The organism is Streptomyces sp. NPDC001415 (assembly GCF_053597395.1).
Map to the genome: position 1 here is coordinate 1 of NZ_JBSFIE010000019.1, position 57,017 is coordinate 57,017.

Below are 57,017 nucleotides of genomic sequence, written 5' to 3' on the forward strand. Positions count from 1 at the left end.
AGGGGGTACCCCCATCGAGGACCTTCCGGCGCCTTGCGATCGCACGCACCAGACGCCCCGGCCTGATCCGGACGGGGTTTAGACACAGGCTCTCAGCCGCTCCCCGAGTCACCGGGCCGGTCCCAGGAACTGGGTGGCGGCCAGGCGTGCGTACAGGCCGTCCTGGTCGAGCAGTCCCGTATGGGTGCCCACCGCGCGTACTCGCCCCGCTTCCATCACCACGATCCGGTCGGCGTGGGTCACCGTTGAGAGCCGGTGGGCCACGACGAGGACCGTGGTCCGGCGGGCGGCCTGTGTGATGACGTCGCGTACCGCCAGTTCGTTGACGGCGTCGAGCTGCGACGTCGCCTCGTCCAGGAGCAGCAGCCGGGGTTTGCGCAGCAGGGCGCGGGCGATCGCGATGCGCTGCCGTTCGCCGCCCGACAGCTTGGTGCCGCGGTGTCCGACCGGGGTCTCCAGGCCCTGCGGCAGGCGGTCCACCAGCGTGTCCAGCTTCGCCCGGACCAGGACGTCGTGGATGTCCTGGTCGGTCGCGTCGGGCGCCGCGAAGACCAGGTTCTCCCGCAGCGTTCCGGCCAGGACCGGGGTGTCCTGCTCCACGTATCCGATGGCGTTCCGCAGCTCCGGCAGCGACCAGTCCCGTACGTCCTTGCCGTCGACCAGAACCCGGCCTCCGGTCGTCTCGTAGAACCGCTCGATCAGCGCGAAGACGGTCGACTTGCCCGCCCCCGAGGGGCCGACGAAGGCCGTCATGCCGGTGCCGCGCACCTCGAAGTCGACCTGGTGGTGGACGGGCGGAAGGTCGTCGCGGTAGCGGAAGCTCACGTCCTCGAAGCGGACCGATGCCGGGCCGTCGAGCACCGCCGAAGTCCCGGGCCGCCCGGGGTGCTCCTGCTCCAGGGGCTCCGTCTCCAGCCGCTCCACTTCCGCGATGCGGGCGATGGCGGCCGAGCCCTCCTGATATTTGGAGGCCGCCTCGACCAGCCTGTCCATCGGCTCGATGAGGTAGAAGAGGTAGAGCAGGAAGGCGATCAGCGTGGACACGGGGATCGCGCCGGAGGCCACGCGTGCCCCGCCGACCCCGAGCACCGCGAGGAACGACAGCTCCATCGCCAGACCGACCGACCCCGCGGCCACCGCCTCCCACTTCGCACTCGTCACGCCGTGCCGCCACGAGCGCCGCAGTGCCGCGTCGGCGACCGCGGTCTCGCGCTGTTCGGCACCCGACGCCTTGACCGTCCGCAGCGCGCCGAAGATCCGCTCCAGGACGGAGGAGACCTCCCCGACGGCTTCCTGCGCGCGCTCGGTGGACCGCGCGATCCTGGGCATCACCAGGGCGACGGCCCCGCCCATCACCACGCCCACACCCAGGGTGACGCCGAGCAGCACGGCGTCCATGAGGGCCATCATGACGACGGCCGCGACCAGGGTCACGGCACCGGTGGCACCGTTGACGATCGCCTGGGTGGTGACGGCACGCAGGAGCGTCGTGTCGGAGGTGACCCGGGACATCAGGTCGCCCGGCTGGTTCCGCTCGACCTCCGTCAGGCGCAGCCGCAGCAGTCGCCCGACCAGGGTGCGCCGGGCGGCCAGCACGACCGACTCCGCGGTCCGCTCCAGCACGTACGCGCCGAACGCCTGGAGCGCCGCGCCCAGCACCACGAGCGCGGTGAGGGCCAGGAGGATCCTGGCGATCGTCTCGCCGGAGCTCAGCCGGTCCACGAGGACCTTCGTGGCCAAGGGCTGAAGCAATCCGGTGCCGGCTCCGATCAGGGTGAGCAGGGCGGCGAGCGCGACGGCCTTGCGGTGCGGTCGGAAGTGGGCGTACAGCGCCTTGAAGGTCTTCGGGGCGGTCAGGCGTGCGGTGTCGGCGGCCGACGGGTCGGTCGCGGTCATGGTGGATCCCTTGTGTCGTCCGGTTGGCCGGTTCGGCGTCCGGTTGGCCGGTTGTCCGGACGCTTCGCCGTCCCGGATATCCGGTCACTTCGGTCGGGTGCTCGCTCCCTCAGCCGGACAGCCCCGCGAGGACTGCCCCGCGAGGACTGCCCCGGCGTGGTGGACCAGGCCGGTGTACAGGTCGGGCCGGAGGACGGCCAGGATTCCGGCCGCCGCGAGGAGGACGATGAGCCCGGCCTCCCGGCCGCCCCTGAGATGCCCGTGCGACAGGCACCGGCTCGTCTCACACCTCTTGCAGGGCGGCGTGCCGGGGGCTGCCGGGGCCGGTACGCGGCCGGCTCGGGCCATTCGCTTGTCGTCCATGCGTCCAGGCTGGTCGAGGCGCGGGCTCACGGATATCCGGCAGTCATCGGGACCCCATCCCCCAGGTGGCCGGAGCACACCCCGCCAGTCGGCCGGTGGTCAGGGGAGGGGCACACCGGCGTCGCGGAGCTGCTCGATGCGCTCGATGCGGGAGTGGTCGTGGACGTAGGAGCGGGGGCCGTCGCTCGTGATCGCCCACCCGGGGGAGCACGCCCCGCCGGGTGGCGGCCCGATGCGGGGCCGGCCGGCGCTCGTGGACCCCGTTTCAGCCTCGGCGCCGGTTCATGACGCGCTGCGCTCCACGGTCGCGGTCTCGGGGGCGGACGGGGCGGAGGACCGGGTGAGCAGGCGGCCGATGGCGGTCGAGCCGACTCCGTGGATCAGGACGCTGCCGAGCACGGTGAGTGTCGTCGCGTACAGGACGGTGTCCGCGTAGGGCCCGTCGGGGAGGGTGTTGAAGGCGATCAGGCCGAACACGATCGAGGTGGTGCCGCGTGGTCCGAGGGCTCCCACCATGAGCCGTTCGCGCCAGGTGAAGTCCGAGCCGAGGAAGGCGAGCAGGATCGGAACGACGCGTACGACGGTGAGGGCGGCGGCGCAGAGCGCGAGGGTGGGCCAGTGAACGCCGTCGCTCAGTGCGAGCACCACGCCGTTTCCGAAGAAGAACCACATGCACATGGTCATGATCGAGTTGGTGTCCTCGATCAGCCGGAAGTCCGAGGCGTCGGGGACTTGGGCGCCCCCTCGCCGGGTCGGGGCCTGCCGGACGTAACGGAAGGCGATGCCGCAGACGAACGAGGCCACGAAGCCGTTGCCGTCGGCCGCCACGGTCAGGGTGTAGGCGAGCAGGGGTGTGACCAGCACGAGGATCCGGCGTGACTGGTCGGTCGTCCGGTGGGTGCGGTCGGCCGAGTTCATCAGCCACGCGAGCAGCGGCCCCAGCACGATGCCGACGAGGAGTGCCTTCGCCGCCGAGGGAACGGCCGTGCCCAGGGCCTGCATGGGGGTGTGGGCCTGGGTGGTGGAACCGGCCAGGATCAGGGCGAACAGGAAGATGGGCGACACGATCCCGTCGTTGTAACCGCTCTCCACGTTGAGGAGGTTGCGCACCCGTGCGGCGATGCGCGTGTCGCGTACCAGCGTCTCGGCCGGGGCGAAGTCGGTCGGCACGACGACGCACGCGATCAGCAGCAGGAGCGCCACGGGCAGCGCGGGCAGCAGCAGCGAGCCCAGCAGGACCGTCGCGGCCAGACTCAGGGGCAGCGCCACGAGCAGCGCCCGGGCGGCCGCGCCGGGATCCTTGCCGAACAGCCGCCCGCCCGGCAGTTCGGTCGCGTCGACGAACAGCAGGACCGCCAGGATGACCTCGGCCACGTGCTGGGCGACCTCGGAGTTCAAGGTGGCGGCGATCTGGCTCTGGGTGAACAGCCCGGTGATGATCCCCGCGAGGACCAGCACCAGAGGGGCCCTGACGTGCCGCTGCTCCAGCCATCCGGCGACGAGCGACCACCCGGCGGCCGCAGCGGTGATCACGATCAAGGTGAAGACCATGTGGGTTCCTGATTCGGGGCACAGAACGTCATGAGTTCATGCGTTCATGAGTTACAGAACGTTACGAGTTATGGGTGGGAAAGGGAGGCGGGCCGCGCGCATCGGCGGTTCGCCCTCACGCGGAAGGCGCCCGGGCCGGTCCGCGAGGGTCAGTCCGCGCGGGACGGGATGCGCATCCGCACCCGGTAGCCGCCCTCGTCGGTCGGGCCGGATTCGAAGCTGCCGTGCAGGATGTCGGCGCGCTCCTTGAGGCCCAGCAGGCCCTGGTGCGCGCCGGGCAGGGGCAGGGAGGGGCGGGACGGCGCGCTGTTGGTGACCGTCACGCCGACGGCGTCGCCGTCGTGCCACAGCTCGACGGTCGCCGTGGCCCCGGGGGCGTGTTTGCGGACGTTGGTCAGCGCTTCCTGCACCGTGCGGTACAGGGCGCGCTGGGCGGGCGTGCCCACGGAGGCCGGGAAATCGCCCGTGAGCTCCGCTTCGATGCCACTGGACGCCACCAGTCTGCGCAGGTCGGCGAGGGTGGGCTGCGGGGTGAGTTCCGTCGCGGCGCCGCCGGAGGCGCGCAGCAACGTGACCATGGTGCGCAGTTCGTCGAGCGTGTCCACGCTCAGGGAGCGGATGGTGCGCGCCGCTTCCCGGCTGTCCGCGTCCTTGGCCGCCACTTGCATGGCTCCGGCCTGGATCGCGATCAGGCTGACCTGGTGGGAGACGACGTCGTGCATCTCGCGTGCCAGCTGGGCGCGTTCACGGGCCAGGACGGCCTGCGCGTGCAGCTCGCGCTCGTGCTCCCGGGCCTCCTCGATCTCCTCCAGGCGCCGCGCCAAGTCCCGCCGTGCCTGGACCAGTTGGCCCAGCAGGACCGGAGCGGTGGCCGTCGCCAGGTTGTACAGCAGGTAGACCAGCGTCCATGCCTGGCTGGTCGATCCGTCGTCGTTCAGCGGTGAGTGCAGCACCATGGCGACCGCGGACAAGAAGACGCACAACCCGAGCAGCCGACGGTCACGCGAGCGTTCGGCCAGGGTGTAGAGGGCGGCGATGGGGGCGACCAGGATGTCCTGGACCAGGGTGGCCGGCAGGGTGAGCAGGAAGACGACCAGCGGGAACCGCCGCCGCGCGGCCAGGGCGACGCAGGCGAGCGCGGGGAGCGCGGGGCCGAGTGGGGCGTCGTTCCAGTAGGTGAGCCATCCGTCCAGCGCGGCGAGGGCGACCAGACCGGCGTCCCGCGCGGGTGGCGGTACCCGGTTCCACAGCCGCTTGGCCGCATGGGCGGCGCTCATCGGCCTTCCCGGTCGGCGTCCAGCAGCCCGGCTCGCTGGGCGAGCAGCGCCGCCTGGACCCGGCCGGCCACCCTCAGTTTGGTGAGGATGGCGCTGACATGGTCCTTGACCGTGCTGGTGCCCAGATGCAGACGGGTCCCGATGTCGGCGTTGGACAGACCCTGCGCCAGCAGCACGAGCACGTCCCGCTCCCGGTCGGTCAGCCGCTTCACGCGGGCCGCCTCCTCGTCCACGGCGCCGGGCCCGGCGGCAGCGGGATGCGTACGCAGCAGGCTCCGGGAGGCCCTGGAGGACATCACCACCCCATCGGCGGCCAACGTCCTTACCAGCTGCGGGAGTTGATCGGGTTCGGTGTCCTTGAGGAGGAACCCGGCCGCGCCCGAGTGGAGGGCCGTGAGGACGTACTCGTCGGTGTCGAAGGTGGTGAGCATCGCCACGACAGGGGGAGCGGGCAGGGCGCGCAGCTGAGCCAGCACCGTGAGGCCGTCCACGTCCGGCATCCGGATGTCGAGGAGGACGACATCCGGACGGTGTTCCCGCACCGTTGCGAGGGCGTCCCCGCCCGACGCGGTGGCGACGACCTCGATGTCGTCCGCCGCGCCCAGGATGAGGCCGAAACCGGATCGGACCAGCGCCTCGTCGTCGACCACCACTACCCGAATCACGTGCGTCGCACCCCGTCGTCCACCACTGCCCGAATCACGTGCGTCGCACCCGTCGCCCGTCGATCCCCGTCGTCCTAGACCGTAAGGTCCCCCGCCGTCCCTGGCGAGGCCGCGAGCCCGGTTCCAGCCGGTCGGGGGGCCGGTTCCCACCAGTCGGCGGAGGTGGCGGCACGGGCCGGCCGGCGTCGGCTGCGGCTGAGGGAGGCGAGGAGGAACACCTCGTTGAGGCTGAGGCAGCCGTCGAGGCGCAGGCCTCGCGCCGTGCCTTCCGGGAGACATGGCGCGGGAGCAACGCCCGTACGCCCGGCGCCGACGGCTCTGCTGAACGTCAGGGGCCGAGCGGGGCGCCGGCCGCGACCGCTTCGGGGGCGAGCGTGCGCTGGACCAGCGCCCGTGCGGTCTCCACCGGGCGGATGCCCTGTTTCTTGGAGTAGCCGAGGAGGAGGCGGTAGGCGGCCGGACCGTCGGTCCCGTGGTGTTCGGCGAGCATGCCCTTGGCCATTTCCAGGGTGGTCTTGGCGGAGACCGCGGCCTGGACCTGGGTGAGTAGGTCCTGCGGGCGGGGCTGCTCGGGCACCCAGTTGATCAGGGCGACCGAGGCCACGTCGGCCAGCGCCTGGGCCAGTGCCAGCGCGTCCGCGTCCAGAGCGCCGTCCCCGGCGAGCAGCAGGTTGAGGGCGCCGATGCGCTGGTGGTTGACCCGCAGCGGCACGGCGTACGCGGCCCGGTAGCCGAGCGCGGCCGCCGCCGGAGCGAACTGCGGCCACCGCGCGGCGGACGCCCTCAAGTCGGGTTCCTCGACCGGCTGTCCGGTGTGGAAGCAGTCGAGGCAGGGGCCCTGGCTGGACTGCAGTGCGATCAGATCGGCCAGCCCCACCCGGTAGTCCGAGACCGCCATGATGCGCAACCGTCCGCGAACGGTGGCCACCATGACTCCGGCCGCGTCCGCGCCGACCAGGTGCACACAGTGCTCGCTCAGCCGGTCGAGCAGGACCAGCGGGTCCAGGTCGGCGGCGTAGGTGTCGGACAGGGACACGAACGCCCGGGCAAGCTGCTGTTCACGGGTCATGCCCGCTCACCGTCCCTGATCGAAATCGCCATGCCGACCCCCGCCGCCACCTGACTCCTCGCCATCCCCGTCGTCCTCGTCGGAAAGGCGGAGCACGCGCATAGTGACGTCCCGGGCCACCTCGGTCACCGTCCGGCTCTGGGCGAAGGCACGCGCCCGCAGCCGGTCCAGGGCCTGCTGAGGATCGACATTCAGCTGAACCATGACCATACCCACCGCCTGGTGGACCTCGTCATGGTCGGCTTCCGCAGCGTCCAACCACGACGCTACTCCTCCCTCGTCGCCTGCGTCGTTGCCTTCTTCGTCGCTCGACGCCAGCGCGAACAGGGCGTAGGTGGCCGCGTCCCGCGCGAGCAGCGCCGTCTCCAGGTCGCGGCCCGTCAGCGGGCCCGGACTCGTGCGGTACAGGTCGAGCGTGCCGATCGGCTGCGCGCCGCCCAGCGGCAGTGAGAACACCGCCCGCACCCCCAACTGGACGGCGTACTGCGCGAAAACCGGCCAGCGTCTCGCGTCCGGGCCCTCGGTGAGATCCGCCGCGAACACCGGCGCCGCCAGCACCAGCGCGGTCTGACACGGGCCGGTCCCGAGCGTGTACTGCGTCTCGGCGAGCCGGGAAGCCGTCTCATCGCTCGCGGCCCAGGTGGCACGCACCTCGGAGTCGCTCGCCAGGGAGATGGAGGCCCCGCTCACCGGCAGGACCCGCGTACACGCCCGGCACAGCTGGAGCGGAATCTGCGCGATGTCCGCCCCCTGAGCCGCGACCGCCAGAGCCTCCGTTACTGCCCGCCGGTCCGCGTCGGCGGCGCCGGCATCGCGTGGCGCATCCAGGTCCCGCCTCGGCCCGGTCACCTCGTGGAACGGATCACCGTCAGGGTTGGGCGGCAGCATCTGTCTCACCTCCGGCCGGGCACCGGCACCGGTCCCTTGATCCACCCAGTATGGTCGCGCGGCTCCACCGGGAACGCACCGTGGGACCCCACACTCCGGTTCCTCGCGACGGGCGGCCGATCATGCGGCGGCCGCGTCCGGCCGCTGTCCCAAACCGTGCGGTGGCCCGGAATCAATCACGCTGGGGAGGGCACCCGTCACAATACGACGTCTCGACACGGGGCGCCGCCGCCTAGTGTGGTTGGCCGGGCCGCCAGAAGGCGCGGGAGGACGATGACGTACGAACAGCGGGAAATCTTCTTCGCCGCAGCCATGTTGGACCTCGCCGACGCGCTCGGTGAGGTCGGCGCCGAGCAACGTCTGGAGCGCCTCACGGCGCACTGCCAGGCGCTGACTCCGGTGAGTGCCGCGACCGCTCTGGTCATCGAGGGGGGCGACCGCCAGGTGTGGGCCGCCACGCCTCCCGACGTCAGCGACGGCCTGACCGGCGGTGACAGCTGGGAAAGCGGCAGCCCGCTGCGCGACTGCCACCGGCTGGGCCGCCCGATCCCCGAAGTCCCCCTGGCCCATCCTTACGCCCGCGCCTGCTGGCCCCGCTACGCCCCCGCCGCCCGCGACAGCGGATTCCTGGGCGTCGCCGCCTGGCCCCTGAGCCACGACGGCACGGCCTACGGCGCCCTGTGCCTGCTCTCCCAGCGCCCCGGCCAGCTCGGCAGCGAAACGGAACGCATCGCCTCCGCCCTGGCCCGGGCCACCGCCATCGGCCTGGCCCACCACCAGGCCCTGGCCGAACACCAGCGCCTGGCAGGGCAGTTGCAGCGTGCCCTGGACAGCCGCACCGTCATCGAACAGGCCAAGGGCATTCTCGCCGAACGGCACGACATCCCCCTCCAGGAAGCCTTCGAGATGATGCGGCGTACCTCCCGCAGCCACCAGACCCCGATGCGCGAGCTGGCCCAGACGATCATCGCGACCCCTCGCCGGCGTTCCGCAGCCCCGCCATCGACGGCGACACCGCCACCGCTTACGCGGGACAAGGCTGACTGATGCGCCCCTGACGCGTCACAACGCCGGTACGGCCTCTTCGGGAGCGACCGGACCGGGCGGGGTGCCGGCGCCGAAGGGGCGGCCGCCCAGTGACGCCCGGTCGTGGGCGTCGAGCCAGCCCGACAGGTCCGGTCCCGCGGGCACGATGCCGGTCGGGTTGATGTCCTGGTGGACCAGGTAGTAGTGGCGTTTGATGTGGTCAAAGTCCACTGTGTCGCCGAATCCCGGGGTCTGGAACAGGTCGCGCGCGTAGGCCCAGAGAACGGGCATCTCGGACAGCTTCTGCCGGTTGCACTTGAAGTGGCCGTGATAGACGGCGTCGAAGCGTACGAGTGTGGTGAACAGCCGGACGTCCGCCTCGGTGATGGTGTCACCGACCAGGTAGCGAGACGTCGCGAGTCGTTCCGAGAGCCGGTCGAGACGGGCGAACAGGGACGCGTACGCCGAGGCGTAGGCCTCCTGGGAACCCGCGAAACCGGCACGGTAGACCCCGTTGTTGACGTCCTCGTACACCGTCTCGTTCACGGCGTCGATCTCTTGCCGCAACGCCTGCGGGTAGAGATCCGGGGCCCCTTCACGGTGGTGGGCCTTCCACTCCAGCGACATGTCGATCGTGATCCGGGTGAAGTCATTGGTGACCACCTTGCCGGTCGGTACGTCGACGATCGCCGGTACGGTGACGCCGCGGTCGTAACCGGGGTCGCGGGCGAGGTAGGCCTCCTGGAGGCGTTCGATTCCGAGCACCGGGTCGCGACCGCCCGGGTCCAGGTCGAACGTCCAGCTGCGCTCGTCATGAGTGGGCCCGGCCACGGCCATCGGCAGCGCGCTCTCCAGCCCGAGAAGCCGCCGTACGATGACCGCCCGGCCGGCCCACGGGCAGGCCCGGCTGACCACCAGCCGGTACCGGCCCGCTTCGACGGGGTATCCCTCGCGCCCGTCGGCGGTGATGCGCGTGGTGATGTACCGGCTGTCCCGCGTGTAGGAGCTGCCGGGATGCACGTAGCTCATAGGCAGGAGACCCCTGTTCCGGATTCCAGGTTTCCGGTCGGCGCCCGGATCGGCTGCGGGCGCGTCAGCACCCAGGACAAGGATCCCGGCTCTCGGCGAAACGCGCTCACCGAAGCCCTGGTACGTGCGGTGGCGCCGACCCGGGCAGCCACGCGCGACGCGGCGTCGTTCCCCCAGCCGGCCGGCTTGTCCGCTCCGCGCCCGGATTCAAACCCGCGGCCGATTAGTCCGAGCCGTACTCGGCTTGGCGATATCCGCGTCTTTGCTCCGGCTGTGTGCGCGGTGAGGGTGGGACGTGCGCCGGTGGTGTCCCGCCATCGGCGGAAGTGGACCGTGAGAGAGGAAGTCCCGCACATGCCTCCGATTCCGGTGAAGCCCGGTATCTACAAGATCCACGCCCACATCATCGGCCCGTCCGCCCTGGTGACGGCCACGGAGTACGCCGTCAAGCACGGCGCCCCCGTCATCACCGACCGTATGAACCCTCTCCCGATCGAGCAGGACTGGGTCATCCAGCCCACCGAGCACGTCCCGGGGGCGCCGTACGTGATCCACCTCGCCCATCACGAGGCGGCGGGCCTCGTCGTGGCCGAGGACAAGCTCTTCGTGAACGCCGTGCCGCGCTCCGAGTGGGCGAAGTTCACGTTCGAGCGCGTCATGGGCGGGGTCAAGATCCTGTCGGACAAGGGGCTCGCCTGGCGTGCCGAGCACCGGGGCGCACAGATCGCGCTCGTGCCGCCCAAGGCCGAGTTCCAGGAGACGTGGACCCTGGAGTACGTGAGCCCGATCGAGGACGAGTAGCCGAGGACGAGTAGCCCAGGAGCAGCGCGCGGCGGTCGGGGCCCTCCAGGCCCGGCCACATGCAAAACACCCCTCTGGTCCACGTTTCCGCGGATCAGAGGGGTGTTGAAAGCGGTAGCGGAGGGATTTGAACCCGACCGCGTGACGCGTCTCACCTGCGGTTTTGTCGGAGAGCCCGAAAAATCGGGGCGTTTCGATCCTGTACCGTCCTGTTCCGTCCTGCTGGATCGGGTCCCGTGTTGTCGTGACAACACGGGGTGGGCGGGCCTCCGACAAGAGGCCGTCGCCTCAGCGGGGCGTCGTTGGAAGATGTCGAGCATCTTCGTACGGAGCCTGTCCGGCGTGTGAGTTTGGCGTAGCTCCAGAGGGCAGGGCGCGGTTGACCGCGCCCCTCGGTGACTACGGAGGGTTGCCTTCGGCGTCGTGTCCAGCAGTCCCGGGTGCTTAGCGGCCACAGCGCAGCCATCGTCCGCTAGGCCGATTGGGCCGGTTCCCGGTGTGCTCGGTCGCCGATGCCTGGCAGGTGCCGTTCTGGCGTCGGGTCACTGCCAGAAGATCTCCTCTACGACGATCTGCGGGTCTTCGGCTCGGCCCACGAAAGTGAAACGCAGCCAGCCTCTTCCGCGGTCGAAGTAGAGGATGTGAGGGCCGCGCGGACGGCTGGAACGGGCGGGTTCGAGGTAGTAGCCGTCTGGTAGCTAGTCCTGGGGGAGGTAGGGGTTTTTGGCAGTGATGAGTTCTGCCGTGCCGTCCCTGATCTGCTTCCGCACCTCGTCGGGGAGACCGTCGCGGTAGATGCGTGCGGCTTCCACCCAGTCTGCTTGCCAGGGTGGTCCCATGAAGCCGTCGGTCACCAGCCGGGTTCCGTCTGGCGGGCGGCACGGCGGAGGTGTCCGGCTTCTTCAAGGAGGGCCTTGGCCCGGGCGGCGTCGCTTGCCTCGCCGGCCTCGTCCTCCAGGCGGTGCACCTTCTGCTCAAGGAGCGGGTCGCGGGCGATGGCGTACTCGCCCCACCAGCGGGCCATGAACGCGGGAACCGGTGCGATGTCGTACGCATCGGCGATGTCCCGCTTCCAGTGGGCATCGAAATCGGCGAGGAGCTGTGGGGCGTGCTGGGCGATGGCGTCGCGCAGGGCCCGGGGAGTTCTCTCGGGCATGGGCGGGACACCTGGTCCGCCCAGAGCAGCAGTCGTCATGAGTGTCCTCCTCGGTGCGACCTCATCGGCCCGCTCCCCGCGGTGCTCCTCACGAAGCGTATCGCCGCACAGGCCGCGCAAGAGTAGATACATCACATGAGGCCCAAGCAGGAGACGATTGTCGCCCTTCGTGAAGGTCCCGTCCGTGGACGGGAGCACCGGGAAGCGGTTACTGGTTGAGCCTTCCCGACATCCGTTGAAAGCCCGTCCGTGGAGGTTGCGCGATGATCGCTCCGCGTAGTGTCTCAGTGGCTGGGCAGAACACGCGGGTCGATGACGAGTGCAGCGGTGGCAGTCAGCACGGGGATCACCACCACCGCAACGACCAGGACGGTACGGCGCAGACGTACCAGTTCTGTGGTGACGGACCAGCGGGACGTGGCTGCCGCCGCGGCCGCGAGCACCAGTAATGCGGCGCCGAAGGAGACGTTGCTGTACGCGATGTTCCACGCAATGGAGTAGCTGAAGGCCCAGAGGGCGGACGTGCCTCCGGCCCAACCAGCGATGACGGAAAGGCTGAACTGGGGCGGCGTGACGACCGCGGACCAGAGTGGCACACTCACCGCCGTCACGGTCATCGCCAGGTATTGCCAATCGAAGTAGGACCCCCAAGTGGCTGCACCGTGCAGCAGGAATTGCGCCCATGCTCCAGTGGCCGTACCGGCTCCGGCAAGGACAACTGCCGCCCAGGCCAGCGGATTCTTTGGCCGACGCAGTCCAACACGAATGGCCCGGGTCCTCTTCAGCATGAGTGTCACAAGACAAGCCGCAGCCAACAGAACCAGATATCCGGCCAGCAGGAGTCCAAACAGTACGTCGCTGTGCCCCCTGAGCGCATTGACGAGAAGGGAGACCAGTCCCCAGGTGGAGGCGGCTGCGGCACCGAGCACCAGCCCCGGCCCGATCACTGATCTCGTACGAGGCAGGAGCGTGCAGATTCCTGCAAGCAGTACCACCACGGCTGTGACGATGGGGTACAAGCGGCTGGACATATCGGGGAGGCCGATACCGGTGGCGATAAGTCCGGCAGCCAGTATTGCGGAGAGGCCGGGGATGCCTGTGGCCCGAATGCGCTGCACGAGGTCCCGTGCGCGTGTCGCGGCGCGGGCGGGCTGCGTGGCCGTTCGCCGCGCCGGACCTGCCGGCTCCCGTGCCGGTGTGGATCCAGGAGCGGCATCGGGCGGTGCTTGCCGCACCTCGGCAACTGGACGGACCATCGGTAGAGACGGCGGTGCCTCAGTGGGGGACGGCCCCGGAACCTCGTCGCTCCTGAGGGCCTGTGCATGGGTTGCCCGGAGCCGGGCTGCTGCAGCTGAAACGGCCCTGCTGTCGTCTTCGATGAGGCGTTGGATCTCGCGCGCTACGTGCTGGCGCACCAGGCCGTTGCCGATGCGGTGCAGATGGGCGAGCCCGTCCAGGGCGGCAAGCCGGTCGGTGGTGAGCGGGCTGTCGAGGGCATGACGCAGGTACGCCGGAAGGGCCCAGTTGACGTTTCGGGCGATGATGATCCGGCCCTCTACGTTGTCCAGCCGCTTGGGACGCTGCTGAGGCATTTCGTCCACAACTCGGTCATGGACATAGCTGTACAGCTCGTCCAGAGCGATGTCTCCATCGCCGTCGAGATCGGCGCTGCCGTCCCGCAGGCCCGCCACCAGGTGGCGGGTGAACACCGACTGCTGTGCTGCTCCGTGCGGCTTGTTGCCCTCGAACGAGTACTGGGTGGCGTCGGACGCGGTCAGAACGGTCCGCCCCCGGCCCTGGAAACGTTCCAGGGTGTGTACCTGGGTATCGGCTCTGGCCGTGTATCCGGCGGGGAAGGCACCGCTGTAGCAGCAATCGAGGATCAGAACCTTCTGCCGGGACATACAGCCGGACATGGACTGGTCGACCTGCTCGGCGGGAATGGACGTGAACAGCAGGCTGTCGCGCCGGGTGTTGGTCGTCGCCAGATAGAGCCGACCGCCGTCGTCCTTGAGCCCGTGGCCGGTGAAGTACAACAGAGTGAGGTCGTCGCGCCGTCGGCCGCGATAGAGGTCCGCGATGGCCTCGCCGACCCGGTAATGCGGCTCGTTGACGAGAAGCGTGACCTCGAACCCTGCGATGTCAGGATGTGCGAGGACGGTGGCCAATGCCTCCGCATCGTGTGCGGGCGAGGTCAGCGCCTTGAGTCCAGTGTCCTGGTAGGTGTATGCGGCGATCAACAGCGTCAGTCGGCGTCCCATGGCTACGGCCCGGAATGGCGGCGGATATAGGCCGCGATCAGGTCACGCCGCTCGTCGGAGGTCGCCCTCTCCAGTTGGATCGTGTCACCGTCGACGGTCAAGGAGATCCGGTGTCGTGCAGACTGCCGGCCCAGCCAGTCCCGCAGGGTCTCGACGAGCGAGGAGAGCACTCCCCCCGCCGTGCTCAGGGAGACGACGATCGCCCCCAGCGTGACCGGGTCAGCAGCCTTCGCCCCGTCAGGAACCGTCCCAGCCGGGAGAGCACGGACGGAGTCGAGGTCCAACTCGGCTATCTCGGACCGCAGCTGCCGCGCCAGCTGCTCGGAAGCCTCAGGATCCAGCTCGGAGTCGGATGTAATCATGAGCACCGCGCTCATCACCTCGGCTGGCCCGGCCTTCCCCGCGTCGTAGCTGCTGGAGTCATGGCCACGCACGCGTCCCCCTGGTAACGAAGTGTCGCGACTCCTTCACCACAGTGTGACGGCTTGAGGCTTCCAGCGGCGCCACTTCGGAAAGTTCGGCCAAGGGGACGCCAGCCGTTCACAGGCCGCGAAAGAGGGGGTCATCACATGAGGCCCAAGCAGGAGACGGTCAGTGCCCACCTGAGGTCGGCATCCGTCCCCAAACAGGTGTCACGACACTCGGGGGAAGCCAGGGGTCACTTCATCCCTGGGTGCCTCCACCCTACGAACGGGAGGACCAACCGGGGCAAAAAGGTAGAGCCCACTGAGGTGCTTACCGTTCGGTGATGTGCTGATCGTGGCCCGCCTGGTAGACCCGCCCGTGTCCCGAAGCCGTAGCCTTCATCGACAACGACCCGGCACGGGCTTGCTCCTCATCCGGCAGCGAGGGAGCGATCTCCTCGTCCACGAGCCGCTGCAGCTCGCGCCCCAGCGAGGGATCCTCGCGCAGCAGCAGCCGCAGCCGGTTCTGCCACTCCGTCACCAAAGCGGCTTCCCTGTCGACGTCTTCGCTCTGCCGCGCGGCAAGAACTTGCGTCCGTGCCTCGGACAGAGCTGCATCCACACTGTCGGCCTGGTCCGGACGGACACGGCGCCACCATTCCACGACCGAGGCCCGCGTCTGCTGCCAGGCATCTGTGGCCATCGCCCCCACCACAGCAGTCGCTGCTGCCAGCGTGATCGGATCCATCACATGCCTCCTCTACTCCATCATTGCCAGTTGGCCAACGACCAGCGTGGCACGGGCCATTGGGGCCCAGCCATAGGCCGAACAGCCTCGACCCGCCGCGAACGCTGTCTGCTTCACCCCGTGGCCTTGAGCCCCGTCCCCTCGGCAAGTCTGCTGGCCCGGTCTGGAAGTTGATCGGCATGGTCCGGGAATCGGGATGTCAACCGCACGGCGGCTTGAACGCAAGTACGGGAATGTGCTGTTTCCATTTGGCGGGTGTCAGGGCGCTGGCGGTGGTTTCACATATGCGGCGGATCGCCCTGTCGGCCTTCATGGGCCATAGTCGGATCTTTCGGTCCATGCCGCTGCTGGCCAGGGTGAGGCCGTCCGGGGCGAACGCGACGGAGACGACGAACTCCGTGTGCCCGACAAGCGGCTCGCCGAGGGGCTTCGGGCTGACCCGATCCCTGACGTCCCAAAGGCGTATGTGCTCATCGAAGCTGCCGCTGGCCAGAGTGCTGCCATCGGGACTGTAGGCAATCGTCTTGATGAAGCTGGTGTGGCCGACGAGAGGTTGCCCCAGGGGCTTCGGCTCGGCCCGCTCCGTCACGTCCCAGAGCCGGATCTGTTTGTCCAGGCTGCCGCTGGCCAGCGTTCGTCCGTCGGGGCTGAAGACGACTGATTCCACGGTGTTGGTCGAACCACGCAGGGGTTCCCCCAGGGGCATGGGGTGCATCCGGTCGGTCACATCCCACAGGCGGACCTGCTCATCGCCACCCCCGCTGGCCAGGGTCCGTCCGTCCGGGCTGAAGGCCACTGAACTGATGGTGTTGGTGTGACCTGCTGGTGTCTTTCCTAGGGCTACTGGGTGAGCACGATCAGTGGTGTCCCAGAGACGCACGTTGACGCCGTCACCTGCGGCGAGCGTCCGCCCGTCTCGGCTGAATGCGATGGAGGAGATGAGGTTGCCGGCCCCGGTGAGCGCTGGCTCCAGCAGCGCGGGGTGGGAGGGATCCGTGAGATCGCAGAGCCTGACCGTCGCTCTGCCGTTGCTGGTGCCTCCGACCGCGAGAGTGCGGCTGTCCTTGAACGCAAGCGAAGTGTCGGTGCTCAGGGGAACGGTGACCGTGCCCAGGAGCGTTGGATGGAACTGGTCCGTCATTTTCCATAGCTGCAGAGCCCGATTCTCACTACTGCCACCACTACCATTGCCGTTGCTGGCGAGTGTGCGGCCATCCGGACTGAATGCCAGACTGTTGGCAAATCCGTTCGGCACGGGCAGTGCGACTTGCGCGTCGGCCAATAGTCGAGTGTATAGACTGGGGGTTGGTCGCATCCCATAGGCAATGAGATCGAGTTGGGACGCGAGGTGCGGATCATCGTTACGGAGAGCGTTGGCCTCCTCCGCTATTTGCTTGACTATCACTTTGTTTCGTTCGGTCTCGGCGTCATCACTTTTCTGGAATGCGAAAACTGCAGCGCCGGATGAGAACAAGGTCGCCAATATCAAGAATATGAGCGCGGTGCGCCGGATGAGGGTTTCACGCTGTTGCTGTCGTCGCGAAGCCGCTAGGAACTCTCTAACGCAGGAGCCCGGTAGTGACTTGTTCGTCACGCCACTCCCGAGCCGGCAGGCGTCCTCCAACTGGCTCCCCCGGAAGAGCATGCTTGAGTCACGATGATTGCGGCTCCAGTTCGTGGCGGCTTCCTCCAGTCTCTGCCGCACGAGCGTGTTGGCCCGATCCTCTTCGACCCATCGTCGCAGGCGCGGCCATGCATGCAGCAATGTCTCGTGAATGATCTCAACGGTGTCCCACTCCTGGACCAGCAGCCGGTCCTTGGTGAGCGACTCAATGACTCCGGTAACGACGGCGGGATCGCCACACGTGTTCAGGAGGTCGGTGCGGGGCACACGCTGCCTCGTGTTGGCGACTCCGTCACCGACCCTGACGAGGCGCAGGAGAAGCGATTGCGCCGCCTTCCGCCCTTGTGGGTCCAGTTTGTTGAAGGCGTTCTCGGCGGTGGTGACGACGGCATGACTGATACCGCCAGTGGCCTGGTACCCCTCAACCGTGAGGAGGTTGCCGCGCTTCTGCTGCCAAGTGGCTCGCAGCACGTGAGACAACAAGGGGAGGTGGCTCGCTTCAAACCATCCTGAAGCACCAGCGACAGCCCCAGAGAATGTCCGAGTGGAGAGATTGGCTTTGAAATCACGCAGCAGTAATTCCGTCAGTCCGGGTTCAATATCCAGTCCGACATCCTGGGCCGGGAGGCGGATGACGTCCCGCAGCCCCTCCTCGGACAACGGTCCGATCAAGACTTGATCGCTCTGTAAGGATTTCCGCAACTCTGCATACTCGGCGCATTTATCGTAAAAGTCTGAGCGAAGACCGTAGGCGATCAGTGCGACGGGGGCCGCGCCATCACGGTCCGGTTTCGTCAGAGCCGAGATCAGGGCTACAAAGTCACGACGCTGCTGATGATCAGCGCATTGCGTGAATAGTTCCTCGAAGCGATCAATGACGAGCAGCAGTCGCCGTTCCGCAGTCGACTCATGGGCGACTTGTTCGCTCAATGCGCCACGTATCATGGTAATGTACTGCGGCACATTACCCGCCCACATTCTGACCCCGACTGTCCCGGCAACTTCCGAAGTCAAGGATTTCACCGGTTCCGCAGTAGGGGTGAACAGAAGACATGGCCATGCCGCTGATCCGGGTATCCCTAATGCACCTCGCTGAATGGCTGGCACCAGCCCGGCCCGGAACAGCGAGGACTTACCGGCTCCAGTAGGGCCGATCAAGGCCAACGGGCCGCCACGCTGCAGGCGCGCAGTGAGTCTTACCATGATTTCGGCTGTCAACTCATCCCGCCCGAAGAACCACTGGGACTGCTCCGTACTGAACTCGACCAGTCCCGGGTACGGGCATTCTCCGAGAAGGCTCTCCCGGTGGATCCGCCGCACTTGCTGCACGCCGGACACATAGTGGATGTGCAGATCTCGTTCCGCAATGATCAGATCCCTCTGGGCCTGGAAAATGCGGGCCTGATCCCGTGCTTGCGCTTGGAACTCGGCCCGATCACTCATTGACGGTTCCGGAGGCTGCATAATCACTTACCTCAATCCCACTCACCGGGACGGACCCAGATGATGGGGGTGGACTTGCGCGGAGCTCCCGATGCCGTTCGCAGCATGTTGACTCCGGCCACGAAGGCCACGACTGATCCGATCAGAACACAGAAGGCTCCCTCTGCGGGATCGAAATGGACGTTTCTGATCGTCCCGAACCCTGTTTCCTCGTCAACTCCCGCAGCCCCGGCCATGATGGCCACGGACATGACGATGAGAGCGCCAGTCGACAACAAGACTGCCGCCATTCCCCAGAATCTGGCACGAGGGTACATGTGACTGAAGAGACCAAACCCGATGAGAGCCAGCCCGTAGAACAGGAGAGAACGGCGAGCTCCCTGATTCTGCTGGGAAATGATGAAATAGCTGTTCGTCTTGACTTCGAACAACGTGAGGCGAGAGCCGATCACGACAAGAAACCCTGCCAAGGCTAGAGCGACCGCTCCTCGGCCGCCATTTGATCGCGGGCTCCCCTCGACCCAAAGCGGCCAGCCCGGTGGAGGTGGTGGCCAGGACGGGTCCGGGCGCCATCCTGAAGGCATAACCCATCCTGGCGGAGGTTTGGGCCAGTCCGGAGGCGGGTTGAATCGCATGTCTACCTCACACAAAGGATCTTCTGGCCACTCAGGTTTCCGTGTGAGACACCAGACGTATAGAGTACGCGCCCAGCCGGTATCGTTAGCGGGGTTTTTGTGGACTTAAGTCTGCACCCTAGCCCTAATAGCACGCAGCAGTTCCTCCTTCCTCTCTTATATTTCGTCAAAGTGATCTAGGTCTGTTTCTGTCGGGGTGAACGGGAACCAGTAGGGCGGCGGGTTCGGGAGCCACTGGGGTCTCGGTGAGTCTGGGGACCACCGAGGGGCGGGGCGGGTGCCGATGGAGTAATCGGGCTGGTGGGCTATTTGGCCCCTCACGCTTTGCTTGTTGATCACGGTCGTGTCAGGAGATCCGTGTGTACAGGTCGCGTGAGTGGATCTTTGAGCAGATTCGCCGGGACCGTCGGCAGGATTCGACGGTGTCGCAGCGGGTTCTGGCCCAGCGGTATCGGGTGTCGCGTAGGACGGTGGCGAAGGCGTTGGCCCATGCGGTGCCGCTGAAGCGGAAGCAGCCGCCGCCCCGCCGGAGTGTGCTGGACCTGGTGAAGGGCTTCATCGACGCGATGTTGCGCGAGGACCTGAACGCGCCGCGGAAGCAGAAGCACACGGTTAACCGGATCCGGGAACGCCTGGCCGCGGAGCATGACTTCGAATGCGCTGGCTACACCACGGTCCGCGACTACGTGGCCCGGCGCCGCCCTGAGCTGGTACTGGAGGCCAACGAAGGCCGCTGGCATCTGGAGGGAACGGTCCCGCAGACGAAGAACCCCGGCGAGGAAGCGGAGGTCGATTTCGCGGACGTGTGGCTGGATATGTGGCTGGGCAATGGCGCAAGTGTGTGCTGTTCACGCTGCGGACGGGCCGTATCACCTGGTCTCCGGCCGCCGCAGGTGCTCACGCGGGTTATGCGGGCGGCCGCCCGGCCGCGTTGCCGGAGACCCAAGTGCGGTTGGTCAACGCACCCAGTCTTTGAGGGCTTCGGTGTCGAGGGTGATGTCCACGGGGGAGGGCAGCTCGATGGTGCGGCCGAAGGGGCGGCGGGTGAGGTTGGCGTAGGCGTTGCCGTCGGGTTCGGTGTAGACGAGGGTTTCGCAGGTGGCCCGGTCGATCAGCAGATAGACGGGGATACCGGTCTGTGCGTAGGCGCCCGGCTTCTCCTCGCGGTCACGCTTGTCGGTGTCGCTGTCGTACGAGGTGACCTCGACGACCATGACCACCTGGCCGGGATCGGCCCATTCGCCCTGGCCGGCGAAGCTGCCCTTGGCTGCCAGGGTGCCGTCGGGTTTGGCATGGCCCTTGCGATATTGCTCGATGCGCAGGCCGCGTTCGGGGTAGAGCCACAGATCGGGGCGGTGCTGCATGCAGCGTTCCATCAGCCAGCGGATGATCTCGTCGTGGTCGCCGTCCGGCACCGCTTTGACTCCCAGCCTGCCGTGGATGAACTCCATCCGGACGCCCTCGCGCTCGGCGGCGGCGGCGATGCGCTCGAACTCCTCGGCCAGCATCTGCGGCCGATCCTCAGTGACGGTCACCACACACCTCCCACGGTTCAGTCTAGGCGGGGCCAAGGGCGAAGGGGCGGTCATCCCGCAGGCCTGTCAAGGCCACTCCAGGGGCGGGCTGCGCGACGCCGTGCCGCCCTAAGACTTACGGGTGGGGCGGGCGAGGGCTTGATTGCCTCCCTCACGGATCCCTCCGTAGGAAGCTGGAACTGCCCCGCAATACAAGGGAAGTGACTTGTGCCGCTGCGTCCGCGTGTTGTCACGACAACACCATGTCCACACGCAAAACACCCCTCCGACCAAGTTTTCCCTGGTCAGAGGGGTGTTACTGGCGGTAGCGGAGGGATTTGAACCCTCGGTGAGTTTCCCCACACTCGCTTTCGAGGCGAGCTCCTTCGGCCGCTCGGACACGCTACCGAGAGAGAGCTTAGCCCAAGGTGGGCCGTGCTTTGAAATCGGTTCGGGGAGAGCTGGGTCACCGCTGCCGGAAGAAGGCCGTCAGCTGCGCGGAGCACTCCTCTTCGAGGACGCCCGCGATCACTTCGGGGCGGTGGTTGAGGCGCTGATCGCGTACGAGATCCCACAGCGAACCGGCGGCGCCCGCCTTCTCGTCGCGGGCCCCGTAGACGACCCGGTCGATCCGGGACTGCACGATGGCGCCCGCGCACATCACGCACGGCTCCAGGGTGACGACGAGCGTGCAGCCGGTCAGCCGCCACTCGCCCGTCTTCAGCGCCGCGCGCCGGATCGCGAGGACCTCCGCGTGCGCGGTCGGATCGCCGGTCGCCTCGCGTTCGTTGTGGCCGGCCGCGAGGAACGCGCCGTCCGGGGCGAGCACGACCGCGCCGACCGGCACATCGCCGGCCGACTCGGCCCGTGCCGCCCCGGCCAGGGCGGAGCGCATCGGCTCCGCCCACCGCTCGCGTACGGGATCGTGCGGGTGGAGCACTAGCGGACGGCCTCCAGGACCTCGGCCGCGCCCAGCGCGTCCGCGATCGTCACGAGGGCGTCGCCGTCGAGCGCCAGGAGGCGGCGCTCGCTCACCCCGAGGTCGGCGAGGATCGCGCTCTCGCCGAGCGGCCCGGCCGGTGCGGGGCCGTCCGACGGATCGGCGCCGTCCGGCTCGTCCGCGGCCCCGGCCGCTTCGTCCTCGTAGCCGTCCTCCGTGCCGTCGAGGTCAAGGGTGTCCAGCACGTCCTCCTCGTCGTCCTGGTCGTGGCCGAGCAGTTCGTCGGTGAGCATGGCCCCGTACGAGGAGCGGGCGGCGACGGCGGCGTTGGAGACGAAGACGCGGGGGTCCTCCTCGCCGTCGACGCGGACGACGCCGAACCAGGCGTCCTCCTGCTCGATGAAGACGAGCACCGTGTCGTCGGCCCCGTCGGCGGCTGCTTCCCGGGCCAGGTCGGCCAGGTCTGACAGCGTCTCCACATCGTCGAGCTCTGTGTCGCTCGCTTCCCACCCGTCTTCGGTGCGCGCGAGCAGTGCGGCGAAGTACACCGTGACTCTCCCACTGGTCATAGGCGTGCCGGTTGGGGGTCCCCCCGGCTGTGGCTTCATTCGGAATCGTGGCAGAAAACACCGCCGTTGCGAGAGTTCTTCCGCGGTTGCGTTTTTTCGGTCGCCCGGATCGCGGGGTCCGACCCCCTGTGATCACACGGTTCGACGCGCCGTGATCACGACGTGCGACGCGCCGGGATCAGGGGTTCGGGCCGCCACGGCAAGGGTTTTCGATCCCCGCGATCGCGGGCGGGGGCCGCCGGTTCCGCGGGTCACCAGCGGAAGGTTCGCATGCGCATGGCCTGGCGCATTCGGGCCGCGCGGGCGCGTCGGGGCTGCACCCGGTCGCGCAGCGCCTTGGCCTCGTGCAGTTCGCGCAGGAACTGGGCGCGCCGCCGCCGGCGATCCGCGTCGCTCTCCGGTTGTGACTCCGCGTCGTACTCGTCCGGCATTGGCTCACACCGCCCCGGGGTCGTCTCCTGTCTCCCACCTTCCCCCCGTTCGGGCGCTTGACGCCAGCACGAAAGGGCAGCAGGTGGGACGCGGGGCCGCTACGCCCCGGTTACTGTGGTCGTCATGCGGATCCATGTTGTCGACCACCCTCTCGTGGCGCACAAGCTCACCACGCTGCGCGACAAGCGCACCGACTCCCCGACCTTCCGGCGGCTCGCCGACGAGCTGGTCACCCTGCTCGCCTACGAGGCCACCCGGGACGTGCGCACCGAGCAGGTGGACATCGAGACGCCGGTGACGCCGACGACGGGCGTGAAGCTCTCGTACCCGCGTCCGCTGGTGGTCCCGATCCTGCGGGCCGGTCTCGGCATGCTCGACGGCATGGTGCGCCTGCTGCCGACCGCCGAAGTGGGCTTCCTCGGCATGATCCGCAACGAGGAGACCCTGGAGGCCTCCACGTACGCGACCCGCATGCCCGAGGACCTCTCCGGCCGCCAGGTGTACGTCCTGGACCCGATGCTGGCGACCGGCGGCACGCTGGTGGCGGCGATCCGTGAGCTGATCAAGCGCGGCGCGGACGACGTCACCGCCGTGGTGCTGCTCGCCGCCCCCGAAGGCGTCGAGCTCATGGAGCGCGAGCTGGCGGGTACGCCGGTGACCGTGGTGACCGCCTCGGTCGACGAGCGCCTGAACGAGCACGGCTACATCGTGCCGGGCCTGGGCGACGCGGGCGACCGGATGTACGGGACGGCCGAGTAGGCCCCTTCGAAGGGCTCTTGGAGGGTCCTCAGCACTTCCCCGAGGGCGCGGGTGCGGGCTTGGCCAGGGCGGCCAGGGCCGTGTCCGCGTCCTTGGGCGTGTTCAGGTCGGCGAACGTCGTACCCAGAATGAGATCGACGTCCGGCGTGTTGCGCGTGTCGGTCTTCTGCGCCGCGCCCTTGAGCTGTGCGCCGAGTACGGAGAACGGGCCGCGGGTGGCCGCGGGGGCGCCCAGGAGCACCCCGTTGCCCGGGACCTTCTTGTCGTACTCCCCGGGCGCGTTGCCGACCTTGCCGATCGCGAAGCCGCGCTTCTTCAGCTCGTCCGCGACCGCCTTGGCCAGACCCGCGCGCGGGGTCGCGTTGTAGACGTTGACGGTGATCTGCGCGGGCTTGGGCAGCGCCTGGGGGGCGCCCGAGGCGGCGGGCGTGGGGCAGTCCTTCTGCCGGGCCGCCGCTTTCGACTTCCCGCCGCCGCCGAACACGTCGATGAGCTGGATCGTCCCCCAGCCGATCAGGCCGAGGGCCAGGACCGCGCCGACCAGCGCGAGGATCAGCCGGCCGCGCCTTCGGGGACGTCGCATCCGCGGGTACGCGTCACCCTTGATGCGGTACTTTCCGCCCATGCCGGGGGGAGTGAGCATGCTCATAGGCGCAGGGTAGTGCCGACCCGTGATGATGCCTACTAAATGATCAACGGTTGGCGCGCGTGTGCGCCCGTATGCGCGTCAAAGGGTCCGAAAGGCTCACCCGGCTGTCGGACTCAGTCCATTTCGAGTACGCGGGCGTGCAGAACCTGGCGCTGCTGCAGCGCTGCCCGTACCGCCCGGTGCAGCCCGTCCTCCAGGTAGAGGTCGCCCTGCCACTTCACGACGTGCGCGAAGAGGTCGCCGTAGAACGTGGAGTCCTCCGCGAGGAGGGTCTCCAGGTCGAGCTGCCCCTTGGTGGTCACGAGCTGATCGAGCCGGACCGGGCGCGGCGCGACGTCCGCCCACTGCCGGGTGCTTTCCCGGCCGTGGTCGGGGTACGGCCGCCCGCTTCCGATGCGCTTGAAGATCACACGGAAAGCCTACCGGGCGAGCGGCTCCGGGCGCAGCCATGGAGCGCGAGTGCAATCCTGGGCAAGTCCCGGCAAAGCTGACGCAACCCGACGCGGGGGGCCCGTCATGACCGACAGCGACCGGACGGCGGCCGCTCCCGAGCCCATAGGCGCCGCCGGGCCGGACGAAACCGGAGCGCGGGATCGGGGACCAGCGTGCGTCGATGCGTCCGCGCCCCCCTGAGGCGTCCTCCCCGTCACCGCCGTCCTCTTCTCCATCGCCGCCGGATACGGCTTCACCGGCCCCGCGACGCAACTGGGCGCGCTGTTCTGGGACGGCCGGTGCCGACCGGACGCGCCGATCCGGATCCCCTTCTCCATGCCGGGGGGGGGTGCGGGTCCCGCCCCCCGGCGCTCACTTCGCCGGCTTCGCCGCCCGCGCCGCGGCCTTCGCCTCCTGCTTGTACGCCCGTACCTTCGTCAGCGACTCCGGCCCGGTGATGTCGGCCACCGAGCGGAAGCAGTTCGCCTCGCCATAAGACCCCGCGGCCTCGCGCCACCCCTTGGGGCGGACCCCGAGCTGCTTGCCCAGGAGGGCGAGGAAGATCTTCGCCTTCTGCTCGCCGAATCCGGGCAGCGCCTGAAGGCGGGCCAGGAGCTCGGCGCCGGACGCCACGCCCGTCCACACCCCGGCCGCGTCACCCCCGTACTCCTCGACGAGGAACTGGCAGAGCTGCTGGATCCGCTTGGCCATGGACCCGGGGTAGCGGTGTACGGCCGGCTTCTCCTTGAGGAGCTCCGCGAAGGCCTCCGGGGCGTACGCGGCGATGGCTCCGGCGTCGAGATCGTCCACGTGCATGCGCTGGGCGATCGTGTACGGGCCGGAGAACGCCCACTCCATGGGGACCTGCTGGTCGAGCAGCATGCCGACCAGGGCGGCCAGCGGGCTGCGGCCGAGCAGCTCGTCGGCCTCGGGCTGCTGGGCGAGCCGAAGGGTTGTGTTCATGCCTAGATGATCGACGGCAGCGGACGGCAGCGCACGTGGACACCCGGGGCGGTCGGGGCACGTGGACACCGGGGGCACTCGGACACCCGGGGGCGGTATCTGGCGGGCTCGGCAAGGGGTCCCCACCCCCATAGGCGCCCCGCCCGCCCCCCTTTTCGAATCGGCTCACGCTTTCGTATGGCAGACGTACGGCCCCCGAATGGCCCGGGCCCGGCGGGGTAGTTCGGGCCGGACCATCACGTGCGTACCAGGCATGTGCGTATCAGGAGGGGCCACCGCAGTGAGCCAGCCTTTTGTCCTGCCGGATTTCTATCTGCCGTATCCGGCCCGGCTCAATCGCCATCTGGAGTCCGCCAGAACGCATTCCCGCAGCTGGGCCCGGCAGATGGGCATGCTGGAGGGATCCGGGATCTGGGAGCTCAAGGACCTCGACGCGCACGACTACGCGCTGCTCTGCTCGTACACCCACCCCGACTGCGACGCCGAACAGCTCGCCCTGGTCACCGACTGGTACGTGTGGGTGTTCTTCTTCGACGACCACTTCCTGGAGATGTTCAAACGGACCCTGGACCGCAAGGGCGGCAAGGAGTATCTCGACCGGCTGCCCGCGTTCATGCCGATGGATCTCGCCGACGGGTTCCCCGAGGCGACCAACCCGGTCGAGGCGGGCCTCGCCGACCTGTGGGCTCGCACCGTCCCGTCGATGACGCACGAGTGGCGCGAGCGCTTCGCCGTCAGCACCCGCAACCTGCTCAACGAGTCGCTGTGGGAGCTCGCCAACATCAACGCGGGGCGGATCGCCAACCCCGTCGAGTACATCGAGATGCGCCGAAAGGTGGGCGGCGCGCCCTGGTCGGCCGGGCTCATCGAGTACGCCGCCAACGCCGAACTCCCGGCCTCCGTAGCCGAGTCGAGGCCGCTGCGGGTCCTCACCGACGCCTTCGCCGACGGCGTCCACCTGCGCAACGACCTCTTCTCCTACCAGCGCGAGGTCGAGGACGAGGGCGAGCTCAGCAATGGCATCCTGGTACTTGAGACGTTTCTCGGGTGCACGACACAGGAGGCCGCCGAGGCCGTCAACGACCTGCTGACCTCGCGGCTCCAGCAGTTCGAGAACACCGCGCTCACCGAAGTCCCGGCCCTGTGCCTGGAGAAGGGCCTCACGCCGGACCAGTGCGCGGGCGTCGCGGCGTACGTCAAGGGACTTCAGGACTGGCAGTCCGGTGGCCACGAGTGGCACATGCGCTCCAGCCGCTACATGAACGAGGGCGTCCTCCTCGGCTCCTCCCACTTCGAGGGGGTGCTCGGTACCTCGGCGCTCGACGTCACGACGCTGTTCGGGCGCCCGGCCGAGGCCCGGCAGCGCAGCTTCACGCACGTCCCCTTGCAGAAGGTCGGCCCGTCGCTGCTGCCCGAGTTCGATGTGCCGTACCCACTGACGCTCAGCCCACATGTGGCCCACGCACATGAGTCGTCGCTCGACTGGGCGGAACGTATGGGGCTGCTCCACGACGTCTGGGACAGGGAGAAGCTGGCGGGCTACAACTTCGCGCTCTGCTCCGCCGGACTCGACCCCGACGCCACGCGGGAGGAGCTCGAACTCAGCGCCCAATGGCTGACCTGGGGCACGTACGGCGACGACTACTACCCGCTGATCTACGGGCGTCCGCGCAACCTGGCCGGGGCGCGGGCGAACAACGAACGCCTCTCCGCCTGCATGCCGGTGGACGAGCCCGAGGCCGGGCGCCTGCTGGCGCAGACCCCCATGGAGCGCGGCCTCGCCGACCTGTGGGCGCGCACCGCCGGGCCGATGTCCGTCGAGGCCCGCGCGGCCTTCCGCCGGTCCGTCGACGTCATGCTGGAAAGCTGGCTCTGGGAGCTGCACAACCAGGCCCAGCACCGCATCCCCGACCCCGTCGACTACATCGAGATGCGCCGGTACACCTTCGGCTCCGACCTCACGATGAGCCTGTCCCGGCTGCGCCACGCGGGCCAACTGCCGCCCGGGATCTACGAGAGCGGCCCCATCCGCAGCATGGAGAACGCGGCGGCCGACTACTGCTGCCTCCTCAACGACGTCTTCTCGTACCAGAAGGAGATCGAGTACGAGGGCGCGCTGCACAACGGCGTCCTCGTCGTCCAGAACTTCTTCAACTGCGACTACCCGACGGGTCTTCGCATCGTCGACGACCTGATGCGGTCGAGGCTGCGCCAGTTCCAGCACGTCATCGACAATGAACTGCCCGTTCTTCACGAGGACTTCGAGCTCGACGAGCGGGGGCGGGCGGCGCTCGACAGCTATGTGGCCGAACTCCAGGACTGGATCGCGGGCATCCTGAACTGGCATGTCTCGGTACGCCGCTACAGGGACGAGGACCTCCCGGAGGCCCTGCCGCACGGCAGCCACCCCCATACCGCGTCCCAGACGGGGGCGGCCCCGGGGTGGATGCGGCCCACAGGAACGGGAACGTCGGCGGACCGGGTGCGGCTGCCGGAGGTGCCGACGATGCCGACGGCGGTCGTGCCCTCCGTGGGGATGCCGGTGGCCGCGCCGCCCCTGACGAGTGTGGCGCCCGCGCCCGTGGGGGCTGCCGCACCTATGGGGCCTGCCGTGCCGTCGCTGCCTGTGTCGGCCGAGTGGGCGCCCACTCTCCCCGTCCCCACAGTGGCGGGAGCCCACGCCACGTGATCCTCTGATGTGCGGGGGCCACACCCGCACGAGGAGGCGCGCATGGGACCCGACCACGGCGCGCCCTCCGCCGCATCCGGCACGCTCAGCGGCACCTACCGCAGGCGGCTCCTGTGGACCATCGGCATCAGCGCGTCGATCACCCTCATCCAGGTGGTCGGCGCGCTGCTTTCCGGCAGCCTGGCGCTGCTCGCCGACGCCGCGCACAGCCTCACCGACGCGGTCGGGGTGTCCCTCGCGCTCGGCGCGATCACGCTTGCCCAGCGCGCTCCGACACCCCGCCGGACCTTCGGCTTCTACCGGGTGGAGATCTTCTCGGCGGTCCTGAACGCCCTGCTCCTGGCCGCGATCTTCGTCTGGGTCCTGTGGTCGGCGATCGGCCGTTTCAGCGAGCCGGTCGAGGTCAAGGGCGGGCTGATGTTCGCGGTCGCGGTGGGCGGGCTCGCCGCGAACCTCGTGGGCCTGTGGCTCCTGAAGGACGCCAAGGACAAGAGCCTCAACCTGCGCGGCGCCTATCTGGAGGTGCTCGGCGACGCGCTGGGCTCGGTCGCGGTGATCGTGGGCGGTCTGGTCATCCTGTTCACCGGCTGGCAGGCCGCCGACCCGATCGCCTCCATCGTCATCGGGCTGCTGATCGTGCCGAGGACGTACGGACTGCTGCGCGACGCCCTGCACGTGCTGATGGAGGCGGCCCCGGTCGGCGTGGACCTCGCCGAAGTGCGCCGCCATCTCCTCGACGAGCCGGGTGTGGTCGACGTACATGATCTGCACGGTTGGACGGTGACCTCCGGGATGCCTGTGCTCACCGCACATGTGGTGGTGAAGGAGGCCGCCCTGGACGGTGGATACGGGGCCCTGCTCACCCGGCTCCAGAGCTGTGTGGGGGACCACTTCGACGTGGCCCACTCCACGATCCAGCTGGAACCCGAGGGCCACAGCGAGGCCGCGGAATCCCTCCACCACTAAGAGCCTGTGTCTAACAGTCACCCATGTATGTGTCACAGATCGCGGCGCCGTCCCGTCCCCTGGGCATGAACCACACAGAGGCGGACCACATGAATGACGCTGACGACACGAACATCCTGCAGATCGCCGTCGCCGGAGGCACCGGCACGCTCGGTCGCCATGTCGTCGAAGAGCTGCGGGCGCGCGGGCACAACGTGCGTGTGCTGAGCCGGAGGTCGGCCGAATTTCCGGTCGACCTGTGCACGGGCGAGGGCCTGGAGGCCGCGCTCGCCGGCTGTGACGTGGTGGTCGACGCGGCGAATTCCACGTCCCCGCGCACCATGCGCGCCACGCTCGTGGACGGCACGAAGCGCCTGGTCGCGGCGGAGCACGCGGCGGGTGTGGGCCACCATGTGTGCGTGTCGATCGTGGGCTGCGACCGGGTGCCGATGCCGTACTACAAGGTCAAGGTGGCCCAGGAGGACGCCGTGATGGCGGGCCCGGTGCCGTGGACGATTGTGCGGGCCACGCAGTTCCACGAGCTGATCGCGGGGCTGTTCACGGCGACGGCCCGGGCTCGCGTCCTGCTCGCCCCGAAGGACGTGACGATGCGGCCCGTGGCCGCGGTGGAAGCCGCCCGGGCCGTCGCTGACGCGGCCGAGGCCGCCCCGCGTCACGGCCGTATCGAGGCGGCGGGCCCGGAGCGGACCGACCTGCGCACCCTGGCCGCGACCTGGCGCACCACCACGGCGCGCAGGGCCGCCCTCCTGCCCGCCCCCATCCCCGGCCGCATGGGCCGAGCCCTCCGCGCCGGCCACCTCGCCTCCGCCCGCCCCGACGCCCAGGGCGTCACCTCATTCGCGGAGTGGCTGGCGGAGCAGGGAAAGCGGGAGAAGCGCGAGAAGCAGGGGGAGCACGGGGAGCAGGCACAGGGCGGCTACCGAGCGTGAGGGAGCTGAGGGGCGCGGCCGGAGGAAGCGGCTGCGCCCCCGTCGGCTCCTCGCCGCCAGCCCCGGCCCGTCGGCTCCTCGCCGCCAGCCCCCGCCCGCCGCCCCTCGCCCCCGCCGCCCCGCAGTCGAATGGCCGCCCTTCCCGCGGAGCGCTTAGCCTGAACGAGGGGCTTGGCTACCTGGAAGGGTGAGTCGATGCTCGCTCGACGTGCGATCGCGGCCGGGGCCGCAGCGGCGGTCCTGGCGCTCATCGGCCCCGCGGCGCTCACCCGCGCCGCCGAGCCGGGGCCGGATCTCGGGCGGTTCTACCAGCAGAAGATCGGCTGGGAGCCGTGCAAGCCGACCGAGGGCCAGACCGGTGAACTCCTCGATTCCGTACGGGAGATGGAGTGCAGCACCCTCAGTGTCCCGGTCGACTACGCGGACCTCGGCAAGGGGGCCATCTCGCTGGCGTTGGCCCGTTTCAAGACCGGGGCACACGGTAAGGACCGCAAGGGCTCCGTCGTCTTCAACTTCGGCGGGCCCGGCGCCTCCGGGGTCGACGGTCTGGCCGCGTTCCGGGGCGAGGCCGCCGGGATCGGCAAGCACTACGACCTGGTGAGCTTCGATCCGCGCGGGGTCGCGCGCAGCTCCCCCGTGCGCTGCGGCGGCGAGGACGAGCCTGCGCAGCTGGACGGCGAGAGCCGGGGCGGGCCGGACACCGGCGCCGCCGCGGTCGCCGAGGCGCGGCGGATCGCCGAGGCCTGCCGCCAGAAGACCGGTCCGGTCCTCGACCACGTCGGCACCGTCAACGCCTCCCGCGACATGGACGTACTGCGCCAGGTGCTCGGCGACAAGCAGCTCAACTACCTGGGGATTTCGTACGGGACGCGGCTCGGCGCGGTCTATGCGAGCCAGTTCCCGAAGAAGACCGGGCGGATGGTCCTCGACGCCGTCGACACCCTGCAGGGCACCGCCGAGCAGGACGCCCTGGCGCAGACCAAGGGTTTCCAGCAGGCGCTCGACGCGTTCTTCGCGGGCTGCGCGCAGCAGAACTGCGAGCTCGGCACCAGCCCGGCGGAGGTGAAGGGCACGTTCGAGACGGCGGTCGCCAAGCTCGCCGACGGGAAGACGGTGACGGGCGCCGACGACCAGGACTTCACCGGTGACGACCTCCAGAGCGCGGTCCAGGCCGCCCTCTACAGCCAGGCCGCCTGGCCCACGCTGTCCGCGGGCATCGCCGCCCTCCTCCAGGAGGACGACCCCACCGTCCTGGCCTCGCTCAACGAGGGCATGGACTACCCGCCCGCCGACAACTCCAACGAGGCGATGCTCGCGATCAACTGCGCCGACGATCCGGTACGGCCGGCCGACCCGGTCAAGGAGTTCGACGCCGTACAGAAGCAACTCACCCAGGAATCCCCGTACTTCGGGCCCGGATCGGCCGGGCGGGCCGTCGCCTGCGCGGGGTGGCCCGCGGGCACCGACTACATCAGGCGGATAGACCATCCCGGCGCGCCCAAGATCCTGGTCGTCGGCGGCAAGGGCGACCCGGCGACCCCGTACCCATGGGCCCAGGACACAGCGAAACGGCTCGGTTCCGGTGTTCTGATGACATACGAGGGTGAGGGCCACGGCGCGTACTCGGCCTCCCAGTGCATCCGCGCCAAGGTGGACGCCTTCTTCGCGGACGGCACGGTGCCGCGGGAGGGCACGAGCTGCCCGGCGGAGGTCCCGGGCGAGTAGGCGCGGCCACTACGTCCTCGCTGTACCGCTGCCCACCCGCAGCTGGGCCTCCGCCGGTCGCCTGAGCGCGCCCAACACCAAGGCGGTGTAGCGCTGTTCGGTCACCACATACACCGGGGTCGCCCCGTCCCGGCACTCCACCACCTGCGCGCCGGGGGCGGGCCGGGGTCCCGGGTCGGTCCAGTAGGGCGGGCGGACCCGGACGGCCGTGAGGGTGCGGGGCACGGGCCGGCGGGCGAACCGGCCGGCCGGGTCGGGGGTGGAGGCGAGTAGCCCCGGGGCGGCCACCAGGTGGCCGAACCCCTCGTGGCTGTACGGGACTTCGCCGAGGATCGTGCCGGGGAAGCACACCTCGCCGAGGGGGGCCAGCGGAGTCACCCTGATCGTGTCGGTGGTGCGCCGGTGGTGTCGGCGCGTCAGCCACGCGGCCCCGGCCAGGACGGGCACGGCCCCGACCGCGGTGAGCAGCAGCGCGGTCGGCACCCCGCCGGTGACCCAGGGCGTACCGAAGGCGAAGCACGAGATGAGGAGCACCGCCGCCAGCGGCACGGTGAGCCGCCAGGGCTCGTGCGCGGGCGGCTCGGCGCGCCGGACCCAGCAGTACGCGCTGCGCAGGCACGCCCCTCCTACGGAGAGCAGCACGAGCGCCGCGGCCAGCGGCAACCGGTAGCCGCCCCGGGGATCGGCCGCCGTGTACTGGCGCAGCCCCTGGAACTCGACGTACCTGACCTCCCCGCGCCAGTACGTGAGTCGGAGCCCCGACCCGGGGCGCACGGCCGCGAACACCGGGGCGCGGCCGTCCATTTTGACGCGGCGCGGCGCCAGGGCGGGTCGCTTCGGCGAACCGGTCCCCAACGGGCTGGACTTGAGCCGCCCGGACAGCGGCCCGGGCCCGTCCTGCACATGGCCGAAGCCCAGCCAGTAGTACGTCGAGCGATGTCTGTGGTCGGCCGCGGCGGAGGTCACGGTCGCCGCGACGGTGTGCCTGCACTCCATGGAGACCTCGGCGACCGGGCAGCCGGGCGCGGCCGCGAACGCCCGCTCCTCATCGAGCGTGCGGGGCACCGTGGAGAGGAGCAGCCAGCCGGCGACGATCACCAGCACGGTGCCGATCACCGCGGGCGTCAGGGCGGCCGAGCGGTCGACGGCCGACGGAGGTCCCCCCTGCTCAATGGGGTCTTCCCTGCTCGACCGGAGTCGAGAGCTTGGGGGAGAGGTCGAGAGCTCGGGGGAGACGGGCGCGTTCATCGCTCGCCGTTCCTGGCCGCGTACCGTACGAAAGGGGATGACGGGATCATCATCCGGTCATTCTGGAGGCAGCCGGGATCAAGTTCCGCACGGTGAACGGTGGTTCACGTCGCTGCGGGGTCGGCGAACACGACCGAGATAAGCGGATCTTGGGGTTGTCGCAGCTCCGGCGGGCCCTGGAGGGGCGTCCCCGGGGTTCACCCGTAGGTGTGAGCGAGGCGGGACATGGGCCAGTGGCACGTGCGTGTCGACACCCGGTGTCGCCGAGGCAAGCGGAACCGGCATTGTCGACACCCTGATGTTCCGGGGCGCCCGGTGCGAGAATTCGTGCCACACAAGCCAGCCGAAGACCATGTGCGGACCCGACCCGGCACATGCATGCCACATGTGCATTCCCCACATGCACAGCACAGTGGTGCTCCCCGACTGCGTACGAGCGGCCGTGAACGGGCATATGCCTATCCGGCGCTCCCGAGTGAAGGTGATGGGGCCATGTCCGCGGACATGAAGGTGCTACTGGTCGACGACCACGAGGACAACCTGTTCGCCATGGAGAGCATCCTCGCGCCGCTCGGATATCCGCTGGAGCTCGCGACCAGCGGGGACGCCGCCCTCAAGGCCGCGCTGCACGGAGGGATAGCGGTCGCGATCCTCGACGTCGTGATGCCGGGCGTGAGCGGTCTGGACGTGGCCCGCTATCTGAGCCGCCTGACCCAGACCCAGGTGATCCCCGTCATCCTGGTGACCGGCATGGGCCAGGACAGTGAAATGGCCGCCAGAGCACTGCAGTTGGGCGTGGCCGACTACTTGATCAAACCCATCGACCCCTGGGCCCTGCGCATCAAGGTCCAGTACCTGTACCGCACGAGCATCCTCCTGACCGGCTCCCCGCCCCGCGGCCGCGGACCCCGCAACCATCCGACGGAACCGCCCCAATTCCCCGCCAAACGCCGCCAGTTGCGCCCCACGGAAACCGTCCACGTACCCCGCCAGCCGGGGGAGCCGCCTCTGTGAGGCGCTGCTGGAACGAAGCGCCATGAATCGGGTGTGCGGTCGAGTACACGATCGGGTACGTGACTGGCTGTGCAGGTTCGGTCAACTCCGGTCGGAAGCGGGTCTGATGGGGGACAAACGGGCATGATGGGAGGGCACGATGAGCAGTGTGGCCCCGGACCCTGGTGGCTCTGCTCTGCTCCGGCGCTGGGGAGAAGTCGGCCGGTCGTGTGCTGCTTGTCCGTCCCGAGGGGATCGTTTTCCCGAGGGGAGCGATGGGGGTTCCTCATGCGTGCCGACGTGTCCGGGTTCGGCCTGTGGGATCGGGCGGTGGAAGCGACCACCGTCCTGGAGTTGTTCGGGGAGATCGACATCGAGGCCCAACTGGTCCTCGGCCCCGCGGTGGAGAAAATAGTCGACCGGGACGCGCCGGAAGTGGTGATCGATCTGCGCCCGGTCACGTTCATGGACGCGGGCGGCCTGCGACTCCTCGACGGCGTGCGGAACAGCGTGGACGCCCGAGGCGGCACCCTGCGCCTGGTCCGCGGGACGCACGGCGTCATGCGGCTGTTCCGGCTCACGGGCCTCGAATCCGCCTTCGTCGTCCTCGACCGGCTTCCGCCGCCCCTGACCGACGGCGACCACGCGCTCGCCGTGCCAGGCGGTCCCTGAGGGCAGGCCCGGGCGAAGCCGGGGCCTGCCCTGGCCGCCCGGTACCGCCGTTGATGATGCGTCAATTCCCTTATACAGAAGGGGAATTCGCCCTGTCGGCTGTTCGCGGACCTGGCCTCCTCCCCTCGGCGATCCGCCGCGAGGCCAGGTCCGCCCTCGACCATGGGACGCCGGAACAGCGGGAGTATTCCGGCGCCCCATGGGAGTCGTGGGGGCTTCGGTACTGCTGAGCGCGGTCCCGGTCACGGGCCGGGGCTGGTCGGGGTGCGGCTGTGCACCATGTGGCCGCGCGATATGTGGTCCCGCACCACGGGGCTGGGCAACGGGTGATCTCGTACCACGTGGCGGAGCGACAGGTGGTCCCGCACGACGCGGCTGGGCGACAAGTGATCCCGCACCACGTGGCCGCACGACATGAAGGTCCGCACCATATGGCTGTACGAGATGTGCCCGCGCACCATGTGGCCCGTCCGGGGATGGGCAGGGGGCGCGCCCCAAGGGTGGCGGAGGCCCGCAGCAGGCGCCTGCTGTCGCAATGGCCCCACCTCTGCTTCGGCCCACGGAACATCGCTCGATGCCTGAAACGCGGCCGGGGTCCGGGGCCAGTGAAAACGCTAGACCTCAGCACCGCCCCGGGAAAGACGGCCTTCGGCCAGCCCGGGGTTTTCCACATGTTCGTCTGGGGGGCCGCGGTTGTGCGGGAGCGTCCCGACCCGCGGTGCGGCAGATGTGGATGAGCCGTCTGGGCGCTGCTGTACGGCGGTGAATGCCACCAGAACCGCGAGCACGGGCTCCGACCACCCGAGCGAGGCGTCCCCGGGAAGGCATCCCGGCGACGACCGGCGACGACCGGTGGCGGGAAGAGGTCGAGGGCCGTGAAGGCGATCCACCTCGCCGGGCAGGCTGTGCCCCCCGGCCGCCCCGCCTGCCGCCCCCCCCCCGGCCCCGCCCCGCCCCCCCGGCCCCGGCCCGTAGGTCCCGCCCCGCCGGGCGGGACCTACGCCACGGGGGCGTTCCGGCACTCGATACACTGCGTATTAAATACATCCTGTATCGTTCCCGCGTGGCTACATCGAAGAGTGCTTCCACTGATCCCGGACGGCCGCCGCGGCGGCGGGTTCACACGCGTGAGCGGCTGCTCGACGCCGCGGGCCGGGTGCTGGTCGAGCGGGGGTACGGGAAGACCACCGTCGAGGACGTGTGTGCGGCCGCCGGGTACACCCGGGGCGCCTTCTACTCCAATTTCGAGAGCAAGCAGGATCTCGTCCTCGCGCTGTTCGACCGGCATTCCGCGCACCGGCTCGACCAGTTGGAGGCGCTGCTCGGCGACCCCGCGCCGGGAGCCGCCCGACGGATCGGGGCGCTGCTCCTCGCGGTCGACCCGGCCGAGCGGGGATGGATCCTGCTCTTCCTGGAGTTCCGGCTCGACGCGGCCCGCAGCCCGGAGCTCAGCGCGCGGCTGCACGAGCACGACAAGGCCGTCACCGGGGCCCTCGCGCCCCTGCTTGAGCGCATAGGCGCCGTGGACCCGCAGAGCCTCGCCACGTTTCTGCTCTCGTCCCGCGAGGGCATTCTCGCCAGGACCGCCACCGGCGGCCCCGGCAGCCAGGAAGCGCTGGACGCCGCCGTCGACGTACTCGCCGAACTGCTGCCCACCCTGCTGCCGTCCCTGGCCCCGTCCCCCGGCCGACCGGTCAACTGAGAGGCGTCATGCACGCGAACACCCAGGCGGACCCGCGGCGTTGGAAAGCGCTCATATTCATCGGCATCGCGCAGCTGATGGTCGTGCTCGACACGACCATCGTGAACATCGCCCTCCCCTCGGCCCAGCACGACCTCGGCATCTCCGACGGCAACCGCCAGTGGGTGATCACCGCCTACACGCTGGCGTTCGGCGGCCTGCTGCTCTTCGGCGGCCGCATCGCCGACCTCACCGGGCGCAGGCGTGCGTTCATCATCGGGCTGCTCGGGTTCGCGGGCGCGTCCGCGCTCGGCGGCCTCGCGGTCAACCCCGGGATGCTGCTCGGCGCCCGCGCCCTGCAGGGCGTGTTCGGCGCGCTGCTCGCCCCGGCCGCCCTCTCGCTGCTCGCCGTCACGTTCACCGAACCCCGCGAGCGCGCCAAGGCGTTCGGGATCTACGGGGCGATCTCCGGTGCCGGCGGCGCTGTCGGCCTGATCCTGGGCGGGGTGCTGACCGAGTACCTGAACTGGCGATGGGCGCTGTTCGTCAACATCCCGTTCGCCGTCGCGGCGGTGGTCGGCGCCGTCACCGTGGTCCGCGAGCCGGCCGGCAGCCGCAACGGCGCCCGCCTCGACATCCCCGGCGTCATCCTCGCCACGGCCGGGCTGCTTTCACTGGTGTACGGATTCACCCGCGCCGAATCCGACGGCTGGACCGCCCCGTTCACCCTCGGCCTCTTCATCGGCTCGGCGCTCCTGCTCGGCACGTTCGTCCTCGTCGAGAGCCGGGTCCGGGCGCCTCTGCTGCCCCTGCGGGTGGTGACCGAGCGCAACCGGGGCGGAATCTACCTCTCCCTGGGCCTGGCAGTCATCGGCATGTTCGGGCTCTTCCTCTTCCTCACCTACTACTTGCAGGTCGTGAAGGGGTACAGCCCGGTCGTCACCGGATTCGCCTTCCTGCCGATGGTCGTGGGGATGGTGTTCGGCTCGACGCAGGTCGGCACCCGCCTGATGACCCGGCTGCCGCCGCGGTTCCTGATGGGGCCCGGCTTCCTGACCTCGGCCCTCGGTATCGCGCTGCTCACCCAGATCAAGGTCGACAGCTCGTACCTCGGCCTCGTACTGCCCGCTCAAGTGCTCCTCGGCCTGGGCATGGGCACGGCGTTCATGCCGGCGATGAGCCTGGCCACCCGCAGTGTGCAGCCGCAGGACGCCGGGGTGGCCTCCGCCATGATCAGCACATCGCAGCAGGTCGGCGGCTCCATCGGCACCGCCCTGCTCAACACGATCGCGGCCGGCGCGACCACCGACTGGCTTGCCGCACACGCCCGTTCAGGCATGAAACCGGCACAGCTGGCCAATGAGGCGGCGGTGCACGGCTATGCCACGGCGATCTGGTGGGCCGTCGGCATCCTGATCGTGTCGGCGACCGCTGCCTTCGTCCTCATCAACGCCGGGCGACAGAACGGCGGTTCGGAGAGGGCCGGGGCGGCCGCGGACGACGCCGTGCCGGCGACGGCCCCGCACTGAGATGCCGACCCAAGCCCGGAGGGGCCGACGGACGGAATCCGACGGCCCCTCAAGCCCAGCTCGACCAGAACTACGGGTTCGTGAACACCGCCTTCATCACCGAGCCGTCGGCCACCGCGGTGAGCGCGGCACCGTGGTCGTGCAGCGGGTACGACGACACCAGGCTCGCCAGGTCGAAGCGGGCCGCCAGGGCCGGCAGCAGACGTACGTACTCGACGAGGTGCGCCCCGGTGAACGCCCAGGATCCGACGACATCGAGCTGCCGGTGCACGATCTGGTGCGGGTTGAGCAGGGTGTCGCCGGCGTCCGTGTACTGGCCGATGACCAGGTAGGAGCCGCCGCGGCGGGCCAGCGTGAGGCCCTGGGCGACGGCCGCGGGCACGCCCGCGCATTCGATGACGAGGTCGGCCCCGTCTCCGCCGGTCTCCGCGCGGACTCGGTCGAGGACGGCCGCGGTGCCGCCCGGTGCGGTGATGTCGATGTGCACGTCGCCTATGCCGGCGGCGGCCGCGAGGGCCAGGCGGCTTTCCGGGCCGCCCACGACGATGACCTTGGCGGCCCCGGCGAGCTGGGCGAACGCGGCCGCCGCCAGGCCCACCGGACCGCTGCCCTGGACCACGACCGTCTCACCGAGGCGGACCGGCCGCCGCTCGTACAGGGCGTGCACGACGGTCGGCCCCGCGCAGGCCAGGGACATGGCGGCGAGCGGGTCGATACCGGCGGCGAGCTTCACGACGGTGGTGCCGGGCTGCAGCACGATGAACTCCGCCCAGGCGCCGGAGAGTTCGGGCCCGTCGAGGGTGGAGCGGTTCACGCCGTAGGTGCGGCGGTTCTCGCACAGGGTCGGCTCACGGTGCAGCCGGCACGGCACGCAGGTGCCGCAGGCGATCGAGGAGGCCCACATCACGGTGTCACCGACGCGCAGTTCGGCCCCGGTGGCGTCGTACGAGGGCGCGCCCGGCCCGAGTTCGTGAACGGTGCCCAGCCCCTCGTGGCCCAGCACGAGCGGGGTGGGGATCGGCAGATGGCCCTGCTGGAGGTGCAGGTCGGTGCCGCAGATGCCGCCGTGGCGGCAGGCGACGACCATGCCGCCGGCCGGGGCGGGCGGTACCTCGTACTCCCGCAGCGCGAGAGGCCGGCCGAACTCCTCCAGGACGACGGCCTTCCCGCGCGTCATGCCGACACCCCTTCGAGGCAGTCGAGGAAGGGCGCGTCGAGCAGCCGCAGGGGCTCGACGTCGCGGCACACGACGTAGTCGGGCCGCGGTTCACCCGGCCAACTCGGCAGGTTCGACGTGTCGTTGTACGTGGTGATGAGCAGGCGGCGCGGGAACGGTGACATGTTGGGGGCGGAGCCGTGCACTATCTCGGGCGAGAAGAAGACGAGAGAGCCCGCCGGGCCCTTGGGGCTGACCATGCCGCGCCCGGCGACCAGCGCGGACAGCTGCTCGGGGGTCAGCGCGATGTCGTCCGGGTCCAGGTGCTGGTCGGACCTCGCCTCGGACGTGCGGCTGTCGCGCACCAGGCCCGAGCGGTGCGAGCCCGGCAGGAAGATGACGGGACCGTTGAACTCGTCGACGGCGTCGAGGAAGACACCGACGTTGACCTGGAGCGGGGCGGGCAGCCGGTCGGCGATGCGCCAGGCGACGTAGTCCTGGTGCCAGGACCACTTCTCGCCGCCGAACGCCGGCTTGGCGTTGATCTTGAACTGGTAGACGTACACGTCGTCCGTGAGCAGTTGCCGCACCGGGCCGAGCACCCTGGGGTCCCGGATGAGACCGGCGTACTCGGGCTGCCGCTGGTGCGAGGCGTACACCGCGCGCACCTCGTCGCGGGACTCCTCTCTGATCACCTGCGGGCCGCGGACCTCGCAGTCGCGCAGGAACGCGGCGCGCAAGGCCTCGATCTCCCGCTCGTCGAGGGCGGACTCCACGAGGAGGAAGCCTTCCTCGTGGTACTGGGCGACTTGTTCTTCAGTGAGACGCATCGGTGTTCCTCCGTATGACTGTGAGTGGCGGTGCGAGATGTGTTCACGAGATGCATGCGGGGGCATCCCCCTCGGATGCAGGAGTCCGCTCATCCCATGAAGTTGCCGCCGTCCACGACGAGTTGCTGCCCCGTCACATAGCGGCCCGCGCTGCCGACGAGGAACTCCAGGGCGTCGGCGATGTTCTCCACCGTGCCGATGGACCGCAGCGGGATCTGCCCGAGCACCTCGGCCCGCCGGTCCGGCTCGGCGAGTCCGTAGCGCTCGACCACCTCGGCGGTGTCGGTGAACCCCGGGATGAGCGAGTTGACCCGGATCGCGGGGGCGAGCTCCAGTGCCAGACAGCGGGTGAGGTGGAGCAGACCGGCCTTGCTGGCGCAGTAGTTGACGCCGTTGGCACGCGGGCGGATTCCGGTGGTCGCGCCGACGTTGACGATCACGCCACGGCCCGCCGCCACCATCGCCGGGGCGAGCGCCCGGGTCAGGTGGAAGGGGCCTGACAGGTTGGTCGCGAGGACCTGGTCCCAGTCCTCGTCGCTGAGTTCGAGGAACGGCCGGTCCCGGTTGATCCCGGCGTTGTTCACCAGGACCTCGGGAGCGCCGTGCTCGGCCAGGAGCCGCTCGCACACGGTGCGCACCTGGTCGGGGCGGGCCATGTCGACCTGGTGGGTGTCGATCCGGCCGGCCCCCAACTCGGTGGCTCGGTCGGCTGATTGGTGGTCTTCGCGGTACAGGGCGGCCACCCGGTGGCCGAGGCCGGCAAGGCGCAGGCTGAGGGCGAGGCCGATGCCCCGGGTGCCGCCGCTGACCACGGCCAGGGATCCGGTCATGTCAGAACGGCCGGTCGCCGGCGATCGCGGTGCGGTCCGCGACCCGGCGGTGCGGGTGGTAGTCCGACGTGGCGTAGTGCTGGACGGCCCGGTTGTCCCAGAAGGCGATGGACTTGGCCTCCCAGCGGAAGCGCACCTGGTACTCGGGGTACTCCAGCTGCCGGAAGAGGTAGCCGAGCAGCTCCTCGCTCTCGTCGGCCGGCAGCCCCGCGATGTGCGTCGTGAAGATCGACGTCAGGAACAGGGTCTTGCGCCCGGTCCTCGGGTGGGTGCGCACCAGCGGGTGTTCCACCGGAGGGTAGACCTGCTGGAAGTGCGCCCGCTGCTCGTCGGTCATCAGCTCGCGGTAGTTCGCCGACGGGGTGAAGTCGTTGACCGTCCTCAGCCCGTCGATGCGCGCCTTCACCTCGTCGGGAAGGTTGTCGTACGCGGCGGCCGCGTCCGCGAACAGCGTGTCGCCCCCGCCGTGAAGCGGCAGCTCCACCATGCGCAGGACGGCGCCCAGCGGAGGCCGCTCGATCCACGGGAAGTCGTAGTGCCAGACGTTCTCGAAGCCGGGGTTCTGCTTCCCCTTCTCCAGCCGTACGACGTCCTCACCCGTGCCCGCGGGCAGGAACGGGTGCCCTTCGATCGTGCCCCACCGGGAGGCGAAGGCCCGCTGCTGCTCGGGCGTCACGTCCTGGTCGCGGAAGAACAGGACCTTCCATTCGAGCAGGGCCCGGTCGAGCTCCTCGAACACCTCGTCGCTCAGGGCGGCACGCAGGTCGATGCCGTGGATCTCGGCGCCGATCAGGGGGCCCGAAGGGCGTACCTCGAAGTGCTCGTACGGACCGCCCTGCTGGCCGTCGGCGAGCCGGCGCAGGAGCCGGGGGCCGTGGTAGTCCGCCCGGCCCTCGATGCCGCGGCGGGCCAGGGACCGTACGGCCGCGAGCTCGGCGTCGGCGTCCGTGGCTTCGGGGCTGGTCGGGGTGACTGTCATGAGAGTGGTCCTCCTGCTGTACGGGGCGCGGGGGCGCCGGAGTGGTGCGCGGACCGCAGCCGGGCGGCGAGGGCCGGGCCGATCGCCGCCAGTGCCGGCGGCCGCAGCATGCGGTGGTGGGTGGCGGGCACGTCATGGGATTCGACGGGGCCGCCGAGGTGGTCCGCCCAGGCCAGTGCCGTGCTGCGGCCCGGCTCGTACGGGTCGTCGGGGTCGGTCTCCGTGGCCCGGAAGAACAGCAGGCCGCCGTGGAACCGGCCCGGCCTGAACTCGCCCATGAGACCGAGGTTGTTGCGGTAGACGTCGAGGAGCCGGTCCTGCTCGGCCGGGTCGAGGATCTCTTCGTCGCCGGCCGACTGGAGCAGGGCGCGGCGGAACTCGGCCTCGCTGAACTCCGGGAGGTCGCGGCGCAGTTCATCGTCGACGGGGTACGAGTCCACCATCGCCAGCAGGTCGACCGTCGCGCCCTCGTCCTCAAGCAGCGTGGCCATGGCGTGGGCCACCAGGCCGCCGAAGGACCAGCCGAGTATCCGGTAGGGGCCGTCGGGCCGCACCGCACGGATCTGGGCCACGTAGTCGGCGGCCATCTCCTCGACGGTGGCCGGGAGGCCGGCCGCATCCCGGGGGCCGCGTGCCTGGAGCGCGTACACGGGCTGGTCGGGCCCGAGGTGCGGCAGCAGGCCCGCGTACGGCCAGACCGTTCCGGCCGCCGGGTGGACACAGAACAGCGGGGGCCGTGAACCCTCCGCGCGCAGCGGAACCAGGACCCGGTGCGCGTCGGCGGACGGCGGTTCCGCGATCCGCCGGGCCAGCCCGGCCGGGCTCGGCGACTCGAACAGGGCGGGCACCTCAAGGGGGGTGCCGAGGGCGGCTCTGATCCGGGAGACGAGGCGGGCGGCGAGGAGCGAGTGACCGCCGAGGTCGAAGAAGTTCTCGTCGACGCCGACCGTCGGCAGTTCCAGTACCTGCGCGAAGAGCCGGCACAGGATCCGTTCGTGCTCGGTGGCCGGTTCGCGGGCCGGGGCCGTGCCGGTGAGCCGGGGCTCGGGCAGGGCCCGGCGGTCCAGCTTTCCGTTCGGGGTCAGCGGCAGCTCCGGCAGCTCGACGACGGCCGACGGCACCATGTGGGCCGGCAGCCTTCCTCGTACGAAATCGCGTACGGCGGCGGTGTCGCAGCCCGGCGTGTGAGGCACGACGTATCCGACGATCCGCCGGTCCCCGGGCCTGACCTCGCGGGCCACCACCTCGGCCTGGGCGATGCCGGGGCAGGCGGCCAGGGCCGCCTTGATCTCGCCGGGCTCGATCCGGAAGCCGCGGATCTTGATCTGGTCGTCGGAGCGGCCGTGGTACTCCAGCTGCCCGTCGGGCAGCCAGCGGACCACGTCGCCGGTGCGGTACATGCGGCTTCCCGGCGGCCCGTACGGGTCGGCGACGAACCGCTCGGCGGTCAGCGCGGGGCGGTTCAGATAGCCCCGGGCGACGCCCGCCCCGCCGAGGTACAGCTCTCCGCGCACCCCCTCGGGGACCAGGCGCAGACCGGCGTCGAGGACGTACGCGCGGATGTTGGGGATCGGCCGGCCGATCGGCGCCGACGCCGGCCACGTGTCGACGTCCTCCGCCAGGGTGTGCGCCGTCACCAGGTGGGTCTCGCTCGGGCCGTAGTGGTTGTGCAGTCGGCGGCCCGGCCTCAGGCGGACGAACTCGCGGACCCGGCGGCTCGGGGTGAGTGCCTCGCCGCCCTGCGCCAGGACCCGCAGCGACGGGATGGCGCGCCCCTGGTCGAGGGCCGCCTCGCACAGGGCCTCCAGGACGAGGTTGGGGGCGAAGAGCTCGTGCACGCCCTCCTCGTCCAACCACGCGGCCAGCAGCTCGGGGTTGCGCCGGACCTCGTCGGACGGCACCACCAGGGTCTTGCCGAACAGCAGCGCGGACAGCAGCTCCTGGACGGACACGTCGAAGCTGAGCGCGGTGAACTGGGCGATCCTGGTGCCGGGTTCGGAGGGAAAGGCCTCGTCGTGCCAGGACAGGAGGTTGACCATCGCCTGCCCCGGCATCACCACGCCCTTGGGCCGCCCCGTGGTGCCCGAGGTGTAGATGACGTACACGGGGTGCGCCGGGTCGAGCCGGCACAGCCGCTCCTCGTCGACGACCTCCGTATCGGCCAGGTCCTCCAGTTCCCGTACGGTGGCGGGCTCGTCCAGGACCAGATGGGGGGCGGCCGTCGGCGGCAGCCGCAGGGCGGTGTCCCTGGTGGTCAGCACGGCGGCCGGGGCGGTGTCGGTGAGCATGAACGCCAGCCGCTCGGCCGGGTATTCGGGGTCGATGGGCAGGTAGCAGCCGCCGGCCTTGAGCACGGCGAGAACCGCGACGGCGAGGCCCGCCGAGCGGGGCAGTGCGAGGGCCACGGTCTGTTCGGGGCCGACGCCCCGGGCGATGAGCAGCCGGGCGAGCCGGTTCGAGGCGGTGTCCAGCTGCGCATAGGTCAGCGTGGCCTCCGCGGAGACCACGGCGGTCAGGTCCGGGGTGTCCGCGGCCTGCCGGGCGAACAGTTCGGGCAGGGTGGCTTCCCGGTATTTGCGTTCGGGGCAGCCGAGTTCGGTGAGCAGCCGGGTCTGCTCGCCCTCGGTGAGCAGCTCGACCGCGCCGACCGTGGTGTCCGGATCCTCGGCGAAGGCGCGCAGGATCCGCAGGAACCGCTGGTGGTGCGCGGCCAGTTCACCGGCGCTGTAGCGGGCGGAGTTCGCGACGAGGTCGATGCGCAGGCCCCGGCCGTCCGCGCGGTCGAAGGCCGTGAACGACAGGTCCTCGACGAGTCCCTGGGTCAGGTGGTGAGCGGTGGCGGGCTGCCCCGCGAAGTGCAGGTCGTAGTCGAAGGCCATGATGTTGACCATCGGTCCGGTCCGGTAGCGGCCCGGGTCCCGCAGGCCGAGGTCGCGCGCCAGGTGCTCGCCCCGGTAGCGCTGGTGGCGGATCATCTCCCGGAATCCGCCCGCGACCTGACGTATGAGGTCGTACGCCGTGAGATCGGGGCACACCGTGACGCGCAGGGGCAGGACGTTGGAGTACATGCCCGGCATGGTGCGTGCCGCGGCGTCGGTCCGGGCGGCCATCGGCAGGCTCAGGATGACGTCCTGCTCTTCGGAGAGCCGGTGCACCTGGGCGGCCGCGGCGGCGATCACCAGGACGGACCAGTGGGTGCGGGCCGCCCGGGCGGCCGCCTTGAGCCCCTCGGTCTCGGCCTCGGTGAGGCTGCCCGACTGGCTGATCTGGCCCTGTACGGCGGACGCGCCGGGCGGCCCGGCGGCGAGGCCGGCGACGTCGGGCTGGTCCGCGAACCGTGTCGTCCAGTACGCCCGGTCGGCCACGCTCCGGTCGGAGGCCCGGTAGGCGGCGTCGTTCGCCAGCATGTCCTGGATGGACCCGAACTTCGGCTCGGGCAGCGGCAGTTGGGAGGTCATGGCGGTGTAGAGCTCGGACACGCGCTGGGCGATGAGGGCGCCCGTGTGCCCGTCGGCGACGCCGTGGTGGGCGCTGAGGTACCAGAAGGTGTGCCCGGGCGCCAGGGTGAACAGCGCGTACGAGAAGAGCGGCCCGCGGGACAGGTCCATCCGGCGGGCCAGGTCGGCCCGCATCCAGGCCAGGGCGGCGGCCGCCGGGTCCGGTTCGCCGCTGACGTCGAGGACCGGGAACTCCCAGTCGGAGAAGAGGGCCACGTGCTGCCTGGGCTCCCCGTCCCGCTCGGCGAACCGCGCATGCAGCGGGACGGCCTCGGCGACGGCCTGCCGCATGGCCGCTTCGAAGGCCGAGGGGTCGATGGGGCCCAGGATTTCGAGGTACTCGCCGATGCGCTGCTGCGGGGCGGTCGGATCGACCTGCTCGGCCAGCCACATCTCCCGCTGGGCCGCCGACACGGGAAGGTGCATATCGCCGGGTCCTGACCCTGACACTTCTCCCACACTCCTCATATCGCGGACTGTTCGGCGGCTTCTCGGTGAATGCCGGGACAGAACAGGGAGTGCGTACGGAAAAGAGCCGCGAAGTAGCCGCGGCAGTACCGCGACGCTGCCGGTCCGCTGCCCAACTACCCGCCCCCACCTGCGAGAGGAACGCTAGACGGGGCCGCTAAACGCTCGCATACACGCCGCTGACATTTCGGCCCGCTAAAGCGCCGCTGAACCCCTTGAGATCTCCTTCTTCAGGATGAGGGAAATCGCTGGACGCGCCCATAGATTCGCCTTCTATGAACGCTCCAGCGCTTCCGACTCAGCTTTCGCGGCCGCACTCGTGCCTCGGTCGCACTCGTGCCTCGGCCGGCCGAAGCCCGGCCGGCCGAAGCGTTCCCGCGGAGACGTTCAGACCCGGGCTGTCAGCAGGCGAGGTGGGCGAGGCTGCTGTCTTCCAGTACGGCGTCCCGCTCCAGGATCGACTGCTGCAACTGCCGTAGCCGGCGCCCGGGTTCGATGCCGAGTTCGTCGATGAGGACGCGGCGGATGCGGTTGTAGATCATGAGGGCTTCGGCGGGGCGTCCGCTGCGGTAGAGCGCGAGCATCAGCAGGCCGTGGAAGGTCTCGCGCATCGGCTGCTCGTCGATCAGCCCGTAGAGCTCTCCGATGAGCAACTTGTGGCGGCCCAGGAGCAGTTCGGTCTCGGCGTGCTCCTCCAGGGCGACCGACCGCTTCTCGTCCAGCTGATGGCCCAGATTCTGCAGTGCCGGAACGGTGCGCAGGTCCGCGAGCGCGGGCCCGGTCCACAGGCCGAGCGCCTGGGAGAGCAGCCCCGAAGCCTCGTCGAGGCGGCCCGCCGCGCGCAGCTCCCGGGCCCGCAGGCACAGCGATTCGAAGCTGTGCAGGTCGAGGCTGAGCGGGGCGAGTTCCATCATGTAGCCGGGAGGCCGGGTCAGCAGCAGCCCGGGCCCGTCGAAGCCCGCCTGGGCCAGGTGCTTGCGCAGTCTGGAGACGTACACCTGAAGTGCGGTGGACGCGGTGCGTGGCGGCGCGCCCGACCAGAGGGCGTCGATGAGCTGCGGCGCGGACAGCGGCCGGCCGTCGTTCAGGCACAACAGAGCCAGCAGGGCGCGGAGTTTCAGCGCCTGTGGAGTCCGTGAGATCCCCTCGTCCGTCTCCACCGCAAGTGCTCCGAGAACGCGGAAGTACACGATCTTTCTCATCCCCCGTGGTCAAGTGGCCCGGAATCCGGTCCGGCGAGACCGGGCATGGTGTGCGAAGAAAGCAGAAGCAGCCGACGCCCGACGGGTCATGGCGCACTCCGGCGACTTCTCGCCTTTGGTATACGCCAATCGCCTGCCGGGTCCGAACTGCCGACTGTGATCCGACACCACCGGACTGTCCAAATTTTCGTTGGAAAGGCCGGTTTTGGTCTGTGCCGGATCACGAATTCAGGACACTATCACGCGAGGGCGGACGTCTTCCTGCATTCCTGCCCATGACGCATTGTAGTTTTCGGTCGTCCGGGACGGTCCGGCGGAGGTCCAAAACCCTCTCCATGGGGTAAAGAATCGACAGCGGACGCAAAGATTCCGCTTTGCCTCCGGGGCCTCGCGTCCGGAGCGTCCGGGGCGCGCCACGCCCCTCGCCTGGCCGTGTTTCGGCAGGTCAGGCCGCATTTATGTCCTGAAGAACCGGGCATACTGCCAGATTCCAGGAGCGGCCGGGGCCAGGTCGCGACACCTGGGGTCGGGTAAAGGGAATTTCATCGATCTGAGGTTCCCCTGAGGGTCCTGGCAATCATTGCTCTCCGTGATCGATATCGCGATTGATTCGCTATTGATCACCCTGCTAAGTTACTTTCCAGGAAAGGCGCCCCAGCGCATTCATCGGGCATTGACCCGAGGGCGACCGACCCGCGGGGACGGGAAATCTGCAGATTCCTGACCTCTCCCGCGACGTCCGCGAAGGGGACCGGCGCTACTTTCCTGCGGCAGAGCTGACCACTCTTCCGGACATCACCTCATTTATTGCGCGTCGGCCGTCGAGCCGCGTGCAAAGTGCACCGTTTCGCGAGCGAATCGATTCCAGCGGTCTTTCATGTTCCGGCTGGGATCCCCCATGCCCGGACACTCCACCAGACATCAATTCCATACGAGAAGGCGAGCACAGTGAACGCCAAGCGTTACATCGCAGGGGCCGTCATCACCGCCATCGTCGCGACCGGGGCCGCGGGCCTCGGTGCGGCCAGCGCGTCGGCCACCTCGCTTCCCGACCAGAAGGCGGTCGCCCAGCAGTCCGTCGCCACCGCGACCGTCGTCAACGACGGTGTGCAGCCGCAGTTCTGGCACGCCGTCGCCCAGAGTGTGGTCGCCGCCACCGCGGTCAAGGCCACCGAGTACGCCGTGAAGGTCTCCACCAAGGTCAGGTCCTCGTCCTCCAGCGAGTCCTCGTCCTCCTCCAGCGGCGGCCCCGCCGTCAGCCCGAACGGGCTGCACGGGGTCATCCCGGGCGACGTCCAGTACGACGCCGCCAACTAGCCGGTGTGCGGGGGCCGGTCATGCCTCCGCCCGCCACATCCGGCGTAGCGCCACCTGAATAGGTGCCCGGCGGCGACCCCCCGCCGCCGGGCACCCCTCGGCGCAGAACGAACCCCCCCCACACACAGAACGGAGGTGTCCCACCATGAAAGCCTTCGGGCGAGCTCCCAGGAGCGCCGGTGGCGGCCCGACGCCGGCGCCGGGGCCCGCGATCACCGCGCGGCTGCGGATCTGCACCGCCCTGGCGCTGTTGCCGGTGGTGCTCTACTCGGTCGTCTGCCTGGCCTACAACGCGCCCGACTCGCCGGTGAAGACCCGCGTGCAGGGAATGACCACCAAGCTCATGCAGCCCTACTTCTGGCAGGACTGGCAGCTCTTCGGGCCCACCCCGGGCAGCAACATCGATCTGATCTACCTGACCGTACGCATGAAGCCCGCCGGGTCGGCCGCCACCGTGGAGACGAGCCCGGTGGAGATCGAGGACGCGATCGACCGCACGCCGCGCGCGTTCCCGCTCAACCCGACGAAACTCCCCGGTGTGCCGCTGGCGTTCGACGCGGCCGCCAATCGCTACGCCCACATGGTGACGGACTTCAAGAAGCTTCCCGAGGCGGACCGCAAGGCGGCGCAGGAAAGCCTGGACAAACAGTACGCGTCGGAATTCCAGGAGATGCAGCGCTTCCTGTCCGCCCAGGCCGATTCGATGTACCCGCAGGCGCAGATCGTGTCCGTGCGTGCCGAATTCAAGACCAAGCAGATGATTCCGTTCTCCGAACGCTATGCGAGCCCGAAGCCCAAGGAACCGATCAAGGCCATTCTGGAGACATCGTGGATGGACTACGTTCCGGGGGTGTCCCGGTGATGCGCGCATGGGCGACGTCCGGCATGGCCAGGCTCGACGCCGGGCTGCTGAAGATGGCGAGCCGGAAACACCGGCTGATCGGAATCGCACTGCTGCGGATCGTGATCGGCGCGGCCACGATCATGTACTGCCTCGCCGACTACGGCGACCGGCGGTTCCTGTGGGGACCTGACTCGTACAACTCGATCCAGACCGCGAAGTCCGCGTTGTCCGAAGGCAGCTTCTCCCTCTACCTCTTCAGCCACTCCACGGTGTGGTTCGAGGTCGTGTTCCACGCGACCATCCTGGTCTCCGCCGTATTCATGGTTTATGGCGGCAGGGCACTCACCCTGGTCCAGGCCGTACTCATGTGGTCTCTGCACAACCGGAACCAGGATGTGCTCGAAGGCGGCGACAACCTTGCCCAGATCCTCATCATCTTCATGATTTTCACGGTGTCCAACGCCTATTTCGCACCGGGGGCAAAGCAGCGACGCGCCCGGTTCAGGGAGCAGTCGGGCCCTTCCGTCCCGACGGTCCTGCACAACCTGGCGGCCTATCTCATCGTGTTCCAGACGGCGGTCCTCTACTTCGCCGCGGGCTATTGGAAGATCACCGGGAAGATGTGGCAGGACGGTGTGGCCATGTACTACATCAGCCGGCTCACCGGTTTTCAGATGTGGCCGGCCTATGCGCACCTGATGAGCAACGCGTATGTCACCACCGCCGTCAGCTACTTCACCTTCTTCATCGAGCTGACGCTCCCCTTCGCGATCCTGTCGGCCCGAGGCTGGGTGCGTAAGGCCAACACCCTGGCGCTGGAAGGGATGCACCTGGGCATCATGGCCTTCATGGGTCTTGTGTGCTTCGGCCTGCTGATGATCGGCGCGGACTGCACCTGTCTGCGCGACGAGGACTACCGGTCGCTCAAGACCCGGGCCATGGCCATCGGTTCGCGCTTCGCCCGGCGCGTGAAGCCGGCCGCGCCATCCGGACCCGCACCCGCCATCGACCCGCCGGTGGGCGTGCTCGCGGCCCAGGGCAGCGGAGCCGATGCGTAGCCGGGAAGACGGGGTTGCGGAGCCGACGCGGACTCCGGAGTACGCCGAGGCGGCCCGTGCGCTGGACCGGTTCCTCCGCGCCGATCCCGCGCGGTGGCCCGGCCTGGCGCCCCGCGTCGTGGACGCCGTCGGCGACCGGCGGCTGCACGAGATCGTCGCGGCGACCCGGGAGCACGTGGGCGACTTCACCGGAGTCTCGGACGGCCCCGACGGTCTCGTGATCGAGGGAACGGCGGGCCGGGCCCTCGCCTTCGCCCAGGCGGACGCCGACGGGAACCTCACCCACCTCCGCATCGCCCCCGGCCCCTACCGGCCCGCCCGGCTGCGCGTGCCGCCGGGCGTGCGCGCGGCCGTGGGATGGGCCCTGTGGTGCGCGCTCCTCGCCGTCCGCATCGCGGCGTGCTGGAGCGCCCCGTCCGTGACCGGCTGGTGCGAAAGCGTGCTCATCGTGGGTGCCGCCTATCTGGTCCTGGAAGGGCTCCTCACCCCGGCCCGGCTGCCCCGGTGGATTCGCCGGACCTTGGAGGCGGGCGCACTCGTGGCTCTCGCCTCGGCCTGGCGACTGCCCCAACTCCCCGTTGGGCAGCCAGATTTGAAGCTGGCGGTCAGCCTCGCCCTGGTGGTCGGCGGTGCCGCGTACCTGATGTGGGCGCGCCGCCATCGCTGGGGCGCGCCGCTGTCGGCACCCCTGCACTTCCCGCTGCGCGACGGGACCTGGCTCATCGCCCAAGGAGGGGGCCGCGGCCTGAACCACCACGTGGCCCAGCCCGAACAGCGCGGGGCACTCGACATCGTCGCCACCGGAGCGCGCGGGGCCGGACTCCGTGGTGGGTCCACGCCGGACGCGTACCGGATCCATGGAGCGAAGCTGTACGCCCCGTGCGACGGGCACGTCGTCTCAGCGGCCGACGGCTACGCCGACCAGATCCCCGGCACGATTCGCTACGAACCCCCTTACGGCAATCACGTGTTCATCGACACGGGCAGCGAAGTCGTCAAGCTCGCGCACCTGCGGCCGGGCAGTGTGACGGTGTCCACCGGTGACCGGGTGCACACCGGCCAGCCGCTCGGCGAGGTCGGCAACTCCGGAAACACCACCGAACCGCATCTGCACATCCACGCCGAACGCGACGGCCTCGGACTCGACCTCCGGTTCACCGGCATCACCGGGACGCTGCACCGCGGACGCACGCTGCGCACCTGAGGGTCGCCCGTCAACTCCGGGACGGTGTCCGCTCGTTCACGTATGCCGACCGAGGGCGCCGTCAGCATGTCCACTTCCCCGCCTCCTCCGCCTCCTCCGCCTCCTCCGCCTCCGCCTCCCCCCGCCTTCCCGGGGCTTCGCAGTCTCGCCATCCTCCCCGGACTTCCCAGAAGGGCTTCCCGTGTCCCCGCACATCCGAATACGGCCTCGCGCGTTCGCCGCCGTGGCCTGCGCCGCGCTCCTGGGCACCGCGCTCGCCGGCCCCGCCGCGCACGCCGACGGCCCCGCCGCGCACCGCCATGTGCTGCCCGGCTCGCACCCCGGCTACGCCACCGCGGCGGCCGACACGGGCCCGGTCCCCGCCGAGGAGCGCCTCACCGCCCGGCTCCAGCTCGGCTCCCGCGACCCGGCGGGCCTCGCGGCGTTCCTGAAGGACGTCACCGACCCGCACAGCCGGGCCTACCGCCACTTCCTCACGCCCGACCAGTACCGCCGGCGCTTCGCGCTCGGCCCCGAGGAACACCGGGCCATCACCCGCTGGCTCACCGCGGCCGGGCTCACCGTCACCCGGGACACCCCGCACTACCTGGAGATCTCGGGCCCGGCGAAGGCCGTACAGGAGGCTCTGGGGAGCTCCATCCACCGCTACCGGACCGCCCGGGGCACCGTCAGCGCGCCCACTGCCGACGTCAGCGTTCCCGACGCCGTGAGCGCCGACGTGATCGCCGTGTCCGGCCTCTCCGCACCCGCCGCGGCCCACCCCCTGTCCCGGCGCACCACCGCCCCTACCGGCACGCCGGCCGTCTGCTCCGACCACTTCGGGCAGAAGCCCGCCACCGGCCTGCCCTCCGCGTACGGCAGAGCGACCGCCTATTCGCCCTGCCCGTACGTCCCCTCGCAGCTGCGCCACGCGTACGGCGCGGGCGGCAAGGGCGCGACCGGCAAGGGTTCCACCATCGCCATCGTGGACGCGTACGGGTCCGCCTCGATGCCCGGGGACGCCGACCGGTTCGCCAAGGCCACCGGCGACCGCCCGTTCCGGCCGGGCCAGTACCGCCAGCAGGTCACGCCGAAGGACTGGAACCTGGGGCCCGCGTGCGCGCCGCCCGCGGCCTGGGCCGGGGAACAGGCCCTGGACATCGACATGGCGCACGGCCTCGCGCCCGACGCGGACGTGCTCTACGTCGGCGCCAACTCCTGTCTGGACAACGACCTCATGGACGCGGAGGCCACCGTCATCGACGGCCGCCTCGCCGACTCCATCTCCAACTCCTGGGCCGAGATCATCCACTCCGACCCCGGCCATCTGACGCCGGACCTGGTCAACGCGTGGAACCTGCTGTTCGAGCAGGCCGCCGCCGAGGGCATCGGCGTGTACTTCGCCGCGGGCGACTGCGGCGACTCCTCACCCGGGGCGGCCGAGACCGGCGTCAACTGCGACGCCAAGACCACCGCGGCCCAGGCGGACTTCCCCAGCGGCTCGCCGTGGGTGACGTCCGTCGGCGGTACGACCCTGGCCCTCGACCGGCACGGCGACTACGCCTGGGAGACCAGCATGGGCGACGAGCTGTCGGTCCTCACCGGCACGGGCACCCAGCGGGCCTGGGGTCCGGTCCCCGGCGTCTTCGCGTTCGGCGGCGGCGGAGGGCTCAGCGACTTCCCCCAGCCCTGGTACCAGCGGGGCCGCGCCCCCGCCCAGGCGGCCGGCGCGCCCGCCCGCCGGGCAACCCCCGACGTGGCCATGGAGGGCGACGGCGCCCTGCCCGTCCTGGTCGGGCTGACCGACTCCGGACAGTTCCAGCTCGTGGGCTTCGGCGGCACCTCCGCCGCCACCCCCGCCTTCGCCGCCCTCCAGGCCGACGCCCAGCAGGAGACCGGCCACCCCCTCGGCTTCGCCAACCCGCTCCTGTACGCCCTCGGCGGCACCCCGGTGTTCCGCGACGTGACGGACCAGCCGGCGGCGGCAGGCCCGGGTCCGCTCACCGCCGTACGCGACTACGGGCCCTCGGCCGACGAGAAGAACCGCTACGTCCTGTACGCCCTGGGCCGCGACTACGGCCTGCACGCCGGCCCCGGGTACGACTACGCCACCGGGCTCGGCTCGCCGTCGCCCGGCTACCTCCAGTGGTTCCGCCGCACTGGCGGAAACCTGCGGTGACGTTGGACGCGATCGTGGTGGGGGCCGGCCCCAACGGGCTGGCCGCCGCCGTCGCCCTGGCCCAGCGGGGGCTCGCGGTCACCGTGTTCGAGGCCGCCGACACCATCGGCGGCGGCACCCGTACCAGCGAACTCACCCTGCCGGGGCTGCTCCACGACCACTGCGCGGCCGTCCACCCCATGGCCGTCGCCTCGCCGTTCCTGCGCTCGCTCGGCCTTGAACGGCACGGCCTGGAGTGGCGCCGGCCCGAGATCGACCTCGCCCACCCGCTCGACGACAGCCCCCCGGCGGTGCTGCGCCGCTCGCTGGGCCAGACCGTGAGCGGCCTCGGCGCGGACGGCGCCGCATGGCGACGGCTGTTCACACCGCTCGCGCGACGGTACGACGCCCTCGCCTCCGATCTGATGGCTCCGCCGTTCCACCTGCCCCAACACCCGCTCCCACTGGCCCACTTCGGGCTCCTGGCCCCCAGGTCGGCCACCGCCGTCGCGGCGCGCTGGCACTCCGCACAGGCCCGCGCCCTGTTCGCCGGCGTGGCCGCGCACGCGCTGCGCCCCCTGACCGCGCCGGGCAGCGCCGCCATCGGGCTCATGCTCATCGCGGCGGGGCACCGGCACGGCTGGCCCGTCGCCCACGGCGGGTCCCAGGCCGTGACCAACGCCCTGGCGGCCCGCCTGACCGAACTCGGCGGCACGGTGGAGACGGGCGTCAGGGTCCGCTCACTGGCCGAACTGCCGCCCACCCGCGTCACCTTGCTGGACGTGGCGCCGCGCGCCGCCATCGCGCTCTGCGGCGCCCGCCTGCCCGCGCGCACCCGCCGCGCCTACGCGCGCTGGACCCACGGCCCGGCGGCGTTCAAGGTCGATCTGGCCGTCGAGGGCGGCGTGCCGTGGCGCGACGAGGCCTGCCGGCGCGCCGGAACGGTTCATCTGGGCGGCACGCTGGAGGAGATCGCCCACACCGAACGGATGGTCGCGCGCGGCCGCATGCCGGAACGCCCCTTCGTCCTGGTCGCCCAGCAGCACCTGGCCGACCCGGTCCGCTCGTCCGGCGACATCCACCCCGTATGGGCCTACGCACACGTCCCGCACGGCTACACAGGCGACGCCACCGAGTCCGTACTGGCCCAGCTGGAGCGCTTCGCCCCGGGCTTGCGCGACCGCGTGCTGGCCCGCGCCACGATGTCCGCCCAGGACCTGGAGGCGTACAACCCCAACTACATAGGCGGCGACATCCTCACCGGCGCCAACACCCTTCCCCAGATGCTGCTGCGCCCCCGCGCCACCCTGGACCCCTACCGCACCGGCATCCCCGGCGTCTTCCTGTGCTCCGCGGCGACCCCGCCCGGCGCCGGCGTCCACGGCATGTCCGGCTACAACGCCGCCCGCTCCGCACTGCGCAGCCTGCGCCTACCCCGAGGAGAAACCCCCTGATGCCCAACCCGTTCGAAGCCGAAAGCGACACCTACCTGGTCCTGGCAAACGAGGACGGCCAGCACTCCCTGTGGCCCAACTCCCTTGCCGTCCCGGCAGGTTGGACCATCACCCACAGGGAGGGCACCCGCCAGGCGTGCCTGGAGTACATAGAGCAGACATGGAAGGACATGCGGCCGAAGAGCCTGAGGGGCTGAGGCTTCGGGGGCGGTGAATGCGACCAGAACGGCAACCACGGGAGCTCGGCTCCTGCTCACGCCCTGCGCCAGGCGCCGAGCAGTTCCTCGGGGCCGTACGCCGCCTGGAGCCCGGAACAACTGGTCCCGTTGCGGGACACCGCCACGAGCGGCACCGGCTCGTCGGTGATCGCAGCCCGGTGCTTCTGCAGCGCGGCCAGGTCGTGGTTGTCGAAAGGCGACGTGTCCAGCCACTTGACCGACCCAAGAAAGAGCAACCGCCTGGCTACCGGCTGCCGGTCGGCGCCCACCAAGTCGATTTCGACGTCGTTGCTCCGGGTCCAGTACCCGCCGATCGCCGGGGCGGCGGGTAGGAGCCCGTCCGGCAGGAGGCGGGCCAGGGATTCCCGGACCAGGGGCTCGATCGCGCGGCCGCGCCAGCTCGTCCACTGCTCCTTGATCCGGCTCAGAGTGAGATCTCCCCGCATCCGCTCGATCTCCGCCATGTGCGGATCCAGGAACGCGAGCCAGAAGCGGAGGTAGGGGTCTGCCACGCGGTAGCGGCGTTCCTTCGACGGGCGCAGTGAGAGGGGTAGTTCGGCCGCCACCACCCGCTTCTCGGTCAGGACGTCCGTGGCTCGGGTGAGCGTGGTGTGGGCGATGCCGCCAGCGGCGCGCGCGATGTTCGTGAAGGTTCGCTCTCCGGATCCGATGGCCCGCAGGACTTCCCTGCTCATCGCCTGCGGTGGAAATTCCGCGGCCAGAGAACGCTCGGCGGAGACCAGCAGAGCTGAGATCGGGTTGTCGAGCGAGTCGCGAAGGAACTCCCAGAGGTCCGCTCCGGTCCGCCACTCCGCGCAGATCAGTGGAAGACCGCCCGTGATCAGGGCGGCGTCGAAGGCGGCGGCCGACGGAAGGTCGAGCATCTCGCCGATGTCGGCCGGATTCAGCGGCCCCACGACCATTTCCCGGCCGCGCTGGTGGAAGGGGCGGTCGTAGCTGTTCAGCGCTTCCATCATCGACAGGTCGGATCCGACCAGGAGGAGGAGTACGGGCTTACGGCTGAGCAGGCGGTCCCAGGCCCGTTGCAGCATGCCCTCGAAGGCGTCGATGCGATCCATGAGATACGGAACCTCGTCGATGACGACCACGCTCGGCCTGTCGTCGGGAAGGATCTCCGCAAGCAGTCTGAATGCCGCATTCCACTGCTCTGGGGTCTCCTCCGAGAACACTTCCCGCTCCGGAAGGGTGGATCTGGCGACGGCGTCGAGCAGCTCCGTCAGTTCGTCCTCCGCGGTGCCGCCCGCCGCGGTGAAGAAGAGGTTCGGCGTCTCGGTGCGCCGCAGGAACTCCTCGACGAGGCTGGACTTGCCGACCCGCCTCCGTCCGCGCATGAGGACGCACTGACCGGGTTGCGCTGACCCGACGGCGTCGCGGATTGCCTGGAGGGTGTTGGCGAGCACGTTCAGTTCGTGGTCCCGCCCGATGAAGCGGCGCATGAGAATACTCCCGTACTCGACAGTATCGACGGAGATACTATCTCCGCTGTTACTATTCTGCCCTCTATTCGGGGCATGACGCCGTGAATGCGGGAGAGAGCGAAGACGCGCTCGGCCCGGCGTCAGAGATCAGATACGACAGAGGCTGGGGCAGTGGTCCGGCGGTGACTGCGGTCAGGTCGGCTGTCATGCCTTCAGGGCCACGGCCGGCGTCCAGGGCCCGACGAATGCTGCCGCAACTGAACCGCCACACCGATGCCGTGCCGCTGGTCTCGCGGTCGGCGACGGAGTCCAGGAGCGCGGCCGGCAGCGGCGGACGGTGTGCCGGTGACGACGGCGGTGAGGTCGCCGCCGATCCGGGCCGTCGCACTGGCCGAGGGCAGCAGCCGCCGACACTCGATGCTCAGCCCCTCCGTGTCGCTGGTCCGCAAGTGGATGCAACCAAAACTGCAACCACGATGTCGAAGGGCCCCACCGCAAGCGGTGGGGCCCTTCGACATCGTGCCCGGTGAGGCACTGGCGGAGGATACGAGATTCGAACTCGTGAGGGGTTGCCCCCAACACGCTTTCCAAGCGTGCGCCCTAGGCCACTAGGCGAATCCTCCGCGGCAAACAATACAAGACGTTGAGGGGTGCTCGCGAACTCGTTCCCACGTCAGGGATCGGGTACCCTGTGCGGAGCCCCTCACGTGGCGCTATCTGACTGAACTCCCCCAGGGCCGGAAGGCAGCAAGGGTAGGTCGGCTCTGGCGGGTGCGTGGGGGGCGCTTGATTTTGTGGGGCGGGGGCCCCTGTTTCCCCTGGGCGGGCCGCTGTTTCGGCGGGTGCGCGGCGGCCGGG

General features: G+C 69.9%; 48 protein-coding genes, 2 tRNA genes and 1 other RNA gene. 19 read left to right on the forward strand and 32 right to left on the reverse strand.

The annotated features are described in order from the left end of the window. Positions 1–108 precede the first annotated feature (108 nt). From ACWC2B_RS23890 to ACWC2B_RS23920, 7 genes are all read right to left on the reverse strand, one after another. The gene (locus tag ACWC2B_RS23890; RefSeq protein WP_450719787.1) at positions 109–1,896 is read right to left on the reverse strand and encodes an ABC transporter ATP-binding protein; all 1,788 of its coding nucleotides are present in this window, start codon (positions 1,894–1,896) and stop codon (positions 109–111) included. Between the two features lie 84 nt (positions 1,897–1,980). Further along, complete coding sequence (locus ACWC2B_RS23895; protein ID WP_450719789.1) at positions 1,981–2,259, reverse strand: hypothetical protein; 279 nt, start codon at positions 2,257–2,259, stop codon at positions 1,981–1,983. A gap of 282 nt (positions 2,260–2,541) precedes the next feature. After that, positions 2,542–3,810 carry a cation:proton antiporter domain-containing protein gene (locus ACWC2B_RS23900; protein ID WP_450719791.1) on the reverse strand — a complete coding sequence of 423 codons (1,269 nt, stop codon included), beginning with the start codon at positions 3,808–3,810 and terminating at the stop codon, positions 2,542–2,544. 149 nt (positions 3,811–3,959) lie between these two features. Continuing rightward, positions 3,960–5,087: a sensor histidine kinase gene (locus ACWC2B_RS23905; protein ID WP_450719793.1), complete on the reverse strand. Its 1,128-nt coding sequence runs from the start codon at positions 5,085–5,087 to the stop codon at positions 3,960–3,962. Beyond that, positions 5,084–5,752 carry a response regulator gene (locus ACWC2B_RS23910; protein ID WP_450719795.1) on the reverse strand — a complete coding sequence of 223 codons (669 nt, stop codon included), beginning with the start codon at positions 5,750–5,752 and terminating at the stop codon, positions 5,084–5,086. The genes ACWC2B_RS23905 and ACWC2B_RS23910 overlap by 4 nt, the downstream gene beginning before the upstream one ends. A 328-nt stretch (positions 5,753–6,080) precedes the next feature. Continuing rightward, the gene (locus ACWC2B_RS23915) at positions 6,081–6,821 is read right to left on the reverse strand and encodes a GAF and ANTAR domain-containing protein (RefSeq protein WP_450719797.1); all 741 of its coding nucleotides are present in this window, start codon (positions 6,819–6,821) and stop codon (positions 6,081–6,083) included. A 6-nt stretch (positions 6,822–6,827) separates the two neighbouring features. After that, entirely contained in the window at positions 6,828–7,709 is an 882-nt protein-coding gene (locus ACWC2B_RS23920; RefSeq protein ID WP_450719799.1) for a GAF and ANTAR domain-containing protein, read from the reverse strand. A gap of 273 nt (positions 7,710–7,982) precedes the next feature. Between ACWC2B_RS23920 and ACWC2B_RS23925 the strand changes: the two genes are divergently transcribed. Beyond that, positions 7,983–8,756, forward strand: coding sequence for an ANTAR domain-containing response regulator (locus ACWC2B_RS23925; protein WP_450719801.1), 774 nt, complete (start codon positions 7,983–7,985; stop codon positions 8,754–8,756). A 15-nt stretch (positions 8,757–8,771) separates the two neighbouring features. Here ACWC2B_RS23925 and ACWC2B_RS23930 read toward each other — a convergent pair whose 3' ends face one another. Beyond that, entirely contained in the window at positions 8,772–9,764 is a 993-nt protein-coding gene (locus tag ACWC2B_RS23930; protein WP_450719803.1) for a glutathione S-transferase family protein, read from the reverse strand. 354 nt (positions 9,765–10,118) lie between these two features. On the opposite strand from ACWC2B_RS23930, the gene ACWC2B_RS23935 reads away from it, so the two are divergent. Next, the gene (locus ACWC2B_RS23935; protein ID WP_450719805.1) at positions 10,119–10,565 is read left to right on the forward strand and encodes a hypothetical protein; all 447 of its coding nucleotides are present in this window, start codon (positions 10,119–10,121) and stop codon (positions 10,563–10,565) included. 850 nt (positions 10,566–11,415) lie between these two features. Here the strand turns inward: ACWC2B_RS23935 and ACWC2B_RS23940 are convergent. The 11 genes from ACWC2B_RS23940 to ACWC2B_RS23990 form a co-directional block, all read right to left on the reverse strand. Further along, positions 11,416–11,760: a hypothetical protein gene (locus ACWC2B_RS23940; RefSeq protein ID WP_450719807.1), complete on the reverse strand. Its 345-nt coding sequence runs from the start codon at positions 11,758–11,760 to the stop codon at positions 11,416–11,418. 245 nt (positions 11,761–12,005) lie between these two features. Further along, a complete protein-coding gene (locus ACWC2B_RS23945; RefSeq protein WP_450719809.1) occupies positions 12,006–13,982 on the reverse strand; it encodes a caspase, EACC1-associated type in 1,977 nt (658 codons plus the stop codon). 2 nt (positions 13,983–13,984) lie between these two features. Next, the gene (locus ACWC2B_RS23950) at positions 13,985–14,416 is read right to left on the reverse strand and encodes an effector-associated constant component EACC1 (protein WP_450719811.1); all 432 of its coding nucleotides are present in this window, start codon (positions 14,414–14,416) and stop codon (positions 13,985–13,987) included. Positions 14,417–14,717: 301 nt separating this feature from the next. Continuing rightward, a complete protein-coding gene (locus tag ACWC2B_RS23955) occupies positions 14,718–15,134 on the reverse strand; it encodes a hypothetical protein (RefSeq protein WP_450719813.1) in 417 nt (138 codons plus the stop codon). Positions 15,135–15,333: 199 nt separating this feature from the next. After that, positions 15,334–18,201, reverse strand: coding sequence for an nSTAND1 domain-containing NTPase (locus tag ACWC2B_RS23960; RefSeq protein ID WP_450719815.1), 2,868 nt, complete (start codon positions 18,199–18,201; stop codon positions 15,334–15,336). A 32-nt stretch (positions 18,202–18,233) separates the two neighbouring features. After that, entirely contained in the window at positions 18,234–18,671 is a 438-nt protein-coding gene (locus tag ACWC2B_RS23965; protein WP_450719817.1) for a hypothetical protein, read from the reverse strand. 1,121 nt (positions 18,672–19,792) lie between these two features. Further along, positions 19,793–20,371: a Uma2 family endonuclease gene (locus ACWC2B_RS23970; RefSeq protein ID WP_450719819.1), complete on the reverse strand. Its 579-nt coding sequence runs from the start codon at positions 20,369–20,371 to the stop codon at positions 19,793–19,795. A 299-nt stretch (positions 20,372–20,670) separates the two neighbouring features. Continuing rightward, positions 20,671–20,758, reverse strand: a tRNA-Ser gene (locus ACWC2B_RS23975). A 58-nt stretch (positions 20,759–20,816) separates the two neighbouring features. After that, positions 20,817–21,245 (reverse strand): tRNA adenosine(34) deaminase TadA, encoded by a 429-nt coding sequence (gene tadA, locus ACWC2B_RS23980; protein WP_450719998.1) that lies wholly within the window; start codon positions 21,243–21,245, stop codon positions 20,817–20,819. A 44-nt stretch (positions 21,246–21,289) separates the two neighbouring features. Continuing rightward, positions 21,290–21,838: a tRNA adenosine deaminase-associated protein gene (locus tag ACWC2B_RS23985; RefSeq protein ID WP_450720000.1), complete on the reverse strand. Its 549-nt coding sequence runs from the start codon at positions 21,836–21,838 to the stop codon at positions 21,290–21,292. Positions 21,839–22,110: 272 nt separating this feature from the next. Then, complete coding sequence (locus tag ACWC2B_RS23990) at positions 22,111–22,290, reverse strand: hypothetical protein (protein ID WP_450719821.1); 180 nt, start codon at positions 22,288–22,290, stop codon at positions 22,111–22,113. A 124-nt stretch (positions 22,291–22,414) separates the two neighbouring features. On the opposite strand from ACWC2B_RS23990, the gene upp reads away from it, so the two are divergent. Beyond that, positions 22,415–23,050 carry a uracil phosphoribosyltransferase gene (upp, locus tag ACWC2B_RS23995; protein WP_450719823.1) on the forward strand — a complete coding sequence of 212 codons (636 nt, stop codon included), beginning with the start codon at positions 22,415–22,417 and terminating at the stop codon, positions 23,048–23,050. Positions 23,051–23,078: 28 nt separating this feature from the next. Here the strand turns inward: upp and ACWC2B_RS24000 are convergent, their stop codons facing one another. From ACWC2B_RS24000 to ACWC2B_RS24010, 3 genes are all read right to left on the reverse strand, one after another. Then, a complete protein-coding gene (locus ACWC2B_RS24000; protein ID WP_450719825.1) occupies positions 23,079–23,699 on the reverse strand; it encodes a LytR C-terminal domain-containing protein in 621 nt (206 codons plus the stop codon). A gap of 113 nt (positions 23,700–23,812) precedes the next feature. Beyond that, on the reverse strand, positions 23,813–24,109 hold the full coding sequence (locus ACWC2B_RS24005) for a type II toxin-antitoxin system VapB family antitoxin (protein ID WP_053725882.1): 297 nt from the start codon (positions 24,107–24,109) through the stop codon (positions 23,813–23,815). A gap of 394 nt (positions 24,110–24,503) precedes the next feature. Further along, positions 24,504–25,094 carry an HhH-GPD-type base excision DNA repair protein gene (locus tag ACWC2B_RS24010; RefSeq protein WP_450719827.1) on the reverse strand — a complete coding sequence of 197 codons (591 nt, stop codon included), beginning with the start codon at positions 25,092–25,094 and terminating at the stop codon, positions 24,504–24,506. A 280-nt stretch (positions 25,095–25,374) separates the two neighbouring features. Here ACWC2B_RS24010 and ACWC2B_RS24015 point away from each other — a divergent pair, with 280 nt between their 5' ends. The 4 genes from ACWC2B_RS24015 to ACWC2B_RS24030 all read left to right on the forward strand — a co-directional run bounded on the left by ACWC2B_RS24015 (position 25,375) and on the right by ACWC2B_RS24030 (position 31,403). Continuing rightward, positions 25,375–27,783: a terpene synthase family protein gene (locus tag ACWC2B_RS24015; protein WP_450719829.1), complete on the forward strand. Its 2,409-nt coding sequence runs from the start codon at positions 25,375–25,377 to the stop codon at positions 27,781–27,783. A 42-nt stretch (positions 27,784–27,825) separates the two neighbouring features. Continuing rightward, complete coding sequence (locus tag ACWC2B_RS24020; protein WP_450719831.1) at positions 27,826–28,749, forward strand: cation diffusion facilitator family transporter; 924 nt, start codon at positions 27,826–27,828, stop codon at positions 28,747–28,749. 89 nt (positions 28,750–28,838) lie between these two features. Continuing rightward, positions 28,839–29,678 (forward strand): SDR family oxidoreductase, encoded by an 840-nt coding sequence (locus ACWC2B_RS24025; protein ID WP_450719833.1) that lies wholly within the window; start codon positions 28,839–28,841, stop codon positions 29,676–29,678. Positions 29,679–29,873: 195 nt separating this feature from the next. Beyond that, positions 29,874–31,403 carry an alpha/beta hydrolase gene (locus ACWC2B_RS24030; protein WP_450719835.1) on the forward strand — a complete coding sequence of 510 codons (1,530 nt, stop codon included), beginning with the start codon at positions 29,874–29,876 and terminating at the stop codon, positions 31,401–31,403. 9 nt (positions 31,404–31,412) lie between these two features. Here the strand turns inward: ACWC2B_RS24030 and ACWC2B_RS24035 are convergent, their stop codons facing one another. Beyond that, positions 31,413–32,651, reverse strand: coding sequence for a hypothetical protein (locus ACWC2B_RS24035; RefSeq protein ID WP_450719837.1), 1,239 nt, complete (start codon positions 32,649–32,651; stop codon positions 31,413–31,415). A 492-nt stretch (positions 32,652–33,143) separates the two neighbouring features. Here ACWC2B_RS24035 and ACWC2B_RS24040 point away from each other — a divergent pair, with 492 nt between their 5' ends. The 4 genes from ACWC2B_RS24040 to ACWC2B_RS24055 all read left to right on the forward strand — a co-directional run bounded on the left by ACWC2B_RS24040 (position 33,144) and on the right by ACWC2B_RS24055 (position 37,526). Then, complete coding sequence (locus tag ACWC2B_RS24040) at positions 33,144–33,665, forward strand: response regulator (protein WP_450719839.1); 522 nt, start codon at positions 33,144–33,146, stop codon at positions 33,663–33,665. 267 nt (positions 33,666–33,932) lie between these two features. Then, on the forward strand, positions 33,933–34,316 hold the full coding sequence (locus ACWC2B_RS24045; RefSeq protein ID WP_450719841.1) for an STAS domain-containing protein: 384 nt from the start codon (positions 33,933–33,935) through the stop codon (positions 34,314–34,316). Positions 34,317–35,379: 1,063 nt separating this feature from the next. Continuing rightward, entirely contained in the window at positions 35,380–36,018 is a 639-nt protein-coding gene (locus tag ACWC2B_RS24050) for a TetR/AcrR family transcriptional regulator (protein WP_450719843.1), read from the forward strand. Positions 36,019–36,026: 8 nt separating this feature from the next. After that, positions 36,027–37,526 carry an MFS transporter gene (locus tag ACWC2B_RS24055; RefSeq protein WP_450719845.1) on the forward strand — a complete coding sequence of 500 codons (1,500 nt, stop codon included), beginning with the start codon at positions 36,027–36,029 and terminating at the stop codon, positions 37,524–37,526. Between the two features lie 70 nt (positions 37,527–37,596). On the opposite strand, the gene ACWC2B_RS24060 is transcribed toward ACWC2B_RS24055, so the two are convergent. The 6 genes from ACWC2B_RS24060 to ACWC2B_RS24085 form a co-directional block, all read right to left on the reverse strand. Then, entirely contained in the window at positions 37,597–38,703 is a 1,107-nt protein-coding gene (locus tag ACWC2B_RS24060) for a zinc-binding dehydrogenase (protein ID WP_450719847.1), read from the reverse strand. After that, positions 38,700–39,512: a phytanoyl-CoA dioxygenase family protein gene (locus ACWC2B_RS24065; RefSeq protein WP_450719849.1), complete on the reverse strand. Its 813-nt coding sequence runs from the start codon at positions 39,510–39,512 to the stop codon at positions 38,700–38,702. The genes ACWC2B_RS24060 and ACWC2B_RS24065 overlap by 4 nt, the downstream gene beginning before the upstream one ends. A gap of 89 nt (positions 39,513–39,601) precedes the next feature. Then, a complete protein-coding gene (locus ACWC2B_RS24070) occupies positions 39,602–40,342 on the reverse strand; it encodes an SDR family NAD(P)-dependent oxidoreductase (protein WP_450719851.1) in 741 nt (246 codons plus the stop codon). 1 nt (position 40,343) lies between these two features. Continuing rightward, a complete protein-coding gene (locus tag ACWC2B_RS24075) occupies positions 40,344–41,321 on the reverse strand; it encodes a TauD/TfdA dioxygenase family protein (protein WP_450719853.1) in 978 nt (325 codons plus the stop codon). After that, positions 41,318–45,244 (reverse strand): amino acid adenylation domain-containing protein, encoded by a 3,927-nt coding sequence (locus ACWC2B_RS24080; protein WP_450719855.1) that lies wholly within the window; start codon positions 45,242–45,244, stop codon positions 41,318–41,320. Before ACWC2B_RS24080 ends, ACWC2B_RS24075 begins: the two co-directional genes overlap by 4 nt. A gap of 443 nt (positions 45,245–45,687) precedes the next feature. Beyond that, positions 45,688–46,488 carry an AfsR/SARP family transcriptional regulator gene (locus ACWC2B_RS24085; RefSeq protein WP_450719857.1) on the reverse strand — a complete coding sequence of 267 codons (801 nt, stop codon included), beginning with the start codon at positions 46,486–46,488 and terminating at the stop codon, positions 45,688–45,690. A 948-nt stretch (positions 46,489–47,436) separates the two neighbouring features. Here ACWC2B_RS24085 and ACWC2B_RS24090 point away from each other — a divergent pair. From ACWC2B_RS24090 to ACWC2B_RS24120, 7 genes are all read left to right on the forward strand, one after another. Further along, positions 47,437–47,805, forward strand: coding sequence for a hypothetical protein (locus tag ACWC2B_RS24090; protein WP_450719859.1), 369 nt, complete (start codon positions 47,437–47,439; stop codon positions 47,803–47,805). 145 nt (positions 47,806–47,950) lie between these two features. Beyond that, a complete protein-coding gene (locus ACWC2B_RS24095; RefSeq protein ID WP_450719861.1) occupies positions 47,951–48,667 on the forward strand; it encodes a DUF5819 family protein in 717 nt (238 codons plus the stop codon). Continuing rightward, positions 48,667–49,707 carry a hypothetical protein gene (locus ACWC2B_RS24100; RefSeq protein WP_450719863.1) on the forward strand — a complete coding sequence of 347 codons (1,041 nt, stop codon included), beginning with the start codon at positions 48,667–48,669 and terminating at the stop codon, positions 49,705–49,707. Before ACWC2B_RS24095 ends, ACWC2B_RS24100 begins: the two co-directional genes overlap by 1 nt. Next, positions 49,700–50,911: a peptidoglycan DD-metalloendopeptidase family protein gene (locus ACWC2B_RS24105; RefSeq protein ID WP_450719865.1), complete on the forward strand. Its 1,212-nt coding sequence runs from the start codon at positions 49,700–49,702 to the stop codon at positions 50,909–50,911. Before ACWC2B_RS24100 ends, ACWC2B_RS24105 begins: the two co-directional genes overlap by 8 nt. Before the next feature lie 181 nt (positions 50,912–51,092). Further along, positions 51,093–53,069 carry a S53 family peptidase gene (locus ACWC2B_RS24110; RefSeq protein WP_450719867.1) on the forward strand — a complete coding sequence of 659 codons (1,977 nt, stop codon included), beginning with the start codon at positions 51,093–51,095 and terminating at the stop codon, positions 53,067–53,069. Beyond that, a complete protein-coding gene (locus ACWC2B_RS24115; protein WP_450719869.1) occupies positions 53,066–54,502 on the forward strand; it encodes a phytoene desaturase family protein in 1,437 nt (478 codons plus the stop codon). Before ACWC2B_RS24110 ends, ACWC2B_RS24115 begins: the two co-directional genes overlap by 4 nt. Further along, positions 54,502–54,699, forward strand: coding sequence for an MbtH family protein (locus tag ACWC2B_RS24120; RefSeq protein ID WP_450719871.1), 198 nt, complete (start codon positions 54,502–54,504; stop codon positions 54,697–54,699). The genes ACWC2B_RS24115 and ACWC2B_RS24120 overlap by 1 nt, the downstream gene beginning before the upstream one ends. A 56-nt stretch (positions 54,700–54,755) precedes the next feature. Here the strand turns inward: ACWC2B_RS24120 and ACWC2B_RS24125 are convergent, their stop codons facing one another. The 3 genes from ACWC2B_RS24125 to ACWC2B_RS24135 form a co-directional block, all read right to left on the reverse strand. Then, on the reverse strand, positions 54,756–56,177 hold the full coding sequence (locus ACWC2B_RS24125; RefSeq protein WP_450719873.1) for an ATP-binding protein: 1,422 nt from the start codon (positions 56,175–56,177) through the stop codon (positions 54,756–54,758). Between the two features lie 64 nt (positions 56,178–56,241). Then, positions 56,242–56,547, reverse strand: a complete 306-nt coding sequence (locus ACWC2B_RS24130) for a helicase-associated domain-containing protein (RefSeq protein WP_450719875.1) — start codon at positions 56,545–56,547, stop codon at positions 56,242–56,244. A gap of 147 nt (positions 56,548–56,694) precedes the next feature. After that, positions 56,695–56,782, reverse strand: a tRNA-Ser gene (locus tag ACWC2B_RS24135). 71 nt (positions 56,783–56,853) lie between these two features. Between ACWC2B_RS24135 and ffs the strand changes: the two genes are divergently transcribed. Continuing rightward, positions 56,854–56,952, forward strand: an RNA gene (ffs, locus tag ACWC2B_RS24140) — signal recognition particle sRNA small type. Positions 56,953–57,017 lie beyond the last annotated feature (65 nt).

Coding starts and splice junctions, on each gene's coding strand:
- ACWC2B_RS24035 (WP_450719837.1), bottom strand. CDS start 32,651: ATGAACGCGCCCGTCTCCCCCGAGCTCTCGACCTCTCCCCCAAGCTCT.
- ACWC2B_RS24040 (WP_450719839.1), top strand. CDS start 33,144: ATGTCCGCGGACATGAAGGTGCTACTGGTCGACGACCACGAGGACAAC.
- ACWC2B_RS24095 (WP_450719861.1), top strand. CDS start 47,951: ATGAAAGCCTTCGGGCGAGCTCCCAGGAGCGCCGGTGGCGGCCCGACG.
- ACWC2B_RS24055 (WP_450719845.1), top strand. CDS start 36,027: ATGCACGCGAACACCCAGGCGGACCCGCGGCGTTGGAAAGCGCTCATA.
- upp (WP_450719823.1), top strand. CDS start 22,415: ATGCGGATCCATGTTGTCGACCACCCTCTCGTGGCGCACAAGCTCACC.
- tadA (WP_450719998.1), bottom strand. CDS start 21,245: ATGCGCTCCGCCCTGGCCGGGGCGGCACGGGCCGAGTCGGCCGGCGAT.
- ACWC2B_RS23945 (WP_450719809.1), bottom strand. CDS start 13,982: ATGGGACGCCGACTGACGCTGTTGATCGCCGCATACACCTACCAGGAC.
- ACWC2B_RS24105 (WP_450719865.1), top strand. CDS start 49,700: ATGCGTAGCCGGGAAGACGGGGTTGCGGAGCCGACGCGGACTCCGGAG.
- ACWC2B_RS23935 (WP_450719805.1), top strand. CDS start 10,119: ATGCCTCCGATTCCGGTGAAGCCCGGTATCTACAAGATCCACGCCCAC.
- ACWC2B_RS23895 (WP_450719789.1), bottom strand. CDS start 2,259: ATGGACGACAAGCGAATGGCCCGAGCCGGCCGCGTACCGGCCCCGGCA.
- ACWC2B_RS23955 (WP_450719813.1), bottom strand. CDS start 15,134: ATGGATCCGATCACGCTGGCAGCAGCGACTGCTGTGGTGGGGGCGATG.
- ACWC2B_RS24060 (WP_450719847.1), bottom strand. CDS start 38,703: ATGACGCGCGGGAAGGCCGTCGTCCTGGAGGAGTTCGGCCGGCCTCTC.
- ACWC2B_RS24025 (WP_450719833.1), top strand. CDS start 28,839: ATGAATGACGCTGACGACACGAACATCCTGCAGATCGCCGTCGCCGGA.
- ACWC2B_RS24030 (WP_450719835.1), top strand. CDS start 29,874: ATGCTCGCTCGACGTGCGATCGCGGCCGGGGCCGCAGCGGCGGTCCTG.
- ACWC2B_RS23925 (WP_450719801.1), top strand. CDS start 7,983: ATGACGTACGAACAGCGGGAAATCTTCTTCGCCGCAGCCATGTTGGAC.
- ACWC2B_RS23960 (WP_450719815.1), bottom strand. CDS start 18,201: ATGAGTGATCGGGCCGAGTTCCAAGCGCAAGCACGGGATCAGGCCCGC.
- ACWC2B_RS24120 (WP_450719871.1), top strand. CDS start 54,502: ATGCCCAACCCGTTCGAAGCCGAAAGCGACACCTACCTGGTCCTGGCA.
- ACWC2B_RS23900 (WP_450719791.1), bottom strand. CDS start 3,810: ATGGTCTTCACCTTGATCGTGATCACCGCTGCGGCCGCCGGGTGGTCG.
- ACWC2B_RS24125 (WP_450719873.1), bottom strand. CDS start 56,177: ATGCGCCGCTTCATCGGGCGGGACCACGAACTGAACGTGCTCGCCAAC.
- ACWC2B_RS23940 (WP_450719807.1), bottom strand. CDS start 11,760: ATGACGACTGCTGCTCTGGGCGGACCAGGTGTCCCGCCCATGCCCGAG.
- ACWC2B_RS24075 (WP_450719853.1), bottom strand. CDS start 41,321: ATGACAGTCACCCCGACCAGCCCCGAAGCCACGGACGCCGACGCCGAG.
- ACWC2B_RS23890 (WP_450719787.1), bottom strand. CDS start 1,896: ATGACCGCGACCGACCCGTCGGCCGCCGACACCGCACGCCTGACCGCC.
- ACWC2B_RS23930 (WP_450719803.1), bottom strand. CDS start 9,764: ATGAGCTACGTGCATCCCGGCAGCTCCTACACGCGGGACAGCCGGTAC.
- ACWC2B_RS23905 (WP_450719793.1), bottom strand. CDS start 5,087: ATGAGCGCCGCCCATGCGGCCAAGCGGCTGTGGAACCGGGTACCGCCA.
- ACWC2B_RS24000 (WP_450719825.1), bottom strand. CDS start 23,699: ATGAGCATGCTCACTCCCCCCGGCATGGGCGGAAAGTACCGCATCAAG.
- ACWC2B_RS24010 (WP_450719827.1), bottom strand. CDS start 25,094: ATGAACACAACCCTTCGGCTCGCCCAGCAGCCCGAGGCCGACGAGCTG.
- ACWC2B_RS23915 (WP_450719797.1), bottom strand. CDS start 6,821: ATGACCCGTGAACAGCAGCTTGCCCGGGCGTTCGTGTCCCTGTCCGAC.
- ACWC2B_RS24045 (WP_450719841.1), top strand. CDS start 33,933: ATGCGTGCCGACGTGTCCGGGTTCGGCCTGTGGGATCGGGCGGTGGAA.
- ACWC2B_RS24070 (WP_450719851.1), bottom strand. CDS start 40,342: ATGACCGGATCCCTGGCCGTGGTCAGCGGCGGCACCCGGGGCATCGGC.
- ACWC2B_RS24065 (WP_450719849.1), bottom strand. CDS start 39,512: ATGCGTCTCACTGAAGAACAAGTCGCCCAGTACCACGAGGAAGGCTTC.
- ACWC2B_RS24080 (WP_450719855.1), bottom strand. CDS start 45,244: ATGCACCTTCCCGTGTCGGCGGCCCAGCGGGAGATGTGGCTGGCCGAG.
- ACWC2B_RS23990 (WP_450719821.1), bottom strand. CDS start 22,290: ATGCCGGACGAGTACGACGCGGAGTCACAACCGGAGAGCGACGCGGAT.
- ACWC2B_RS23920 (WP_450719799.1), bottom strand. CDS start 7,709: ATGCTGCCGCCCAACCCTGACGGTGATCCGTTCCACGAGGTGACCGGG.
- ACWC2B_RS24085 (WP_450719857.1), bottom strand. CDS start 46,488: ATGAGAAAGATCGTGTACTTCCGCGTTCTCGGAGCACTTGCGGTGGAG.
- ACWC2B_RS24020 (WP_450719831.1), top strand. CDS start 27,826: ATGGGACCCGACCACGGCGCGCCCTCCGCCGCATCCGGCACGCTCAGC.
- ACWC2B_RS24100 (WP_450719863.1), top strand. CDS start 48,667: ATGCGCGCATGGGCGACGTCCGGCATGGCCAGGCTCGACGCCGGGCTG.